The organism is Streptomyces sp. NPDC024017 (genome assembly GCF_040638895.1).
GTDB lineage: Bacteria > Actinomycetota > Actinomycetes > Streptomycetales > Streptomycetaceae > Streptomyces.
Window position 1 is genome coordinate 56,843 of record NZ_JBEZYZ010000007.1, and the last position, 56,548, is coordinate 113,390.

At 70.1% G+C, this 56,548-nt stretch carries 49 protein-coding genes and 6 pseudogenes (2 of these 55 cut by a window edge); 28 read left to right on the plus strand and 27 right to left on the minus strand.

The annotated features are described in order from the left end of the window. From AB0G20_RS19835 to AB0G20_RS19855, 5 genes are all read left to right on the plus strand, one after another. On the plus strand, positions 1–17 hold the final stretch of the coding sequence (locus tag AB0G20_RS19835) for a LacI family DNA-binding transcriptional regulator (protein WP_361304021.1). Its footprint begins 1,006 nt before the window's first position; only the last 17 of its 1,023 coding nucleotides appear in the window; the start codon falls outside the window, past its left edge; it ends in the stop codon at positions 15–17. 134 nt (positions 18–151) lie between these two features. Beyond that, on the plus strand, positions 152–1,393 hold the full coding sequence (locus AB0G20_RS19840) for a sugar ABC transporter substrate-binding protein (RefSeq protein ID WP_361304024.1): 1,242 nt from the start codon (positions 152–154) through the stop codon (positions 1,391–1,393). 10 nt (positions 1,394–1,403) lie between these two features. After that, positions 1,404–2,387, plus strand: coding sequence for a sugar ABC transporter permease (locus AB0G20_RS19845; protein ID WP_361304027.1), 984 nt, complete (start codon positions 1,404–1,406; stop codon positions 2,385–2,387). Continuing rightward, positions 2,384–3,199 (plus strand): carbohydrate ABC transporter permease, encoded by an 816-nt coding sequence (locus AB0G20_RS19850; RefSeq protein WP_361304030.1) that lies wholly within the window; start codon positions 2,384–2,386, stop codon positions 3,197–3,199. The genes AB0G20_RS19845 and AB0G20_RS19850 overlap by 4 nt, the downstream gene beginning before the upstream one ends. 33 nt (positions 3,200–3,232) lie before the next feature. Continuing rightward, positions 3,233–4,966, plus strand: a complete 1,734-nt coding sequence (locus AB0G20_RS19855; RefSeq protein WP_361304033.1) for a trehalase family glycosidase — start codon at positions 3,233–3,235, stop codon at positions 4,964–4,966. Positions 4,967–4,983: 17 nt separating this feature from the next. On the opposite strand, the gene AB0G20_RS19860 is transcribed toward AB0G20_RS19855, so the two are convergent. Beyond that, positions 4,984–6,345: an aminotransferase class I/II-fold pyridoxal phosphate-dependent enzyme gene (locus AB0G20_RS19860; protein ID WP_361304036.1), complete on the minus strand. Its 1,362-nt coding sequence runs from the start codon at positions 6,343–6,345 to the stop codon at positions 4,984–4,986. Between the two features lie 124 nt (positions 6,346–6,469). Here AB0G20_RS19860 and AB0G20_RS19865 point away from each other — a divergent pair, with 124 nt between their 5' ends. Next, positions 6,470–6,952 carry a MarR family transcriptional regulator gene (locus AB0G20_RS19865; protein ID WP_361304039.1) on the plus strand — a complete coding sequence of 161 codons (483 nt, stop codon included), beginning with the start codon at positions 6,470–6,472 and terminating at the stop codon, positions 6,950–6,952. A gap of 28 nt (positions 6,953–6,980) precedes the next feature. On the opposite strand, the pseudogene AB0G20_RS19870 reads toward AB0G20_RS19865, so the two are convergent. Together AB0G20_RS19870 and AB0G20_RS19875 are read right to left on the minus strand one after the other, a co-directional pair. Continuing rightward, positions 6,981–7,178 (minus strand): annotated as a pseudogene (locus AB0G20_RS19870) (helix-turn-helix transcriptional regulator); the annotation flags it as partial. 185 nt (positions 7,179–7,363) lie between these two features. Then, a complete protein-coding gene (locus tag AB0G20_RS19875) occupies positions 7,364–9,166 on the minus strand; it encodes a rhamnogalacturonan lyase (RefSeq protein WP_361305028.1) in 1,803 nt (600 codons plus the stop codon). A gap of 934 nt (positions 9,167–10,100) precedes the next feature. Between AB0G20_RS19875 and AB0G20_RS19880 the strand changes: the two genes are divergently transcribed. From AB0G20_RS19880 to AB0G20_RS19895, 4 genes are all read left to right on the plus strand, one after another. Then, complete coding sequence (locus tag AB0G20_RS19880) at positions 10,101–11,177, plus strand: rhamnogalacturonan acetylesterase (RefSeq protein ID WP_361304042.1); 1,077 nt, start codon at positions 10,101–10,103, stop codon at positions 11,175–11,177. 21 nt (positions 11,178–11,198) lie between these two features. Beyond that, entirely contained in the window at positions 11,199–12,086 is an 888-nt protein-coding gene (locus AB0G20_RS19885; protein ID WP_361304045.1) for a GDSL-type esterase/lipase family protein, read from the plus strand. Between the two features lie 79 nt (positions 12,087–12,165). Then, positions 12,166–12,873, plus strand: a complete 708-nt coding sequence (locus AB0G20_RS19890) for a GNAT family N-acetyltransferase (protein WP_361304048.1) — start codon at positions 12,166–12,168, stop codon at positions 12,871–12,873. Between the two features lie 156 nt (positions 12,874–13,029). Beyond that, positions 13,030–13,380, plus strand: coding sequence for a cupin domain-containing protein (locus AB0G20_RS19895; protein ID WP_361304051.1), 351 nt, complete (start codon positions 13,030–13,032; stop codon positions 13,378–13,380). A 75-nt stretch (positions 13,381–13,455) separates the two neighbouring features. Here the strand turns inward: AB0G20_RS19895 and AB0G20_RS19900 are convergent, their stop codons facing one another. Further along, positions 13,456–14,487 carry a saccharopine dehydrogenase NADP-binding domain-containing protein gene (locus tag AB0G20_RS19900; RefSeq protein WP_361304054.1) on the minus strand — a complete coding sequence of 344 codons (1,032 nt, stop codon included), beginning with the start codon at positions 14,485–14,487 and terminating at the stop codon, positions 13,456–13,458. Positions 14,488–14,588: 101 nt separating this feature from the next. Between AB0G20_RS19900 and AB0G20_RS19905 the strand changes: the two genes are divergently transcribed. Next, positions 14,589–15,533, plus strand: a complete 945-nt coding sequence (locus AB0G20_RS19905) for a helix-turn-helix domain-containing protein (protein WP_361304057.1) — start codon at positions 14,589–14,591, stop codon at positions 15,531–15,533. Between the two features lie 10 nt (positions 15,534–15,543). On the opposite strand, the gene AB0G20_RS19910 is transcribed toward AB0G20_RS19905, so the two are convergent. Then, positions 15,544–16,203 (minus strand): 1,4-alpha-glucan branching protein, encoded by a 660-nt coding sequence (locus AB0G20_RS19910; RefSeq protein WP_361304060.1) that lies wholly within the window; start codon positions 16,201–16,203, stop codon positions 15,544–15,546. Between the two features lie 133 nt (positions 16,204–16,336). Between AB0G20_RS19910 and AB0G20_RS19915 the strand changes: the two genes are divergently transcribed. Next, positions 16,337–16,957 carry a dihydrofolate reductase family protein gene (locus AB0G20_RS19915; RefSeq protein ID WP_361304063.1) on the plus strand — a complete coding sequence of 207 codons (621 nt, stop codon included), beginning with the start codon at positions 16,337–16,339 and terminating at the stop codon, positions 16,955–16,957. Here AB0G20_RS19915 and AB0G20_RS19920 read toward each other — a convergent pair. The 3 genes from AB0G20_RS19920 to AB0G20_RS19930 are packed head-to-tail and all read right to left on the minus strand — an operon-like array spanning position 16,939 to position 19,312. After that, positions 16,939–17,211, minus strand: coding sequence for a hypothetical protein (locus AB0G20_RS19920; protein ID WP_361304066.1), 273 nt, complete (start codon positions 17,209–17,211; stop codon positions 16,939–16,941). The two genes, AB0G20_RS19915 and AB0G20_RS19920, sit on opposite strands and share 19 nt — an antisense overlap. Next, entirely contained in the window at positions 17,208–17,750 is a 543-nt protein-coding gene (locus AB0G20_RS19925; RefSeq protein WP_361304069.1) for a SigE family RNA polymerase sigma factor, read from the minus strand. The genes AB0G20_RS19920 and AB0G20_RS19925 overlap by 4 nt, the downstream gene beginning before the upstream one ends. A gap of 20 nt (positions 17,751–17,770) precedes the next feature. Next, positions 17,771–19,312 carry a sodium:solute symporter gene (locus AB0G20_RS19930; protein WP_361304072.1) on the minus strand — a complete coding sequence of 514 codons (1,542 nt, stop codon included), beginning with the start codon at positions 19,310–19,312 and terminating at the stop codon, positions 17,771–17,773. A gap of 226 nt (positions 19,313–19,538) precedes the next feature. On the opposite strand from AB0G20_RS19930, the gene AB0G20_RS19935 reads away from it, so the two are divergent. Both AB0G20_RS19935 and AB0G20_RS19940 read left to right on the plus strand, forming a co-directional pair. Next, complete coding sequence (locus AB0G20_RS19935) at positions 19,539–21,692, plus strand: carbon starvation CstA family protein (protein ID WP_361304075.1); 2,154 nt, start codon at positions 19,539–19,541, stop codon at positions 21,690–21,692. After that, positions 21,689–21,877: a YbdD/YjiX family protein gene (locus AB0G20_RS19940; protein WP_361304078.1), complete on the plus strand. Its 189-nt coding sequence runs from the start codon at positions 21,689–21,691 to the stop codon at positions 21,875–21,877. Before AB0G20_RS19935 ends, AB0G20_RS19940 begins: the two co-directional genes overlap by 4 nt. A 78-nt stretch (positions 21,878–21,955) precedes the next feature. On the opposite strand, the gene AB0G20_RS19945 is transcribed toward AB0G20_RS19940, so the two are convergent. From AB0G20_RS19945 to AB0G20_RS19955, 3 genes are all read right to left on the minus strand, one after another. After that, the gene (locus tag AB0G20_RS19945) at positions 21,956–22,585 is read right to left on the minus strand and encodes an acetoacetate decarboxylase family protein (protein WP_361304081.1); all 630 of its coding nucleotides are present in this window, start codon (positions 22,583–22,585) and stop codon (positions 21,956–21,958) included. 122 nt (positions 22,586–22,707) lie between these two features. Continuing rightward, positions 22,708–24,597 (minus strand): ATP-binding cassette domain-containing protein, encoded by a 1,890-nt coding sequence (locus tag AB0G20_RS19950; RefSeq protein ID WP_361304084.1) that lies wholly within the window; start codon positions 24,595–24,597, stop codon positions 22,708–22,710. Between the two features lie 285 nt (positions 24,598–24,882). Beyond that, positions 24,883–25,251, minus strand: coding sequence for a hypothetical protein (locus tag AB0G20_RS19955; RefSeq protein ID WP_361304087.1), 369 nt, complete (start codon positions 25,249–25,251; stop codon positions 24,883–24,885). Between the two features lie 101 nt (positions 25,252–25,352). Between AB0G20_RS19955 and sigJ the strand changes: the two genes are divergently transcribed. Both sigJ and AB0G20_RS19965 read left to right on the plus strand, forming a co-directional pair. After that, complete coding sequence (gene sigJ, locus AB0G20_RS19960; RefSeq protein ID WP_361304090.1) at positions 25,353–26,285, plus strand: RNA polymerase sigma factor SigJ; 933 nt, start codon at positions 25,353–25,355, stop codon at positions 26,283–26,285. 155 nt (positions 26,286–26,440) lie between these two features. Next, on the plus strand, positions 26,441–26,671 hold the full coding sequence (locus AB0G20_RS19965; RefSeq protein WP_361304093.1) for a hypothetical protein: 231 nt from the start codon (positions 26,441–26,443) through the stop codon (positions 26,669–26,671). 24 nt (positions 26,672–26,695) lie between these two features. Here the strand turns inward: AB0G20_RS19965 and AB0G20_RS19970 are convergent, their stop codons facing one another. Beyond that, the gene (locus tag AB0G20_RS19970) at positions 26,696–28,159 is read right to left on the minus strand and encodes an aldehyde dehydrogenase family protein (protein WP_361305030.1); all 1,464 of its coding nucleotides are present in this window, start codon (positions 28,157–28,159) and stop codon (positions 26,696–26,698) included. Between the two features lie 153 nt (positions 28,160–28,312). Here AB0G20_RS19970 and AB0G20_RS19975 point away from each other — a divergent pair, with 153 nt between their 5' ends. Then, positions 28,313–30,742 (plus strand): SpoIIE family protein phosphatase, encoded by a 2,430-nt coding sequence (locus AB0G20_RS19975; RefSeq protein ID WP_361304096.1) that lies wholly within the window; start codon positions 28,313–28,315, stop codon positions 30,740–30,742. Positions 30,743–30,839: 97 nt separating this feature from the next. Here the strand turns inward: AB0G20_RS19975 and AB0G20_RS19980 are convergent. Then, positions 30,840–32,857, minus strand: a pseudogene (locus AB0G20_RS19980) (acetoacetate--CoA ligase). A 16-nt stretch (positions 32,858–32,873) separates the two neighbouring features. Further along, positions 32,874–33,425 (minus strand): annotated as a pseudogene (locus AB0G20_RS19985) (3-(3-hydroxyphenyl)propionate hydroxylase); the annotation flags it as partial. A gap of 8 nt (positions 33,426–33,433) precedes the next feature. Here AB0G20_RS19985 and AB0G20_RS19990 point away from each other — a divergent pair. The 3 genes from AB0G20_RS19990 (at position 33,434) to AB0G20_RS20000 (ending at position 35,044) form a co-directional block, all read left to right on the plus strand. Continuing rightward, positions 33,434–33,943 carry a TetR/AcrR family transcriptional regulator gene (locus tag AB0G20_RS19990; protein WP_361305032.1) on the plus strand — a complete coding sequence of 170 codons (510 nt, stop codon included), beginning with the start codon at positions 33,434–33,436 and terminating at the stop codon, positions 33,941–33,943. A 465-nt stretch (positions 33,944–34,408) separates the two neighbouring features. Then, entirely contained in the window at positions 34,409–34,792 is a 384-nt protein-coding gene (locus tag AB0G20_RS19995) for a hypothetical protein (protein ID WP_361304099.1), read from the plus strand. Positions 34,793–34,888: 96 nt separating this feature from the next. Further along, positions 34,889–35,044, plus strand: coding sequence for a hypothetical protein (locus tag AB0G20_RS20000; protein ID WP_361304102.1), 156 nt, complete (start codon positions 34,889–34,891; stop codon positions 35,042–35,044). Positions 35,045–35,245: 201 nt separating this feature from the next. Here AB0G20_RS20000 and AB0G20_RS20005 read toward each other — a convergent pair whose 3' ends face one another. From AB0G20_RS20005 to AB0G20_RS20015, 3 genes and pseudogenes are all read right to left on the minus strand, one after another. Beyond that, entirely contained in the window at positions 35,246–35,623 is a 378-nt protein-coding gene (locus tag AB0G20_RS20005) for a nuclear transport factor 2 family protein (RefSeq protein WP_361304105.1), read from the minus strand. A 99-nt stretch (positions 35,624–35,722) separates the two neighbouring features. After that, positions 35,723–36,037 carry a DUF6069 family protein gene (locus AB0G20_RS20010; protein WP_361304108.1) on the minus strand — a complete coding sequence of 105 codons (315 nt, stop codon included), beginning with the start codon at positions 36,035–36,037 and terminating at the stop codon, positions 35,723–35,725. 91 nt (positions 36,038–36,128) lie between these two features. Next, a pseudogene (locus tag AB0G20_RS20015) lies at positions 36,129–36,257 on the minus strand (TetR family transcriptional regulator); the annotation flags it as partial. A 217-nt stretch (positions 36,258–36,474) separates the two neighbouring features. Between AB0G20_RS20015 and AB0G20_RS20020 the strand changes: the two are divergent. Then, the gene (locus AB0G20_RS20020; RefSeq protein WP_361304111.1) at positions 36,475–37,233 is read left to right on the plus strand and encodes a sporulation protein; all 759 of its coding nucleotides are present in this window, start codon (positions 36,475–36,477) and stop codon (positions 37,231–37,233) included. Between the two features lie 470 nt (positions 37,234–37,703). On the opposite strand, the gene AB0G20_RS20025 is transcribed toward AB0G20_RS20020, so the two are convergent. From AB0G20_RS20025 to AB0G20_RS20050, 6 genes are all read right to left on the minus strand, one after another. Then, a complete protein-coding gene (locus AB0G20_RS20025) occupies positions 37,704–38,447 on the minus strand; it encodes an SDR family oxidoreductase (RefSeq protein WP_361304114.1) in 744 nt (247 codons plus the stop codon). Between the two features lie 82 nt (positions 38,448–38,529). Further along, positions 38,530–39,639 carry an NADH:flavin oxidoreductase/NADH oxidase gene (locus AB0G20_RS20030; protein WP_361304117.1) on the minus strand — a complete coding sequence of 370 codons (1,110 nt, stop codon included), beginning with the start codon at positions 39,637–39,639 and terminating at the stop codon, positions 38,530–38,532. An 82-nt stretch (positions 39,640–39,721) separates the two neighbouring features. Then, positions 39,722–40,387: an NAD(P)H-binding protein gene (locus tag AB0G20_RS20035; RefSeq protein WP_361304120.1), complete on the minus strand. Its 666-nt coding sequence runs from the start codon at positions 40,385–40,387 to the stop codon at positions 39,722–39,724. Between the two features lie 2 nt (positions 40,388–40,389). Then, positions 40,390–40,791 (minus strand): RidA family protein, encoded by a 402-nt coding sequence (locus AB0G20_RS20040; RefSeq protein WP_361304123.1) that lies wholly within the window; start codon positions 40,789–40,791, stop codon positions 40,390–40,392. Between the two features lie 46 nt (positions 40,792–40,837). Next, positions 40,838–41,491, minus strand: a complete 654-nt coding sequence (locus AB0G20_RS20045; RefSeq protein ID WP_361304126.1) for an NAD(P)-binding oxidoreductase — start codon at positions 41,489–41,491, stop codon at positions 40,838–40,840. Positions 41,492–41,535: 44 nt separating this feature from the next. After that, on the minus strand, positions 41,536–41,967 hold the full coding sequence (locus tag AB0G20_RS20050; RefSeq protein WP_361304129.1) for a VOC family protein: 432 nt from the start codon (positions 41,965–41,967) through the stop codon (positions 41,536–41,538). Positions 41,968–42,101: 134 nt separating this feature from the next. On the opposite strand from AB0G20_RS20050, the gene AB0G20_RS20055 reads away from it, so the two are divergent. Further along, positions 42,102–42,770, plus strand: coding sequence for a GntR family transcriptional regulator (locus tag AB0G20_RS20055; protein WP_361304132.1), 669 nt, complete (start codon positions 42,102–42,104; stop codon positions 42,768–42,770). Positions 42,771–42,963: 193 nt separating this feature from the next. On the opposite strand, the gene AB0G20_RS20060 is transcribed toward AB0G20_RS20055, so the two are convergent. After that, positions 42,964–43,824: a hypothetical protein gene (locus AB0G20_RS20060; protein WP_361304134.1), complete on the minus strand. Its 861-nt coding sequence runs from the start codon at positions 43,822–43,824 to the stop codon at positions 42,964–42,966. 761 nt (positions 43,825–44,585) lie between these two features. Between AB0G20_RS20060 and AB0G20_RS20065 the strand changes: the two genes are divergently transcribed. The 6 genes and pseudogenes from AB0G20_RS20065 to AB0G20_RS20090 all read left to right on the plus strand — a co-directional run. After that, the gene (locus AB0G20_RS20065) at positions 44,586–44,981 is read left to right on the plus strand and encodes a hypothetical protein (RefSeq protein ID WP_361304137.1); all 396 of its coding nucleotides are present in this window, start codon (positions 44,586–44,588) and stop codon (positions 44,979–44,981) included. A 476-nt stretch (positions 44,982–45,457) separates the two neighbouring features. Further along, complete coding sequence (locus AB0G20_RS20070; RefSeq protein WP_361304140.1) at positions 45,458–46,003, plus strand: AbfB domain-containing protein; 546 nt, start codon at positions 45,458–45,460, stop codon at positions 46,001–46,003. Continuing rightward, positions 45,943–47,865, plus strand: coding sequence for a ricin-type beta-trefoil lectin domain protein (locus AB0G20_RS20075; RefSeq protein WP_361305034.1), 1,923 nt, complete (start codon positions 45,943–45,945; stop codon positions 47,863–47,865). The genes AB0G20_RS20070 and AB0G20_RS20075 overlap by 61 nt, the downstream gene beginning before the upstream one ends. A gap of 648 nt (positions 47,866–48,513) precedes the next feature. Further along, complete coding sequence (locus AB0G20_RS20080; RefSeq protein ID WP_361304143.1) at positions 48,514–49,947, plus strand: glycoside hydrolase family 43 protein; 1,434 nt, start codon at positions 48,514–48,516, stop codon at positions 49,945–49,947. 280 nt (positions 49,948–50,227) lie between these two features. Beyond that, positions 50,228–52,492: pseudogene (locus AB0G20_RS20085) on the plus strand (family 43 glycosylhydrolase); the annotation flags it as partial. Positions 52,493–52,812: 320 nt separating this feature from the next. Continuing rightward, positions 52,813–53,018: pseudogene (locus AB0G20_RS20090) on the plus strand (hypothetical protein); the annotation flags it as partial. 45 nt (positions 53,019–53,063) lie between these two features. Here the strand turns inward: AB0G20_RS20090 and AB0G20_RS20095 are convergent. The 3 genes from AB0G20_RS20095 to AB0G20_RS20105 form a co-directional block, all read right to left on the minus strand. Next, positions 53,064–54,644 (minus strand): lectin, encoded by a 1,581-nt coding sequence (locus tag AB0G20_RS20095; protein ID WP_361304146.1) that lies wholly within the window; start codon positions 54,642–54,644, stop codon positions 53,064–53,066. A gap of 324 nt (positions 54,645–54,968) precedes the next feature. After that, positions 54,969–56,342: a lectin gene (locus AB0G20_RS20100; protein ID WP_361304149.1), complete on the minus strand. Its 1,374-nt coding sequence runs from the start codon at positions 56,340–56,342 to the stop codon at positions 54,969–54,971. A 99-nt stretch (positions 56,343–56,441) separates the two neighbouring features. Next, positions 56,442–56,548, minus strand: the final stretch of a protein-coding gene (locus AB0G20_RS20105) for a glycoside hydrolase family 5 protein (protein ID WP_361304152.1). Its footprint extends 949 nt past the window's final position; only the last 107 of its 1,056 coding nucleotides appear in the window; the start codon falls outside the window, past its right edge; its stop codon occupies positions 56,442–56,444.

Consider the following 56,548-nt stretch of genomic DNA (forward strand, 5'->3'; position numbering starts at 1 on the left):
GCCCCCCACAGCCCTGAGCCCCCTGCCCCCCCCTTTCCTCTCCAGCCCCCTTCGAGCACGCCCTGCTCCGCACCGCCTCCCTTCGGCGTGCCCGCTTCCCCCACATCGCCCCTGCCACGGCACCCCTGTGCCAAGAACGAAGGAACCCGCGATGCACAGCTCCTCCAGACGGCGCCTCACCGCAGTGGCCCTGTCGACCGTCCTCGCCGCCGCCGGCACCGCCTGCTCCTCCGGCTCCGGCAGCAGCGACACCAAGGGCGCGGACTCCGGCACCTACACCATCTGGGACCCCTACCCGCAGTTCGCCAAGGGCTCGGCATGGGTGAAGCTGCTGGACGCCTGCGGCAGCAAGGCCGGCGTGAAGGTCAAGCGGACCGGCTTCGACACCAGCGACCTGGCCAACAAGACGCTGCTCGCGGCCCAGCAGGGCAACTCCCCGGACGTCCTCATCGTCGACAACCCCGTCGTGTCGACCCTCGCCGAGGCGGGCGTGCTCACCACGACCGACGACAACAAGCTCGACACCTCCGCGGTGGACCCCAACCTCCTCGCGGCCGGCCAGTCGGGCGGCAAGACCTACGGCACCCCGATCGGCGCCAACACCCTCGCGCTCTACTACAACAAGAAGGTCATCGAGGAGGCCGGCGTCGACATCGCCTCGGTCAAGGACTGGAAGTCGCTGACGGCAGCCCTGGAGAAGGTCCGGAAGGCGGGCAAGAAGGGCATCACCTTCTCCGCGATCGGCACCGAGGAGGGCAGCTTCCAGTTCCTGCCGTGGTTCTGGGGCTCCGGCGCCGCACTGACCGACCTCGACTCGCCCGCGGCCGTCTCCGCGCTGTCCCTGTGGAAGGGCTGGCTGGACAAGGGCCACGCCCCCAACTCCGTGCTCAACAACACCCAGACCACCAGCTGGCAGGAGTTCGCGAGCGGCGACTACGCCTTCGCCGAGAACGGCACCTGGCAGCTCGCGGCCGCCAAGAAGGCCGGCTTCGACTATGGCGTCCTGCCCATACCGTCCTCCGGCGGAGGCAACGCCGCGGCCCCGACGGGCGGTGAGTTCGTCACCGTCCCCGTCCAGAGCGACACCGCCCGCTACGCCACCACGCGCAAGCTCACCACCTGCCTGACCAGCACCACGAACCTGTACGACACCGACACCACCCTCTCCTACGTCGCCCCCACCGCAGAGGTCCAGAAGAAGCAGGTGGCGGCCGACCCCGCACTCGAGCCGTGGGTCGACGCGGTCAAGGCCGCCAAGGGCCGCACCAGCGACGACCTGGGCACCAAGTACCCCAAGATCTCCGAGCAGCTGTGGAAGGCCGTGCAGTCCGCGCTCAGCGGATCCAAGTCGCCCGAGGACGCCCTGACTTCCGCACAGGCCGCGGTCAAGTGACGTGGGACCGATGAAGCAGACGACCCATCCGCCGGACCACCGGTCCGCGCGGGTCCGGAACGGGGCGGCCCCCGCCGCCCCGCCCCCGCCCCGCACCACGAAACGCGGACGGCCCGCCTCCCCGCAGTGGGCCGCCTGGGCCTTCCTCACCCCGGTGGCCCTCTACCTCGCCCTCTTCTACGCCTATCCGCTCTACCGCAACCTCGACCTGAGCCTGCGCAACTACACCGTGCGCTCCTTCGTCCAGGGCGACGCACCGTTCACCGGCCTGCAGAACTACCAGAAGGTCTTCGACGATCCGGTCTTCGCCCCGGCCCTGCTCCACACCGTGCTGTTCACCGCCGTGTGCCTGGCCTTCCAGTACGCCATCGGCCTGGCCCTCGCGGTCTTCTTCAACCAGCACTTCCGGCTCTCGGCGACCCTGCGGGCCCTGTTCCTCGTCCCCTGGCTGCTGCCGCTGATCGTGTCGGCGTCGACCTGGTCGTGGATGCTCAACAGCGACTCCGGCATCGTCAACGCGGCCCTGCACGCCGTCGGGCTCGACCCCGTCAACTGGCTGACGTCACCGTCCTGGTCGCTCACCTCGGTCATCATCGCGAACATCTGGATCGGCGTCCCGTTCAACCTGGTCGTGCTCTACAGCGGACTGCAGTCGATTCCGTCCGGCCTGTACGAAGCAGCCGCCCTCGACGGAGCGGGGGCCTGGCGCCGCTTCTGGAGCATCACCTTCCCGCTGCTGCGCCCCGTCTCCGCGATCACCCTGCTCCTCGGGCTGGTCTACACACTCAAGGTCTTCGACATCATCTGGATCATGACCAAGGGCGGCCCCGCGGACTCGTCCACGACCTTCGCCACCTGGTCCTACCAGCTCGGCTTCGGCAACCTGCTGCCCGCCTTCGGCCCGGGCGCGGCCGTCGGCAACCTGCTGGTGGTGGCCGCCCTGGTGTTCGGTCTGGTCTACGTGAGGGTCCAGCGAAAGCAGGCGTTCTCATGAGGCGACGCACCTGGGGAAAGACGACCGTCGGCGTCCTGCTGACCGCGATCATGCTCTTCCCGGTCTACTGGATGCTGAACGTGTCCCTCACCCCCGACCAGGACATGCGCAAGTCCCCGCCCGACCTGTTCCCCGTCCACGGCACCCTGGCCGGCTACCGCACCGTCCTCGACGAGCAGCTGCCCTATCTCGGCACCAGCCTGCTCATCGGCCTGGGCACCGTCGCCCTCACCGTGGCCCTGTCCGCCCCCGCCGGCTACGCCCTGGCCAAACTGCGCCCGCGCGGCGGGGGAGTGCTGAGCTTCCTCCTCCTCGCCGCGCAGATGATCCCCGGCATCATCATGGCGATGGGCTTCTACGCCATCTACCTCCAGCTCGGCCTGCTCCAGTCCGTCCCCGGCCTGATCGTCGCCGACTCCACCCTGGCCGTCCCGTTCGCGGTGCTCATCTTCACCGCCTTCATGTCCGGCATCCCCGGCGAACTGCTCCAGGCCGCCAGGACCGACGGCGCCGGCCCCTTGCGCACCTTCTGGTCGATCGTCCTGCCGATGAGCCGCAACGCCGTCGTCACGGTCTCGCTCTTCGCGTTCCTGTGGTCCTGGTCCGACTTCGTCTTCGCCAGCACCCTGGTCAACGGCGGGGCGCACGAGCCGATCACCCTCGGCATCTACCACTACATCGGCAACAACAACCAGGAGTGGAACGCCATCATGGCCACCGCCGTCGTGGCCTCGCTGCCCGCCGCGGTCATCCTCGTCCTGGCCCAGCGCTACGTCGCCGCCGGCGTGACGGCCGGCGCGGTCAAGGACTGACCTTCCCCCTGCTCGAGAAACGAGTGACACTTCATGACCGCCGACCGCTCCGGCCCGGCCTTCTCCGTCCAGGACATCCCCTTCAGCACCTACGGATCCTGGTTCGGCATCTCGCCCGTGGTGGCGGAGAAGACCTACGCCGAGGATCTCCATCTCGTCTCCCACCAGAACGGCATGCACGCCGTCCTGCACCTGATGCCCCTGGACCCGGTGACGGGCGACCGGGCCGCGACCCGCGTGGAGGCGAGACCGGGCCTGCTCAGCTGGACCGGCGCGGGCGGGCGCGTCGACCTCGCCTACGAGTCGCCGGACACCGTACGTCTGCGGGGGAGCGGCCTCGGGATCGCCGTACGGGCGGCCGCGCAGGTCCTGACTCCGTTCAGCGGCACGTACTTCTTCCATGACGCAGCCGCCGGCGCCCACGTGTTCACGTCCTACGAGACGGGACGCCGGTACCGCGTCACCGTGCTGTCCGGCACCGCCGGCACCGTCGGTGCCCAGTCGCTGGGCAGTGCCGAGCGCGGTCTCACCGCGGTCGCGGAGGCGGGCGGGACCTGGGAGATCGCGATCGAGGAACTCGACGCCGCTCGCCCGCCGTACACGTCCGCGACGGCCTTCGACGAGATCGTGGCATCCGCGCAACGCTCGTTCGCGGAGTTCGTGGACGCGGTGGCGCCCTGGCGCTCGGCCGCCACCCCGGCCGCCGAACTGGCCGCCTACGTCGTCTGGTCGGCCACCGTGAACCCGACCGGTCTGGTCACCCGGCCCGCGGTGCTGATGTCCAAGCACTGGATGGACAAGGTGTGGAGCTGGGACCACTGCTTCAACGCCCTTGCCCTGGCGCCCGGATGCCCGGAGCTGGCCCGGGACCAGTTCGCCCTGCCCTTCGACCATCAGGACGGCAGCGGCGCCCTGCCGGACTCGGTGACCCACTCCGAGGTCCTCTACAACTTCGTCAAACCGCCCATCCACGGCTGGGCCTTCGGGCGGCTGCGCCGCCGCCTGCCGATGCCTCCCGGCCGGGCCGAGCTGGCCGAGGTGTACGGCCGGCTGGAACGCTGGACGAACTTCTGGCTCACCGCCCGGCGCACCCCCGGCGCCGCCTTCCCCCACTATCAGCACGGCAACGACAGCGGCTGGGACAACGCCACCACCTTCGACCCGGAGCGGGTCGTCGAGACCGCCGACCTGTCCGCCTTCCTCATCCTCCAGCTCCGCGAACTCGCCGATCTGGCGTCGGAGTTGGACCGACCGGACGAGGCCGGCCGGTGGACACGAGTCGCCGAGGAGACCCAGGCGGCGTTGCTGGACCAGCTCTGGAGGGACGACCGGTTCGTCGCCCGGGGGGTCGGCACGGGGGACACCTGGAGCAGCGCCAGCCTCCTCGACCTGATGCCCATCGTGCTCGGTGAGCATCTGCCCGGCCACGTCGGCGGCGCCCTGGCCGACCACATCAAGGCCCACCTGACCCCGTACGGTCTCGCCACCGAACTGCCCACCTCACCCCACTACCTCGACGACGGCTACTGGCGCGGCCCCATCTGGGCCCCCGCCACCGTGCTCATCGAGGACGGCCTGCGCCGCGCCGGCCATCACCGCCTGGCGGACGACATCAGCACCCGCTTCCGTGCCCTGTGCGAAACCCACGGCTTCGCCGAGAACTTCGACGCCCTCACCGGAACGGGCCTGCGCGACCGCGCCTACACCTGGACCGCCAGCAGCTACCTCCTCCTCGCGGAGGCGCACGCGCACCGAGGTGACGACTGACCGGACGTGCGTCCCGGTCACGACCGGGCGAGACGCGTGACCTGGTCGTGGAGGCGGTGCACGTGGTCCTCGGACTCCGGCTTCATCAGGACGCTGCGGAGGATGCGTGCGCCGTCGGCGTCGGCGGTGACTTTCGGGTGGCGTGCGGTGAAGGCGTCGCGATCGGCCTTGAGGGTGCTCAGGAACACGGGATCGGGGCCCGTCATGCCGTCGGCGAGGACGCGTGCCGATGCCGCGTCGACGGCGGTGAGGGTGGCGGGCTCCACCGCGGGGAAGTAGCCGACGATGTCCAACTCGGGCTGCTGGTACAGCTCCAGGGCGTCCGAGGCGGTGATCAGGTCGGCCCAGCGCAGGGCGGCCCGGCGGCCGGCCCCGAGGACGCGGCCGAGTCCTTCGGGGGTGGGCGGCAGGACCTGGAAGGTGAGCCACAGGGCGGCGGCCGAGGCGCCGGCGCGGGAGCATTCCAGGCTGATCTCGCCGAGGTGCAGCTCGTTGGAGGTGAAGTAGGTGTAGGGCGAGTCGTGCAGGTAGAAGCGGCCCACCTCGGGGTCGCGGAAGAGGACGGCACCGCAGCCGTAGGGCTGGAGTCCGTGCTTGTGCGGATCGACGACGATCGAGTCGCACCGGGCGATGGCCCGCCAGGGCTGGGAGGGGAGCCCCTCCGGCCCTTCGGCGCCGGCGAGCAGCGTGAAGAAGCCGCCGTAGGCCGCGTCGACGTGGAGCCGGACACCGTAGCGGTCTCTGAGGGGGAGAGCGTCGTGGACCGGGTCGACGGCTCCGAGGCCGGTCGTGCCGGCGGTGAGGACGACCGTGCCGACCTCTCCCGTCCGCAGGACGTCCTCGAGCGCGTCGAGGCTGATGCGGCCGCGGTCGTCGGTCGGGACCGGGTACCCCTTCATGCCCAGGACGTGGCACATGCGGCCGTGGGTGTAGTGGGCGTCGGCGCTGTAGGCGATGCCGCGGCCGGGGTGCAGCTCACGGGCGACGAAGAGGGCCTCGAGGTTGGCGATCGTGCCGCTGGTGGTGAGGTGGCCGAGGTGGGTGTCGTAGCCGAACATCGCGGCCAGCTGAGCCACGGCCTCGCGCTCCATGCGGGCGGTGGCCGGGCCGCCGTCCAGGGCGTGGTTGTTCGGGTTGATCAGCATGGTGGTGAGGTGGCCGACGACCGCCGCCGGGTGCGGGGGCTTGAGCATCTGTCCCGCGTAGCGCGGATGGAAGAAGGGATAGTTCTCCTTCAGCCTCCCGGTGAGCTCCTCGAAGGCGGCGGCGAAGCGGTCGTCGTCGACGAGGAGGGACGGGTGCTGCTCGTAGGGGCCGAAGGTGTCGGCCCACTGCTGTATCGCGTGGTCGGCCCGGCCGAGCCAGTGCTGCAGGTCCACTGATCTCCCTCTCTGCCGTCATGGTGGGTGATGGGTGTCCACCATAGGGAATGGTTGACTGCTCAGCAATTGATTGCTCAGTAGTTGAGACGGCAGTAGGTGAAGAGGCAGTAAAGTCGGCCGGGTGAACCCCGCGAACCGAGAGAACGACGATGCGGCCCGCGCCGCCGGCAGCAGGCTCGTGCAGGACTTCGGACTGCTGATCAAGGCCGCCACCCGCATGGAACAGCGGATCGACACCGCCCTGCGCAAGGAGTGCGAGGTCAGCCACACGATGTTCGAGGTCCTCATCCGGCTCTGCCGGCACCCGGACGAGGAGATCTCACAGCGCCTGCTCGCCGACGACCTCACGCTCACCAGCAGCGGCATCACCCGCCTGATCGACCGCATGGAGGGGGCCGGTCTGGTGCGGCGCGGGCCGGCTCCCGGGGACCGCAGAAGCGTCCTGGTCGAGCCGACCGATCACGGCCGTACGGTCTTCCTCCGGGCCGCCGCCGTCCATGCGCAGGTCGTCGAGCGGTACTTCGTGGCACCGGTGGCCCCGGCCGACTACGGGCGGCTGACCCGCTCGCTGGGCGAGATCGAGAAGGCGCTGCGCGACGCCTGACTCGTCCGCCGTCGCTCGACGGTGCCGGTCAGGTCCGCGTCTCTCCGGCGCGGACCAGCCCGCTCTCGTAGGCCATGACCACGAGTTGGGCCCGGTCCCGGGCGCCGAGTTTGGCCATGGCCCGGTTGGCGTGGCTCTTGACGGTGACCGGGGTGACGAAGAGCCGTTCGGCGATCTCGTCGTTGGCCAGGCCCGTGGCGACCAGGGTCATGACCTGGCGCTCCCTGGGGTCAGGCGGACGCGGGGGCGAGGGCCAGCGGGAGTTCGGCGACGACCTGGAAGCCTTACACGGGCCGGAATCCCGGCGCACCGCAACGCTCGCACTCCGCTGGTCTCTCGTCGTTGGCCGTTCGCAGACACTTGCCCCTACTGCGATCGCAGCAGGGGCAAGTGTCTGTGGCGCAGGGCGGGTCAGGGTGTGTAGACCGTCGGCCGGGGTGCCGTCGGCATGGCGTTGCCGATGAAGAAGCTCGGGTGCGGTGGCTGGTTGTAGGCGGTGTTCTGCCAGGCCAGCGCCGTGCGGTACTGGGTGTCGTGGAGCAGGGTGGTGATCTTCGTGTTGGTCTGGCTCGGGGTGGAATAGATCCGCAGCGCCTTGTTGTCGCTCGTGCGCCAGACGACCTCTTCACGCCAGTCGCCGAGGATGTCGCCGGACAGGACCGGCGTGGACTTGGTGCCGTTGTTGGAGGCGACGCCGGAGCCCGTGAGCAGCCGGGTGTCACCGGAGGTGCCGTACTTGTCGATGCGGGTGCCGTCGAGGAGCTCGCGGACGGGGTCGCCGTCCCACCAGGACAGGAAGTTGACGCTGGAGGGCTCCCGGCCCAGGGAGGCGCCGGTGGCGGACCGCAGGGTGGTGTCGGAGGCGGACCACGCCTCAGCGCCCGCGCTGCCGGCGTAGATGTCGGCGGCGACACCGCGGCCGTTGTCGGATCCCGACGCCGTCTGCCACAGCCTCGCGCCCGTGCGGGCGTCGGCCATCCAGGAGCCGGGTTTGCTGGAGTCCTCCGAGACCTTGAAGTACTCGAGGCCCGGACGGGAGGGGTTGAGGTCGCCGACGTGGCCGGCGTCGCCGTGGCCGAGCCTGGTGGTCCACAGGCCGGCGCCATTGTCGTCGACGGTCATCGCGCCGTAGACGATCTCGTCCTTGCCGTCGGCGTCGACATCGGCGACGGACAGGCTGTGGTTGCCCTGGCCGTCGTAGCCCTTGCCGCTGTTGCTGGAGGAGCTGGTGTCGAAGGTCCAGCGGCGGGTGAAGGCGCCGTTCCGCCAGTCCCAGGCGGCTATCACCGATCGGGTGTAGTAGCCCCGCGCCATGATCAGGGAGGGGCGGGCGCCGTCGAGGTAGGCGGTGCCGGCGAGGAAGCGGTCGACACGGTTGCCGTAGTTGTCGCCCCAGGAGGAGACGGTGCCCCGGCCCGGGACGTAGTCGACGCTCTGCATCGCCTTGCCCGTCTGGCCGTTGAACATCGTCAGGTACTCGGGCCCGGACAGGACGTAGCCGCTGGAGTTGCGGTGGTCCGCGGAGGAACTGCCGATGACCGCGCCGGTGCCGTCGCGGGTGCCGTCGGCGGTCTTCATGGCGACCTCGGCCTTGCCGTCGCCGTCGTAGTCGTAGACCTGGAACTGGGTGTAGTGGGCGCCGGAGCGGATGTTGCGGCCCAGGTCGATGCGCCACAGCCGGGTGCCGTCGAGCTTGATGCCGTCGACGACGGTGTTGCCGGTGTAGCCGGACTGGGAGTTGTCCTTGGCGTTGGTGGGCTGCCACTTCAGGACGAGGTCCAGGGCGCCGTCGCCGTCCAGGTCGCCGACCGAGGCGTCGTTGGCCTCGTAGGTGTAGGCCGAGTTGCCCGGGGCGGTACCGCCCGCGGGCGGGGAGATCGGCACGTCCTTGTAGCCCGTGCGGAACTGGACCGCGGGCGCGGACGCGGCCTGCTCGGTGCCGTTGACCACCGCGCGCACCGTGTAGTCGGCCGAGGCCGCGCCGCCCGCGTCGAAGTAGTTCGTCGAGGCGGTGACGGGTGAGGAGTTGAGTCTGGTGCCGCCGCGGTAGACGTTGAACGACACGTCGTTCGGGTCGGTCGCCAGCCACCGCCATGACACCAGGTTTCCGCTGCCGGTGTGCACGCTGGTCAGTCCGCGGTCGAGTTTCTCGACCTGTCGGGCGGTCGCCGCGTGCGCGCTCTGTGGCAGTGCGACGAGAGCGGAGACGGCCAGTGCGGCGGCGGAGACGCAGCCGATGAGTCGGCTGCCTGGCCGGTGGGGCGAGCGCCACGGTCGTGGCGCGGTGCGGGGACGCCGGTGCGAGTCGGTCACGGTGACCTCCGGGGCGTGGGGGGTATGGGAACGCTCCCATGAGGAGGGAGCGTAAGAACGAGCTGATGCCTCGTCAAGGATTCTGTCCGGTCTGTTGTTCGCCCCTGTTCGGATCCGTGAGTTTCTCGGTGCCGATGCATTGACAGTCGGGTGGATGGGCTTGAACACTGCGTGATGCGCCGCACGGGCAACTGTGGTCGAAGGCAGTCGAACCGGTGGACCGATCAGTGAACTCGCCTTCTGCGCAGAGCAGTTGTAGATCCCGGCACGTGCAGCCTGTCCCTCGTAGAGGATGGAGCGCCCCGAGCCTGTCCAGATTGTGAACGCTCCCAGCAGGTGCATGCGGATCATGCCAGTCCCGGAAACTCCACCCCCCACAACCCGCGTCCGCCGGCCGCGCCTCCTCGCGAGCGGCCGGCGGACAGGGAGGAGCGACCATGTCCCCGACCCCTGCCCCCACTTCCGTTCGGATCACCCGCCGTACGCTGCTCAAGGCCACCACGGCGACGGCCGGTGCGATCGCTGGAGCCGCCGCGCTCGCCGAACTCGACACGCCTGCCCATGCTGCCGGCAGGGCCTCCTCCACCCGGGCTTCCCTGGTCGCCTGCACCAAGGCGCTGAAGGCCAACGGCGGGCAGGGCATCTTCTACTGGGAGCCGGGTGCATGTCCCCGTTCACCGGCTACAACATGGGCGCCTGGGACTCCTCCAGCAAGCGCCCCACCGTCATCATGGACGGCTTCACTCAGGCCTGAGCCGTGAGCCTCCGCCTCGACGCGTACACCTCGACCCCGTACATCCCCGTGGTGAAGGGCGGACCCATGGTTGTAATGAGCATGGCATCAAGGTGCCGCGGCGGGCGCGGCGCACAGCTGGGAGTGGCGGGCCTGCTGACCCTGGCGGCTCTGGCCGGCACGGGCGTGACCCACGGCGCCGCCGCCGCACCGCAGGCGCTGCCGGCCGGCTGCTCCGGCACCTCGCCGATCACCTGTCACTACGCTGTCGCGCCGGGCAACTACGACGTGACGGTCTCCATCGGCGGCGCCTCCGCCGGACAGACCGAACTGTGGGCGGAGGCCCGGCGGCTGATGCTCCCGGCGACGAGAACGGAGGCCGGAGCCGTGGCCACCTACTCGTTCACCATCAACGTGCGCCAACCGGAGGGGCAGCCGACAGGCCAGGGCGGCACCGGGAACCCCGGTCTGGACCTCCGTTTCAGGGGCACCGCCCCCCAGGTCTCCGCCGTCTCGGTGAAGCCGGCGGCGCAGCCGCTGGTCGCCTACCTGGCCGGCGACTCGACCGTGTGCGACCAACTGACCGCCCCGTACACCGGCTGGGGGCAGATGATCACGACCGCGGTCCGTCCCGGTGCGGTCATCGCCAACTACGGCGACTCCGGAGAGAGTTCGGGTAGCTTCCTCAACAACTCGGCGCTCCTGCCCGCGTTGCTGCCGAAGCTCAGGGCGAATGACCCCGTCTTCATCCAGTTCGGTCACAACGACAAGCAGACCAGCGCGTCCACCTACCGGAACAACCTCACCACCATGATCTCGCGGATCCGCGCCAAGGGCGGTGTCCCGGTCCTGGTGACGCCACCGGTCCGCCGACAGTTCGACGGCAACCGGCTCAACTCCACGGCACTCCACGTCAACGGCGTCGGCGTGAACCTGCCCGCGGAGATGCGCGCCGTCGGTGCGGCACAGCGGGTACCGGTGATCGACCTGACCGCCCGGAGCAAGGCACTGGTCGAGTCCCTCGGACCGTCCGCCTCCGCACAGCTCTTCCTCCGCTCCTCCGTCGACGGCGTCACGGACAACACCCACTTCTCGCAGTACGGCGCGACCCAGATGGGCGGCCTGCTGCTCCAGAGCATCCGGGAGCAGAACCTGCCCCTGGCCGCCCACCTGCGCTGACCGACCCAAGGAGGACACACGATGAAGAACCTCCGGACACTTGTGACGACCGCACTGGTGATTGCGTTGTCGAGTCTCGGCGTCGGCACCGGCTCAGCGGCTGACAGCGCCGCCCCAGCGGCTGCCGGCACCGCGGCGAAATGCGCCAACGCCTCCGGCGTCAAGGCCCCGGCCGCGCGAGCGGCGGCCGCACCGGTCACCGTGTGGCTGGCCGGCGACTCCACCATGGCCAACCCGGGCTCCGCCCGCTGCCCGGTCGGCTGGGGCAGCCAGTTCGACGCCCTGTTCAACGCCGATGTGACCGTCAGGAACCAGGCGGTGGGAGGCCGCAGCATCCAGACCTGGCTGTACGAAGGGAACGTCAGCAGCACGAAGGGTTCGGACGGAGAATGCCGCCTCACCTCCAGCGCGTACTCGTCACGCTGGCAGGCGATGCTGAACGCGAGCACGGGGATGAAGGCGGGCGACTACCTGTTCATCCAGTTCGGCATCAACGACTCCTCCTCGACCTGCCCCCGGCACGTCGGCCCCGCGCGCTACCGGCAGTTGATGACCACGATGGTGCAGGCCGCCCTGGCCCGGGGAGCACACCCGGTGCTGCTCACCCCGGTGGCCGCCATCACCTGTTCCGGAAGCACGGCGACGAAGAACCGCGGCTTCGTGAACGAGACCTTCGCCGTCGGATCCGCCACCAGGGCACCGGTCGTCGACCTGCAGTCGCTGAGCGTCTCGCTCTACAACAGCCTGCGCTTCTGCCCGCACAACGGTGACTTCGGATCGGGTCCCGTGGGGGCGTTCTTCTGCGACGACCGCACCCACTTCGAAACGTACGGCGCGCAGCGGATCGCCGGACTCGTCGCCGGGGACGTGCGCAGGCAGAACCTCGCGCTCGCCGCATATCTCAGGTAGCGCCGACATCCCGTCCTCAAGGCCTGACTAGCATGGCTGTCGGCAGCGAAGACGACCAGGGCAGGGAAGGCGCAGCACGATGACGGGGTTCCGCGACGCCGACGTACTCGACGACCCGGTGGGCGAGTCCCTCCGCGGGCACCACGCCCATCTCGCCCGCCGGCTCGGTGCCGCCGCCACCTACGTGCCCGGGGTGGCGACCTTCTCCGCGGTGCCCGCCGAACCGGGCGGGGAGGCATGGGGCGACCTGGCCAAGCTGCTGGGGCCGGGCGAGTTCGCCGACATGTTCAGCTGCCCGGCCGTTCCGCCGCCGGACTGGGAGCCGGTCTTCGTCCTGGAAGGCCGGCAGATGATCTGGACCGGCCACGACGGCCCGGATCCGGCCGGTGCCGACATCGACTCCGGCGTGGTCGAACTCGGCACGGAGAGCGTGCCCGAGATGCTCGACCTCATCGAGCGGACCCGGCCGGGACCCTTCTGGCCCCGCACGCACGAACTCGGCACGTATCTCGGCGTCCGTGACGGCGGCGCGCTGGTGGCGATGGTGGGGGAGCGGCTGAGGCCTCCCGGCTGGACCGAGATCAGCGCCGTCTGCACCGCACCCGAGGCGCGCGGACAGGGCCACGCCGTCCGGCTGCTGCGGGCGCTCATCGCGCGCATCGTGGCTCGCGGCGAACGTCCCTTCCTGCACGTGGCCGAGGCGAACAGCGGCGCGCTCGCGCTCTACGAACGGCTCGGCTTCGAGACCCGGAAGCACGTGACGTTCCGCGGTTTCCGCACGCCTTGAGGCATCGGATCCGCAGTCGCACCCTGCGGTAGTGCCGACCGCGGCGTGTCAGAAATACGGCGACGTTCCTGACAACTCGTCCGTCGAGGTCAGGGGGAGGTGCGTGCAGGATTTCTCCTCGACACCCGCACAGCCCGATGCACCTGGGAGCCACTCATGGCCACGTTCGTCCACGTCCCCGCACCGATGATCACCGGAGATCTCGAAGCGATCGGCCGGCGTCCGGGCGCGGATGCCGGCGACCCGCAACTGGGCCTTCTCCGGTTCGACACCGACGACACGGTCCGGGCCGGCGTCTGGGAGTCCCGGCCCGGCGGGTGGCCGGTCGAGGAGCGCGAGGACACCGAGACCTGCTACATCGTGAGCGGCCGCGCGACCATCACCGACGGTGCCACGGGAGAGACCTTCGAGATCTCCGCCGGTGACGTCATCGTCCAGCCCAAGGGCTGGTCCGGCCGCTGGGACGTCAAGGAGACGATCCGCAAGGTGTACAGCATCGGCCTGTGACGCGGTGACTCACCGGGCCGCGTCCCCCCCCTGGTCCACACGGGCCATGGGTCACAGCGGCGACTTCGCCGGCCCCTACTGAGGCAGCTCCACGGAGAGGTGCGTGGACAGCGCGCGGAGGAAGTCGCCCGCGTCGAAGATCTCGCCGGCGGAGACGACGCCTATCGTCCGGGTCCGCCCGGTGAGGATGCGGTGCAGCGCCTCCACCGCGAGCGGCGCCGTGACGGCGTAGATGTCCTGCCCCCTCGCAACAGCGCGCCGCTCGCTGCCGCCGGAACGCACGACGACGTCGACGAGGAAGGTCTGGTCGGACCGCCCGTGCTCGTCGACCGCGGTCGGCTTCGGTGAGCCGGGGGCCGTCACGTCCCGGGCGGCCTCGGCCGTCATGTACGTGCGCACGTCGGGGACAGCCAGGTGGCTGGGGATGGTGACGACGTCGGCCATAGTGAACTCCCCGATGACCGCCCGGGAACCCACAGGCTCCGGGAAGGGCCACTGGAGAGTAGTCGCCTCGTCCCGGCGGTAGTCCAGCCGCCCGTTGCGGTACACCACGCGGGCACCGCCCCGCCGCTCCCGGGAGACCGCGCCGGCGGCCCGTGTCCCGTCCGTGGGCTGCCAACCGCTCAGCGCGTAGGCGACGTGCGCCTCGTCGGCGACGGTCCAGTCGCCCATCGCCGCGGTGGCCAGCAGGTCACCGAGTCCGCCGAAGAACGCCATCGCCGGGACGATCACCGCCCCCGCGGCGCGGGCTCGGTCCGCGAAGTGCGCGAACGTGTCCGCGTTCGCCTCGATCTCGGCCGCCACATCGACATACGGGACGCCGGCACGCAGGGCCGCCTCGATCACGGGGGCGGCCGTCGTCGCGAACGGTCCCGCACAGTTGACCACCGCCGCCGCCCCGGCCAGCGCGCGGTCGAGCGCGTCCGGATCGTCGACCGACGCCGGACGGACCTCCAGCCCGGGATACGACGCCGCCAGCGCCTTCAGTTTCACCTCGTCGCGGCCCGAGAGGACCGGGACGAACCCGCGCCTCAGCAGCTCCGCCACCATGAACCGCCCGGTGTGCCCGTACGCGCCGAACACCGTCACCGTCTGACCCGGTCCCATGAGCTCTCCCCTGTGCTCGAACGATCAACTACGGCCATCCTGACGGCTATGAGCATCCGACCGTGAGTGTCTGGAACGACATCCCCCATACAATTACGGACATGACCACTGTCGCGCTGGCCGCCACCGACGGAATGCTGCACTTCGAACTGTCCCTGGCCCACGAGGTGTTCGCCGCCGCCCCGGACGGCGTGACGGCCCCCTGGTACGACCTCACCGTCTGCGGACCGGCCGCCGTGCAGGTCGAACGGTTCCGGCTGGAGCCCGACGCCGGGCTCGACCGGCTCCGGCACGCCGACACCGTGATCGTCCCAGGCTGGGCCGACGTCGACGAGGACCCGCCCGGCGACCTGGTCGACGCGGTGCGCGAGGCCCACGAGGCGGGCGCACGCGTGGCCTCCCTGTGCACGGGCGCGTTCGTACTGGCCGCGGCCGGGCTTCTCGACGGACGGCGCGCCACCACGCACTGGGCGCACACCGATGAACTGGCCGCCCGTCACCCCTTGGTGGAGGTCGACCCTGACGTGCTGTACGTGGACAACGGCAGGGTGCTCACCTCCGCCGGCAAGGCCGCCGCGCTGGACCTCTGCCTGCACCTGGTCCGTCTCGACCTGGGCTCGTCGGTCGCCAACGCCGTCGCCCGTCGCCTGGTCGTACCCCCGCACCGGGCAGGCGGCCAGGCCCAGTTCGTCACCGCCCCGGTGCCCGACCAGGACGACCACCCGCTCGCCGCCCTGTTCCCCTGGATCATCGAACGGCTCGACCGGCCGCTGACCGTGGAGGACCTGGCCCGCCGGGCGGGCATGAGCTCCCGTCACCTGGGCCGCCACTTCAGAGCGGTGACCGGCACGACCCCGCTGCAGTGGCTGCTGACCCAGCGGATCCGGCACGCCCAGGAACTGCTGGAGAAGAGCGACGACAGCGTCGACACCATCGCGGCGGCCACCGGCATGGGGACCGCCACGACGCTGCGCCGCCACTTCAACCGCACGCTCGGCGTGCCCCCGGACGCGTACCGCAGGACATTCCGCTCGCGGACGCGCTGATCTCGGGGAGCTACGCCCTGCTGCCGCCGTGCAGGACGGCGAACGCCCCCTGCGCGCGGGTGCCGTCCGGCGCCTCCCAGGAGCCGACGACATGGCCGGTCGCACCCTGCGGAGGCACGAACAGGCCGTCCGCAGCGGGTTGCAGGGCCCGGTGCAAGCGGAGGACCGGGCCCTGCGGTGTGGTCAGCGCTGTGCCTTCCCGGTCGTCGGTGACGGTGAAGTCCGTGGAGAGGGAGCCTTCTTCGGCGCGGGAGACGACGACCTCCTGAGCGGGTGTGTCGCTGATGTTCTGGTTCTGGGCCTGCGCCCGCCCCTCGATCAGGGTCACCAACTGGGCGACCAGCACGGGATCGTGACAGCCGTCGTAGGCCCAGCGTCGTCCCAGCACCCCGTGCTCCATCGTGCCGACGAGGGCGTGTTCCGCCCCTTCGAGCGAGGCACCGCGATAGGCCAGAGGCACCAGGTACGCGGCCGGCTGAGGGCCGGAGGCGTCGGTGACCACCATGAACTCGATCCCCACCTCGCCCTGCGGATCGTCGAGCCGGAAGCCGCCGGCCTTCGCCAACCGCGGTTCGCCCGTGCCACCGCGGTACCACGGGCGCGAGGGCAGCCAGGAAGTGAGCAGTTCCAGCTTGGTCGGCTGCAGGGTGGTGCGGTGGATGACGGCCATGCCGAAGGTTCCCTTCCAAGGAGTCGTACGGGCGATCACACTTTCGCATCCGCGTGGCGCCCGGCAGAGCTCTCGAAGGCGGGAGTTCGTGCGCGTAGTTTCTGATACCGAACGCCACACGGAGGAGAGGTCCATGACCAAGCCGGTCGGCAGGGTGGTCTGCGACATCACGATCTCGGCCGACGGGTACGCGGCCGGACTCAACCAGACCGAGCAACGCCCGTTCGGAGACGACGGCGGTGACGGCTCGGGCGCCGCACTGCACGCCTGGATGTTCGACACGCCCGACGAGAACCGGGCCGAGATCGACCGGCTGAACACGGCCGGTGCGTTCATCATGGGGCGCAACATGTTCGGCCCGGTGCGCGGCGAGTGGGATCGGCCGTGGAACGGCTGGTGGGGTGTCGATCCGCCGTTCCACGCGCCGGTGTTCGTGCTCACCCACCACGCGCGCGAGCCGCAGCCGATGGAGGGCGGCACCACGTACGGCTTCGTCACCGACGGCATCACGTCGGCCCTGGCCCAGGCACGCGAGGCCGCCGGGGACGCCGGCGTCACCGTCCTCGGCGGCGCGACCACCCTCAACCAGTACCTCGCCGCCGGCCTGATCGACGAGCTGCGGCTGCACATCGTGCCCCTCACGCTCGGCGCCGGCACGCGGCTGTTCGAGGGCGTCCCGCCGCTGAGGCTGGAGCAGGTGACGTCGCGGGCGGCGAGCCGGGTCACGCACCTGACCTACCGCGTGCTGACCTGAGGGCCCGGGAGGCCCGAGAAGATCACTCCCGGATGCGACGGTGCCTCGTTCAGCACCCACAGACCGATCAGGGTGGCCAAGGCGAACACGACGGTGATGAGCACGGCGAGGACGAGCCGGCGACGGCGTTCGCGGCGCAGCCACTCGCCGCGTGCCGTGCGGTACGCGTCCGGTGCGGCCCGTACCCCGCCGGCGAGGGCGGCCAAGGCCTCGGTCAGTTCCCGCTCCGTGCGGTCCGGGTCCGTGTGGTTCATCGCCGGGCCTCCATCGCCTGGGTCAGTGCGGCCAGGCCGCGTGCGGTGTGCGTCTTCACCGAACCGGAGGAGATGCCCATCGCGGCGGCGATCTCGCCCTCCTTCAGTCCGAGCCAGTGCCGCAGCACGAGCGCCTCGCGCTGCCGGGCCGGAAGCTGCTGCAGCGCGTCGATCAGGACGCGCTGGTCGTCGCGGAGCAGCGCCGCGCTCTCGGCGGAGACGACCGTCTCCTCGGGCGGACTCTCCACGTGCTTGCGGGCGACCTGCAGATGGCGGATCCGCATCCGGGTCAGATTGCACACCGTGGAGCGCAGATACGCCTCCGCCGCCTCGATGTCCCTCAGGCGCCGCCACTTCCGGTAGATCTGGTAGTACGCCTCGGCCACCACGTTCTCCGGGTCGTCCGCGCCCAGCAGCACGGCCAGGCGCAGCATCGAGGCGTAGTGCAGCTCGAAGAGCCCCGCGAGTCCGGCCTCGCGCTCCAGTTCCGCCGGGTCGGCCGGAGCGGGCGCGGGCGCCTCGACGTCGGGCTCCGTCACCGGTATCGGGTGTCTGTGTCTCACTGCTGGTTCGCTCCCGTCTCCGGACGCCGCCTGACGGTCAGGCGGGACGGCAGGTCGGTCAGGTCGGCGCCGCGCGGGACGCCGAGACGTTCGAGTACGGCGGTGCCGGCCACCGCGACGACCAGGTTGAGCACGAGCGCGGCGAGGCCGGCGTAGATCTCGAACGGCCCGGAGCCGATGCCCACGATGGACGAGAACCCCTCGCGCACGACCAGGAAGGTCCCGGCCACCATGCCCACGCCCCACCCGGCGAGCAGCGCCCGCGGATGCAGCCGCCCGGTGAACAGGCCGACGGCGACGGCCGGGAAGATCTGCAGGATCCACACCCCGCCCAGCAGCTGGAGGTTGATCGCGTCCTGGTCGCGCAGCCCGAAGACGAACGCGACCGCCCCGGCCTTCGCGATGAGCGAGACGGCCTTGGCGATGCGGACCTGCCGTTTGGGCGTGGCCGTGGGGTGCACGTACTCGACGTACACGTTGCGCACGAAGCTGGTGGCGGCCGCGATCGACATCACCGCCGCCGGGACCAGCGCCCCGACGGTGATCGCGCCGAACACCAGCCCGGCCAGCGGCCCCGGCATCAGCCGGTCGACCAGCATCGGCACGGCCGCCTCGGCCCCGCCCTCGGGCGCCCGCACCCCGGCCGCGAGCGCCGCGAAGCCGAGGACGCCGAAGAGCGCGAGAAGTCCGGTCCAGGCGGGCAGCGCCACCGAGACCTTGCGCAGGGTGCGCGGCCCGTCGGCGGCGAACCCCGCCGTGAGGACGTGCGGGTACATCAGCAGGGCGAGCGCGGAGCCGAGCGCGAGGGTGGCGTAGGCGGGCTGCTGGGCGGGGGTCAGCAGCAGTGCGGGTTCGCCGAGCCGCCGGGCCGCTCCGTCGAAGACGGCCCCCGGCCCGCCGAGCCGCTCCAGGACCAGCCAGGTGACCGCGGTGAGCGACACGAAGACGGCCACCGCCTTCAGCGCCGAGATGACCGTGGGCGCCCGCAGCCCGTGCCGGTACGTGGCCACGGCCAGCCCCGCGAACAGCGCCACCATCACCAGGTCCCCGGCCGCACCGCGCGGATACACCCCGCCGGCCGTCAGAACGGCCCGTATGCCGAGCAACTGGAGCGCCAGGTAGGGCATGGTCGCGAGGATTCCGGTCAGCGCGACGACCAGGGCGAGCGGCGCCGACCCGTACCGCCCGCGGACGAAGTCGGCGACGGTGACGTAGCCGTGGGCGCGGGCCACGGTCCACAGGCGGCCGAGCAGCACGAAGGCGAGGGGGCAGACGATCACCGTGTACGGCACGGCGAAGAAGGCCGCCGCGCCGTTGCCGTACGCCAGACCCGGCACGGCGGTGAAGGTGTACGCGGTGAAGATCGTGCCGCCCAGCAGGAACCAGGTCCACACCGGGCCGAGACTGCGGTCGGCCAGTGCCCAGCCTTCGAGGGACGGCAGCCGGTCACTGGGGTGCAGGCGCCGTGCGGTGACCGCGAGCAGCGACGCTCCGCCGATCACGGCGAGGAACGTCACGGTCATGGTGCCGTCGGCCATGGGTCACCGTCCTTGGTGTGCCTGAACCCTCACGGGGGAGTTGCGCGGCGGCCCCGATCGGAGGACAGGGAACCGGCGGGAAATCCTCTGGACATTCGCTGTCAACCGGATCCGGGGGGTGGGCAACTCTTGCACAGACCGACAGCGAGGGGGAGAGCCGCCGTTCGCTGATCCCCCGGCACCTCGTGTCACGAGGTGTCCCGCACCGCCCTGCCGAGGAGCCGCCATGCCTACGTCCGCCCTGCCCGAAACCGACCTGCCGACGCCCAGAAAGCCGCGTTTGTCACCTCGGTCCGCCCTGCTGTGGACCGCTGTCTCCCTGCTCGGCGCCGTCGCCTGGGGCGTGCTCGCCCTGGCCCGGGGCGAGCGGATCTCCGCGGTCTGGCTGGTGATCGCCGCGCTCGGTTCGTACGCCATCGCCTACCGCTTCTACGCACGGTTCATCGCCCGCCGGGTGCTCCGGCCGGACGACCGCCGGGCCACGCCCGCCGAGCGCCTGGAGGACGGCGTCGACTTCCAGCCGACCGATCGCCGGGTGCTGCTCGGCCACCACTTCGCCGCGATCGCCGGCGCCGGACCCCTGGTGGGACCGGTGCTCGCCGCGCAGATGGGTTATCTCCCGGGGACGCTGTGGATCGTGGCCGGGGTGATCTTCGCCGGGGCGGTGCAGGACATGGTGGTGCTGTTCCTGTCGATGCGCCGGGACGGCAAGTCGCTGGGCCAGATGGCCCGCGACGAGATCGGCCGGGCGGGCGGGGCGGCCGCCCTGGTCGCGGTGTTCGCCATCATGATTATCCTGCTCGGCGTGCTCGCCCTGGTGGTCGTGAACGCTCTGGCCCACTCCCCGTGGGGCACGTTCTCCGTCGCGATGACCATCCCCATCGCCCTCTTCATGGGCTTCTGGATGCACCGCGTCCGCCCCGGCAGGGTCGTCGAGACCAGCCTCATCGGCGTGGCGCTGCTGCTCCTGGCGATCGTCGGCGGCGGCTGGGTGCAGAACTCCTCCCTGGCCGGCACGTTCACCCTCAGCCCCACCACCCTCGTCTTCTGCCTGATCGGCTACGGCTTCGTCGCCTCGGTGCTGCCGGTGTGGATGCTGCTGGCGCCGCGCGACTACCTCTCCACCTTCATGAAGATCGGCACGATCGCCCTGCTCGCGGTGGGCGTGATCGTGGCCGCGCCCGTGCTCCGGGCCGACGCGGTGAGCGACTTCGCGACCTCGGGAGCGGGCCCGGTCTTCGCGGGGGCGTTGTTCCCCTTCCTCTTCATCACGATCGCCTGCGGCGCGCTGTCCGGCTTCCACGCCCTGGTCTCCTCCGGAACGACCCCGAAGCTGATCCAGAAGGAGTCCCAGGTCCGGCTGATCGGCTACGGCGCGATGCTGATGGAGTCGTTCGTCGCGATCATGGCGCTGATCGCCGCGGCGACGCTGGAACCGGGCCTGTACTACGCGATGAACGCACCGGCGGGTCTGCTGGGCGCGACCGCCGAGTCCGCGTCCCACGCGGTGGCGGGCCTCGGCTTCACCATCACCCCCGACCAGCTCACCCAGGCCGCGAAGGCGGTCGAGGAACAGACCCTGATCGCCCGCTCCGGCGGCGCCCCGACCCTCGCGGTCGGCATGTCGGAGATCTTCTCCGGAGTCTTCGGCGGGGCGGCCATGAAGGCCTTCTGGTACCACTTCGCCATCATGTTCGAGGCGCTGTTCATCCTGACCACGGTGGACGCCGGCACCCGGGTCGGCCGCTTCATGCTCCAGGACATGCTCGGCAACGTCTACAAGCCGCTCGGCCGGGTCAACTGGAAGCCCGGCATCTGGCTGTGCAGTGGCCTGGTCGTCGCCGCCTGGGGCTACTTCCTCTACACCGGCGCCACCGACCCGCTCGGCGGGATCAACCAGCTCTTCCCGCTCTTCGGCATCGCCAACCAGCTGCTCGCCGCCATCGCCCTCGCCGTCTGCACCACCGTCCTCGTCAAGTCCGGGCGGCTGCGCTGGGCGTGGGTGACCGGCGTTCCCCTCGCCTGGGTCACCGCGATCACCTTCACCGCCGGCTGGCAGAAGGTCTTCTCCGCCGACCCGAAGATCGGCTTCTTCGCCCAACGGGCCCACTACGCCGACGCCCTGGACGCCGGGCAGATCCTCGCACCCGCCAAGACGACCGCCGACATGCACACCGTGGTCACCAACTCCACCGTCGACGGCGTCCTCATCGCCCTCTTCCTGCTCCTGGTCGCCGTGGTGATCGGCAACGCGGCGGTGGTCTGCGTGCGCGCGATACGGTCCGCGACGCCGCTGCCGACCACCGAGGCCCCGTACGTCGAGTCCCGCATCGACGTACCCGGCGACTCCGTCGAGCCCCTGGCCGGAGCCCGCTCGTGAGGATCCGGCACTGGGTGCGGGCGGTGCGCTGGTATCTGCGGGAGCTGACCGGAGAGGCCGACTACGACCGGCACTGCGAGCGGCACCGGCGCCACCACCCGCTCGCCCCGGTGCCGACCCGCCGCGAGTACCAGGTGCTGCGCACCCGGCACCAGGAGGCCCGCACCCACAGCCGCTGCTGCTGAGCGGCTCCCGCGAGGCCGTGCGAGCGACGGAGCGAGTCCGCCCCTCCGGCCTGTGGCTCTGCGCGGCCCTCGGCACAGCTACACGGCGGAGCTGCCGACGGTGCTGCGGAAGTCGCGGAGGGCGAGGGACAGCAGTGGCCGATGCCGGGCGAGGACGGACCAGGGAGCTTCAGGTTCCGTCGTCACGCGGCTGCGGCCCAGGGACGGTCGTCCGCTGATCCGCAGGGGGACGCGGCACTCCGTACCGTCGGACAAGTGCTGGATCAGACGGGCGCGGGCCGGCAGCCGGAAGGGCAGCCGCAGCACGTCCTGGTACGCGAGGCGGACAGCCGGAGTGCCGGCCGCGGTCAACGCGGCCCGGGCGCTCCGGCTGTCCGCGCGGAACGTGATCGTGCCCTGTTCCTTCGGGATGCCCCACAGGGCGCGGCCCCCGGCCAGAGCCCGGTCGTCGTCGACCCAGGCGGCCACGGTGCTCGCGGCAAAGCGGTGTCCGTGGCGTACGGCAAGCGCGACGAGGAATTCGCGGTAGGCGAGGACGCCTCCGGGCCGGTAGTCGACCCAGAAGGTGACCAATGTGGCGCGGCGCCGCACGACCCAGGGGCGGACCCCGGGCGGCAGGGGCCAGGACGGCAGGTCGCCCGTCGGGATGCGCCACAGCGAGACGACCATGTCGCCGGTGAGGCGCCACGGCGAAGGAGGAAAGGGCACGGCTGGTCGTTCCACGGCGTGATGACCGACTTCCTCAGCTCGGACTCGTACGGCCGATTGTTCCACTCGGGACGGCCGGGACGGGCCCGCGGCGCGCAGCCACGGGCCCTGCCCGGCGCGGGTCAGCGGTCCTTGGCCAGGGCGACGAGTTCGGCGAACAGGCCGCCGGCGTCGACGAGATCCTCGTAGGTCCCCTGCTCGACGACCCGGCCCTCGTCCATGACGAGGACGCGGTCGGCGAGGCGGGTGTTCTCCAGTTGGTGGGTGACGACGATCGTCATGCGCTCGACGGCGATCCTCTTGATCTCGAGGAAGATGGCGTGTTCGCCGCGGGCGTCCATCTGGGAGGTCGGCTCGTCCAGGATCAGGAGCGGCGTCCGGCGGTACAGGGCGCGTCCGCACACCAGGCGCTGCCACTGTCCGCCGGAGAGTTCGGCGCCGCCCCACAGCTCCTTGGCGAGGAGGGTGTCGAGTTGCCGGGGCAGCTTCTCGATCGCTTCGCGCATGCCGACGGCGTCGACCACGTCCCACACGGGACCGTCGTCGAAGGTCTTGGGCTGTCCGAGAGTGATGTTCTCGCGGGTGCGCAGGGGCCAGCAGGCGAAGTTCTGCGGTACGAGCGCGGTCCGTTTCCACACGGCGTCGGGGTCGGCGTGAGCGAGGTCGACGCCGTCCCACAGCACGCGCCCCTTGTCGGCGAGGAGGATGCCGGTGATGAGCTTGGCGAGGGTGGACTTGCCCGAGCCGTTCTCGCCGACGATCGCCAGGATCTCCCCCCGGCGGAGGGTGAGCGACACCCCCGCGACGGCGGGTTCGTCCTTGCCCGGGTACCGGTACACGACCTCGTCGAGGCGGATCTCGTCGACGCGTTCCGGGATGGTCAGCTCACCACGCCGCGGGGCGCGTTCGGCGGCCATGTCGAGGAAGGCCCGCATGTCGGCCAGATAGAGCGAGGTGTGGAACATCGCAGCGCCGTGCACGACGAACTGGCTGAGCGCCGCGAGGGTGGTCTGCACGGCGACGACGGCCGTGGCGGCGACGGGCAGCGCGACCCGGCCGCCGGCGGCCAGCCAGGCGAGGGTGGCCCAGGTGCACAGCAGGAAGACCCCGCCCAGGGCGCTGGTGGTCAGCACGATGCGCAGCAGACGCGGGGCGGCGGCGAGGGTGCGCTGGTCGATGCGGTCGGACAGGGCCCGGTACCAGTAGACGAGATAGCCGGTCATGCCGTTGGCGCGGACCTCGTCGCCGAATCGGGAGTAGGTGGCCCACCAGCGCATCATGGAACGCACGTTGCGGTCGCCGACGTTGAGGTAGTGGGTCTCGTAGTCGACGCGCGCGGACAGGACGGCTCCGGCGCCCGCCGGGAGGACGGCCAGGAGCAGCAGGGGCAGCATCAGTGGGTGCAGTGCCGTGATGACGCCGCTCGCGGCGATCATGCGGATCAGCGCGGACGTGAACCGCTGGGCGTCCTGGACCATCATCCGGGTGCGGGTGACACCGACTTCGGCGGCTTCCTGGCGATCGGCGAAGCCGTCCTCGCCGTAGGCGGAGGTCTCCACCCGGCACACGGCGGCGACCAGGGCGATGTCGGCCTCGGTCGTCAGCAGCGGAGTGATCCGGCCGTCGACGTAGGAGGACACGGCGCTGCTGATCCGGCCGACGGCCGCGGCCGCCGTCACCACGATCAGGGCGGGCAGCGCACCGTGCAGGCGTTCGGAGACCGTGCCGTTGCCGAGGATGTGCGTCATGGCCTGCGCGGTGAACGCGAGGACGACGGCCGCCGCGATGCCGGTGAGGAGCTGGCACACGAGGAGCAGCACGACGCCGGCCCTGTCGACGGCCCACGCCATCCGGGCGGTGTGCCCGAGGACCGACGGCAGGCGGCGGCACATCGCACCGAAACTGGCGTCCGCCAGCGGGTTCTTGCCGTACTTCCCGCCGAACGTGAGGGTTGCGGGTGGGGGAGGGGGCGGAGTGTTCTCGTCAGCGGTAGAGGTGTCGGTCACCGTCACCTGGGGTCCCTCCTCGGGTCCGTGCCGCGCCTGGACGGCTCGGCGGTGCACGGCCTAACGACGCGGCGCCCGAATCGAACGCGCTCGATTCCGGACGCGCTGAGGTCCTTGCCGCGCAAGGGATCGACCGGCGCCGCTCGCTGCTGGGGCCGATCCCGGGAGCGCGGGGTTGGCCGAATCGCGGAGGCCTGAAACGCCTGTGGCGGATGGGATTTCGGAGCGGCGACCATCGGATTGTCCACCGCCTCCGCTCAGCAGCCTGGCGGGCTGCCCCCGTGCCGGACCTCACCGTCGGGCCAGTGCCAGCACGCTCAGGCCGAACATCAGGACGCCGAGGGGGAGATGGAGCGACGGGACATGAGCGATGCCGAGTACGACCTGGGCCGAGGCGAGGACGAGGAAGCCCGCCGCGTGCCGGACGGGCCGGGCCGAGCCGCCGCCCGGCTTCCACGCCAGCACCGCGGCCAGGACGTACAGCATCGACGCCCCGTACATCACACGGGCTCCGGCACTGTGCAGTGTCTCCCCGTAGGACGAGGTCAGCAGCAGTCCGGCGGACACCGCCTGGAGGAAGATGGTCAGGGTCTGCAGGGCGATCGCGATCCGCAGGAAGGTGGAGCCGCGCCGAGCCGTCGCCGTCACCTGAGTGGCCATGTCGCAGTCCTCTCTTCCGCCCTCGGGCGGTAGATCGATAAGGTCTCACCAGCCCGACGACACGAGGCTGCGAAAGGTAAGGCGAGGGGGCCGCCGCAAGCATGGGAACTGCCGGGACCGGCACGGACGGGACAGCGGGCGAGCAACGCCAACTGATCAACGTCGCCTACCGGTTGCTCGGTTCGGTGACCGAGGCCGAGGACGCCGTGCAGGACGCCTACGCACGCTGGTACGCGCTGCCGCGAAGCCGGCAGCAGGAGATCCTGTCGCCCGGCGCCTGGCTGACGACGGTGACCAGCCGCATCTGCCTCGACCTGCTCGGCTCGGCCCGGTCCCGCCGCGAACGCTATGTCGGCGCGTGGCTGCCCGAGCCGCTGCCCGACCGCACCGAGTGGGGCCACGCGGGCGGTACCAACCCCACCGGCGGCCCTGCGGACCCCGCCGACCAGGTCGTCCTGGACGAGTCGGTGTCCGTGGCCTTCCTCGTCGTCCTGGAGTCGATGACGCCCGCGGAGCGGGTGGCGTTCGTCCTGCACGACGTCTTCCGGTACCCCTTCGCCGAGATCGCCGATGTCCTCGGCCGAACTCCCGCGGCCTGCAAGCAGCTTGCGGCCTCGGCCCGGCGGCGGGTGAGCGTCGCGCGCTCTCCGGTGACGGCGACCGGCCAGGCCCACGTGGTGAGGCAGGTCAAAGAAGCGTGGGAGAGCAAGGACATCGCGGCGCTCGTCCGTCTTCTCGACCCGGCCGCCGTGATGACCGCCGACGGCGGCGGCAGGACCGGTGCCGTCCTGCGCCCGGTCGAGGGCGGCACGCGCATCGCCCAGTACATGGTCGCCGTCGCCGACAAGGCACCGGGGCTCGAACTCCTGGAGCGCTCGGTCAACGGCATGCCGGGCCTGGTGGCCCAGCGCGCCGGCGTCGTCATGACCGTGGCCTCGTTCGACGTCCGCGACGGATGCGTCACCCGCATCTGGGCGGTCCGCAACCCGGAGAAGCTAAGGCCCTGGGCGAGGGAGGGGACGGAGTCCGCGTGACACGAACCGCCCATCATCTTCGCCCTCCGCGCAGCCGGAGTGCGCGCGACTGGTCCTCGGGAAAGCCCTGGCGTTCCGTGGTCGTCCACGACCTCAGGTACAGCGCGCGCAGCTTCACCGACGCGACACGTGAGTCCACAAGGCCCCGGCCACGCATGGTCCGCCGCACCGTGGACGTCTACTCGTTCGCCCGGCACCAGTGGGATCCTTCCGTCGCCCAGTGGGCCGCAACGGAGGAACGCCGGGCGCGACAGCGGCTGCGCACCCAGGTAGGCACTCTCCTGAGGCTGGTGAACACCACCGCCGGCGAACTCGCACTCGATGCCGCGGACACGGTGGACATACCGCCGGCACGCCATCGGCGGGACGCCCTCTGGCACGCGTAGCAGCCGTTGCCGCGCCCGGGAGGGTCACAACGGCCCGGGCGCCGTCATCCAGCGCCACTGTGTGAACAGCTCCAGGCTGGCGGTGCCGCCGATGCGGGAGGCGTTGCCCGAGACACCCATGCCCCCGAAGGGCGCGTTCGCGGCGTCCTTGGCGGACACGTCGTTGATGTGGATCATGCCGGTACGCAGCCGCTGCGCGAGGGCGATCGCACGAGGCGCCGACCCGGAGTGGACGGCGGCGGTCAGACCGTACGCCGTGTCGTTGGCGATCTCCACGGCCTCGTCCTCGCCGCGGAACGGGATGACGGGAGCGACAGGACCGAAGATCTCCTCGCGGAAGGCCGGCATGGACCGGTCGACGCGGTCCAGCACGGTGGGCGGGTAGAAGAGCCCCTCGCGGCTGCCTCCGGCCAGCACGCGGGCTCCGGCGGCCACGCTCTCGTCCACGATCCGCTCGATCCGGGCCGCCTGCCGCTCGCTGATGACCGGACCGAGTACCACGCCCTCGTCGCGGGGATCACCGATCGGCAGCGCCTTCGCCTGCCGGACGAGTGCCTCGGTGTACGCCTCGACGACGTCCGCGTGGACCACATGGCGTCCGGCCGCGACACAGGCCTGGCCCTGGTAGCCGAACGAACTCATGGCCCCCGCCGCGGCGGCCGCCTCCACGTCCGCGTCCTCCAGCACGACGATCGAGTTCTTGCCGCCGAGCTCCAGTGACACACGCTTGAGCCCTTCGCCGGCGATGCGGGCCACCTCCCGCCCCGCTTCGGTGGAGCCGGTGAACGAGACCATCGCGACATGCTGGTCGGCGGCGACCGCGCGCCCGGCCGCCGCGTCGCCGGGAAGGACGTGCAGCACCCCCTCGGGCAGTCCGGCCTCCCGGAACAGCTGCGCGACGAGGACACCGCCGGACACCGGGGTCAGGGGATCGGGCTTGAGCAGCGCGGCGTTGCCGAGGGCCAGGGCCGGCGCCAGCGCCCGCATCGCGAACAGCAGCGGCGCGTTCCACGGGGTGATGACCCCCACGACCCCCAGCGGTACCCGCCACGCCAGACTCGTGCCGCCGGGCACCTGCGGTGTGAGAACCTCGCCCGGGGGCTGCGAGGCGAGCCCGATCGCGTGCTGCAGTTGAGCGAGGCCGGCCGCGATCTCGTAGTCACCCTTGGCCGGCACACCCCCCGACTCCCGGACGATCCATTCGCGGACCGCCCCGCTGTGCTCGCGCAGGGCACGACCGGCACGCGTCAGCACGTCGACCCGTTCGGACGTGGTGGCCGCCGCCCACTCCGACGCTGCCCGGGCGGCCCGGGCACCCGCCCGTGCGACATCTGCCGGAGAGGCCACGCCCACCTCCGCCAGAGGCTTGCCGGTGGCCGGTTCGATCACCGGACGGGTGCCGCCCTCAGCGGTTCGCCAGCCACCGCTGTAGATCTTCCCGGTCCACTCGGCCGCGTCCGGCCAGGTCCGCTCGCCGTCGACAGGCATGGTCACGACCTCCGCCCCTGGTCGGTGGATACTCCCACGCGGCCTGTTCAGCGTTCCTCGCCATTCAACCCGGGAAGGGGGTATCTGTCATTCTTGGGACATATCTGAACGAAGCAATGAGAATGCCGAGTGGGTGAGGCGGGTTGAGGCTCCATGGCGAGATCTGCGTCCGTCCCGGGCGAGGGCGGTGGTGCACCGCCGAAAGGCCTGGTCGACGAGACCGCCACCGCGAAGGCCGTCGTGGACGAGCGCGGCATCGTCACGGGATGGAGCGAAGGAGCCCGCAGGCTGCTCGGCTACCGGGCCACTGAGGTGGTCGGCCGGCCCGGGTCCGCACTGCTCGCCGACGGGCCCCCGCCGGAAGTCCTGAGTTCCCTGCTCACGCTCCCCAGGTGGAGCGGACCGGTGACGCTGCTGCACCGCGAGGGACACGCCCTGACCGTGAACCTCCTGGCTCACCTCCGCCGGGACGACGGCGGCCGCGGCGAGTGGCTGCTGCTCACGGCGGTCAGCCGCCTCGGGGTGAGCCCCGACGACGACCTGTTCCTCAGGAGGAGCTTCACCCAGTCCCCCTGCACGACGGCGCTGTACGACACCGGCTTGCGGCTGGTCAGGGCCAACGCGGACATGGAACGGGTGATCGGCCTGCCCGAGGAGGCGATGCGCGGACTGCGCGTCTCGGAGATCGTGCATCACGAACAGGCCGACCGTACCGAGCAGGCCATGCGCCGCGCGCTGGAAACCGGCGAGCAGCAGGACCTCCAGGTCTCGCTGCAGCTCGCGGGCCATGAACGCCCGAGCATGTGGACCGTGTCCCTGGCCCCGGTACGGGCGGGCGACGGCCGGACGCAGGGTGTGCTGCTCTCGGCGCACGACATGACCGAGCAGCACCTGGCGCGGCAGCGGCTGGCCCTGCTGAACGAGGCGAGCCTGCGCGTCGGCAGCACACTCGACCTGGTGCGCACCGCGCAGGAACTCGCCGACGTGGCCGTCCCTCAGCTCGCCGACTTCGTCACCGTCGACCTGCTGCCGTCGATCGAAGGCGGTGCCGACCCGCCCACGGGCGCCCCGCGCGGCCCCGTGCGGCTGCGCCGTGTCGCCCACCAGTCGGTTCTGGAAGGCTGTCCCGAGGCCGTGGTCCCGAACGGGACCGTGGCCGTCTATCCGGACAAGTCGGCGGCGGCCGAATGCCTGGCGGCCGGCCGGCCGATGATCCAGCACATCACCGCCGAGGCGATGAAGGACGTGCTGCGCCAGACCCCCGAGCGGGGTGCGCGCATGCGGCAGTTCGGATTCCACTCGGTGCTGGCCGTGCCCATGCGGGCCCGTGGCATCACCCTGGGCGTGGCCACCTTCTCCCGCCACCGGAACCCGGAAGCCTTCGCACAGGACGACCTGCTGCTCGGCCAGGAACTCACCGACAGGGCCGCCCTCTGCATCGACAACGCCCGCCGGTTCACCCGGGAGCGAGCCACCTCCCTCACGCTGCAGAGCAGCCTCCTGCCGCAACGTCTGCCCGAGCAGTCCGCCCTCGACGTCGCCTCCCGCTACCTGCCGGCCAGCGCAGAGGCCGGGGTGGGCGGCGACTGGTTCGACGTCATCCCGCTGTCCGGTGCCCGCGTCGCACTGGTCGTCGGCGATGTCGTCGGCCACGGCATCCAGGCCTCGGCCACCATGGGACGGCTGCGGACCGCCGTCCGGACCCTGGCCGACGTCGACCTCCCTCCCGATGAGCTGCTCACCCACCTGGACGACCTGGTCAGCCACCTGGCCTCGGGCGCGGACAGCACCGGCGACATCGGCGCCACGTGCCTGTACGCCGTCTACGACCCGGTCTCCCGCCGCTGCTCCCTGGCACGCGCGGGGCATCCCGTCCCGGCGCTGCTCACACCGGACGGCGGGGTGCGCTTCCTCGACGTCCCCGCGGGACTTCCCCTGGGACTGGGCGGTCTGCCCTTCGAGGCCATCGAACTGGAGCTGCCCGAAGGCAGCGTTCTCGCGCTCTACACCGACGGCCTCATCGAGGCCGCGTCCCGGGACATCGACGAAGGCATGGACACACTGCTCCAGCTGCTGCAGCGGTCCGATGCCTCACTCGAGAGCACCTGCGACGCGGTGCTGCGCACCATGCTTCCGGAGCGGCCGGCCGACGACGTGGCCCTGCTCGTGGCCCGCACCCGCGCCCTGGACACCTCCCACGTGGCTTCCTGGGAGGTGCCGCCCGACACGGCCGCGGTCTCCGCGGCACGCAAGAACGCGAGCCGGCAACTGGCCGAGTGGGGCCTCGACGAGTGCGTGTTCGTCACCGAGCTGGTGGTCAGCGAACTCGTCACCAACGCCATCCGGCACGCCGAACCACCCATCGAGCTGAGACTGATCTACGACCGATCCCTGATCTGCGAGGTGTCGGACGGCAGTACGACCGCCCCGCACATGCGGCGAGCCCGCACCTACGACGAGGGCGGTCGCGGCCTGCTCCTCGTGGCCCAGATGTGCCAGGGCTGGGGCGCCCGGCAGACGACCGACGGCAAGGTCATCTGGGCGGAACAGGCCCTAGGAGGACCGCGTCCGGCCGTTCGGTGAGGTCAGGTCCCTGAGGGAACCTGGCATCGACGAGTTGGCGGTCGAGGAGTGCGTACGCACGCCACCGCGGGGACGAGCTTGGGCAGCGAGGCGAAGATCAGCACACACGGTGACAGAGCTGACGGCGTTCGGCGCCCAGACCGGCGAAGTAGGCGATCAGGTCCGGGTTGTCGACCGCCGAGGGGTTGAGGATCTGCTCGGCGGGAGCGCCCTGGAGGAGGCGCTTGACCGGGACCTCGAGCTTCTTGCCGGTCTTGGTGTGCGGAATGGCCGGTACGGCGAGGATCTCGTCCGGGACGTGGCGAGGTGAAGCACCGGCGCGGATCGCGTCGCGGATCCGGTCACGCAGGGCGTCGTCCAGCTCGACCCCGTCGGCGAGAACCACGAAGAGCGGCATCCAGTAGCCGCCGTCGGGTTCCTCCGCGCCGATGACAAGGGCCTCGGTGATCTCGGGGAGGCGTTCGACGACGTCGTGGATGTCGGCACTGCCCAGACGCACACCGTTGCGGTTGAGGGTGGCGTCGGAGCGGCCGTGGACGATCACCGAGCCGTGGGAGGTGAGGGTGATCCAGTCCCCGTGCCGCCACACGCCCGGGTATGCGGCGAAGTAGGCGTCGCGGTAGCGGCTGCCGTCGGGGTCGTTCCAGAAGTACAGCGGCATCGACGGCATGGGCCGGGTGATGACGAGTTCGCCGACCTGGTCGACGGCCGGCTGTCCCGCTCCGTCGTACGCCGCCAGCGCCACGCCCAGGTTGGGGCGGACAGCTCACCCGCCCAGACGGGGGTCGTGGGGGCGCTGCCGGCGAAGGCGGAGACGACGTCCGTACCGCCGCTGGTGGAAGCCAGCTGGATGCCCGCGCCGACGTGGTCGCGGACCCAGGGGTAGGCGGAGGCGGGCAGGGCGGAGCCGGTGCAGCCGATGGCGCGGATCGCCGACAGGTCGTACACGGAGGGTTCGATGCCCAGTTTGGCCATGGCCAGCAGGTACTGGGGGCTGGTGCCGAAGACGGTGACCTTGTGGCGGGCCGCCAGCTCCCACAGCACGTCCGGGCGCGCTGGTGGCGCGGGGCTGCCGTCGTAGGTGCAGGTGGTGGCACCGGTCAGCAGGGTGGAGACGACCAGGTTCCACATCATCCAGTGGGTGGTGGTGTACCAGAGCAGGCGGTCTCCGACGCCCAGGTCGCAGTGCAGGCCGAGGATCTTGAGGTGCTCCAGCAGGACGCCGCCGTGCCCGTGGACGATGCCCTTGGGCAGGCCGGTGGTGCCGGAGGAGAAGACGATCCACAGGGGGTGGTCGAACGGCACCGGGGTGACGGTGAGGTGCTCGGTGCGGCCGGCCGCCTCCTCCCACGGCACTGTCAGTCCCGTGCGCCGAGTCTCGGGCCAGGCAAGCCCCAGGTGATCCACGAGCACGGTGGCCTTCAGCGTGGGAAGGGCTGCGGCGAGGTCGAGTGAGGCGGCGCGGCGGTCGTGCGTGGTGCCGTTGAACAGGTAGCCGTCCGCCGTGACGAGCACGGTCGGTTCGAGCTGGGCGAAGCGGTCGGCCGCTGCCTTGGGCGCGTAGTCCTGTCCGCACACCGACCAGACCGCGCCCAGGCTGGCGGTGGCGAGGAAGGCGATGATGGCGTGCGGGGTGTTGGGCAGGTAGCCCACCACCCGGTCGCCCATGCCCACACCCAGGTCGCGCAGCGTGGCTGCCACGGAGGCGACCCGGGCGTGCAGCTTCCGGCCCGTGATCTCGTAGCCGGCCCCGGTCTCGTCCAGCGCGGTGATCGCGGGTGCGTCCGGGTGCGGGTTGCGCAGCGCGTGGTGGGCGTAATTGAGGGTGGCGCCGGGGAACCAGCGGGCGCCCGGCATGACCTCCTCGGCCAGCACCCGCTCGTACGGGGTGGTCGCGTCGATGTCGAAGTACTCCCACAACTCGGCCCAGAAACCCTCCAGGTCGGTGACCGACCAGCGGTGCAGCGCCCGGTAGTCGGTGGGGTCCTGGATGCCTTCGGCGCCCTGACGCCGCGCGGCCCGGCGAGCGAAGTCCGCGATGCGGCTGCCGGCCGCCGCCTCCGGGTCGGCAGGCAGGAAGGGGTCCGGAGACGGCATGGGGTGCGGGGTGGTCATCGTGCGGTGCTCCTCGTCAGGGGGTGGGCCGGGCATCGGCGGTACGGGGGGCCGTGTGCAGCAGGGGAGCCCAGGCGGGGACGTCGGTGAAGTCGCCGGTGCCGGCGGGGACGGTGTCCAGTACGACGCGGTCGGGGCGGAGCAGAACGGCGTCCGACCGGCCGCGGGCCAGCCAGGCGGCCAGGGTGCCGTCGTCCCGCAGGGCGTCGACCTGGATCACGGGTGCGCCCAGTGCCGTGGCCACGCCCGTCATCCGCGCCGTGGGCGGTACGGCGGTCAGTACGGCGAAGGAGTCCCCGAGGACGTCGTCGAGGCGCACTCGCCTGCCCTCGTACAGCACCCGGGGTTGCGGGCAGAAGGTGCCGGCCAGCGCCCGGCCGGTCGGCCGGGGGCGGCGCCGGACCAGCGGACCGGCGGTCAGGGCGGGGCTGAGGTCGCGGCTCACCGTCGCGGTCACCCCCGGGATGCGGCAGGCCGCGCCCACGAGGGTCCGGCGGAGCGCCGCACCGCGGTCCTGTCCGCCGGTCATGGCCCAGCCGACGGCGACCGCGAGGCGGATCACGTGGCGTCCAGGCGATCGCCGAGCGCGCGGACGTCGGTTTCGGCTCCTTCTACAACCACTTCGAGTCCAAGACGGAACTGTTCGACGCGGCGGTGACGGACGCCCTGGAGGAGTTCGGCCAGGTCATCGACGAGCAGGTGGAAGGGATCGAGGACCCGGCCGAGCTCGTCGCGGCGGGTTTCCGACTCGCCGCCCGGATGGCCGACTCACACCCCGAACTCATGCGGATCCTGCGCGATCGCGGTCTGGCCCACATCCACTCCGAGAGCGGCCTGTCCCCACGAGCGCGCCGCGATCTGGAGCGCGGCATCGCCTCGGGCCGCTTCACCGGCACTGATCCGACCACGGCCCTGTCCGCTCTGGGCGGGACCCTGCTGTCCCTGGTGGCGCTGCGGCTGGCCCGCCCCGACCTCGACGGTGACGAGGCCGCCTCCGAGCTGGCCGAGATGGTGCTGCGCATGCTGGGCCTTCCCTCGGCCGACGCGCACGAGGTCACCCGGCGCCCGCTGCCCTACCTGGCCTGACCGGGGCGACGGGGACAACGCGGTCCTCGCGAGGGACACGCTGATCACGGGCCGGAAAGCCGGCTGACCGGCGACCGTGACGGCCGGGGCCTCGGCTGATCTCTCGCTCGGCATGTCAACTGCCGCACTGTTACGGCCCTCATCACGCCCAGCGCGGCACGGCCACCCGCACCCTGACCCAGGAGGTGTCGTCAAAGCGTCACGCGTACTTCAGGAGCGATGCGAGGATGACGGCTCCCGGGTAGAACCGGGCCGTGCCGCTCCGGAGCGGCACGTACAGCTGTCGGCCGGCGGATCCCCTCCGTCCTGACCCTCATCCCGGAGCCCGCTTTGCTTTTACGGACAGGCGCCACCCGCCCCCTACCCCTGCTCCTGTCGATCGTGCTCGCGGCCGGGACGCTCACCGGCTGTGCGCTACAGGAACTCGCCAGGGACTGTGGGGGGACCGACGACCGGGTGAACGAGATGGCTGCGCTCGACATCCTCGACTCCCGGCCCGACGGGGCCACCGTCGCCCGGGGCTTCGAGGAGGTCGACGCCGGCTGCTGGGCGGACAGCGGCGATGTCTCGGTGTACGCCCACCGGACCTACGCCTTCCCCGGCACGCAGGCCGAAGTCGCCGCACACTACCGGGCGGCGGCGAAACGAGACGGATGGACTCCGGCCCCCGAAGCCGTGTCCGATGAGCTGTGCTTCGCCAAGGAGCGAACGTCCCTGCGGATCGTCTTCCTCACCGCCGAGGGCCTCGCGGAGGACGGCCACGGAAGCCGCCCCGACCTCACCACCGGCGCCGGCTACTCGATCAGCGTCGACTCGTTCGTGAACAGCGACGTCGAGGCGGGCTGCTAGTGCTCTGACCGGAAACGATCACCGGGGTGGTGTGAGGGCCGAGTGTCTACGGCGGTGGATAAACGGCTGCAGCCGACCCAGGGCTATGGCCGTCCCATGTCCTACGAGTCGTATCTCCTGCCCCTGGACCGCATGGTCGGCCTGCTGGACCGGGCCGGACTCGTCGTCACCGCGAGACTGGAGCAGGAGCCCGGCGGACGCGTGAACAGACCGCACGCCTGCCTCCTGGCCCGCAAGCCCGAAACGCCCTGACGGGACTTGTTCCTGCGGCGAGGCCGCTCGTGTCAGATCGCCGACGGTCACGGCGCGGCGGTCAGGCCAGGGGGTTGAGAGGGCGGCCGCCCCAGCGGATGCCTTTTCTCGCTGCGGATACGGGCGCGTTCGCGCCGCCGGGCGGCCAGGACGTCGGGGTGGCGGGCGTTCTCGGACGGGGACAGGTCGGGCGAGGAGGGCTCAGGAGGAGGACGGCTTGCTCTCCTCCGCGAAGACGATGACCTGGTCGATGAGGCTCCGCCGCAGATGGACGACGTCCGTTCCCGTCAGGCGGGGGCCTCCGTTCGGCGTGGTGAAGGCCCACTGGTACCGGGCCCACTCGTCCGGCATGTCCACCGCGGAGCAGCGCACCATCGTGCCGGCCCCCGCCGGGTGGCGCCGGATGTCCAGCACGAATCGTTCGACCGCCTCGATCCCCTCACTGCGGCCCAACGGTCCCCAGAAGATCACGTCCGAGGTCAGGGCCTGGGAGAGCAATCCGGTCACATAGCTGTCGTCCGAGGCGTTGAACGCGGAGATGAACGTGTCGATCGCGGACTGCGCGGTCTCTTCATGCATGCACCAGTAATACCGAAACAGCGGCCGACGGCGAAACCGGCGGCCGCACCTGTCTCCGGCCCGACCCCAGCCCTCGCCTGGCGGCGCGAGCGCCGACGGTCACCCCCTGGCGGCACCGGCTCCCGCCCCGGGGGGCCTGCCGCCCAGCCCCGGGATCAGCACCGCCGCCACCGCCAGGTGCATCAGTGCGAGGGAGACCCGGGTGCCGCCGTCCATGCCGTCGCCGATGAACGGGAGGAAGGACACGGCCAGTACGGCGCCGGCCACCCCGGTCCAGATGGCGAGGGCGCGCCGCACCCCGAATCGCTCCAGGGCGGCCAGCAGTCCCCAGCCGGAGAGCGACGCGAGCAGTGCGACGACCGCCACGGGCACGGCGCCGATGTCGAGCGTCTGCTCGCCGTCAGCGATCCGCAACCGGGCCCCAGCAGTGGGTCCGCGACCAGCCACGCCACGACGGGGGCCAGGACGGCCAGGGCCGTAACCCCCAGGCGTCTCCTCCGCGTGCTCACTTGGCGCCCCCCGACAGCGCCCCGTGCAGTAAGACCTCCACCAGTTCCTGCGGGGTCAGGTCGGGCTCGCCCTCCGTACGCGGCTGGGTGAAGAGCAGCCCGATGAAGAGGGCCGCGATCTGCTCCGAGAAGGTTGATCTTGGTCGACAACCCATCTACCAGGAGCTTTGTCGTTCTGTCGTCTCAATCTCGGCGCCCCGCAACGAGGTAGAAAAGCTCCAAGGTCAATGTCGAGTGTTCCCAGGCTTTCCTGATTCCGGCGCACGGAGATTTCGGGATGCGCGGTACGCGACCGACTGTATGCGCGGCGCATGTGTCCCAGGGGGGTCGTATGCTCCGGAGATGTTCACTCGAATATTTGCGCGGGCGGGCGGAGGCCCGGTGGACGTCGATGCCCAAGTGCTCGCCGGAGTCGTCCGTCCTGGAGACACGGTCCCCGGCCAGGTGGTCGTTCGGGGCGGCCTGCTCGGCACGGAGATCCAGGGCTTCTCCTTCGAGGTGCTCGCGTCCTGGCCCGCCGCCCCTGGTGTCCGTGCCGGGGACGACGAGGTCAACCGTGCCTATGCGTACGGCCCCTTCTCGGTCCCGAGGGGCGAGGAGGTCGTGGTGCCGTTTACGGTCCGGCTGCCCTGGGCGACGCCGTTCACCGAAGTGGCGGGGCGGGCGCTGGGAATCGTCCTGGAACTGCGGACCCGCGTGGACGACAGTGCGCTCAGAACCGGTTCGGACGAGGACTTGCTGCACGTCTCGCCTCTTCCCCTGCACGAGGCCGTCCTTGACGCCTTCGCCGGGCACGGATACACCTGCGAGGCAGGGCGGTTGGTCGAGGAGTGGATCCCGGACGTCGACCAGCCCTACGACTTTTACCAGTTGCTCGACCTGCGGGACCGTACGACGGGCGGAGTCGGCACGGACCTCGAACTCGTCTTCCTCACCAACGCGGTCGGCTGCGAGATCCTGCTGCGACGCTCCGGTCACGGCGTCCAGTCCTGGGAAGAGAAGCCCCCGGCCCGCCGTTTCATCGTGGCCCACCACGATCTTGACCGCACCGACTGGAACCAGCTGGTGCGCGATTGGCTGCGCCAGGTGAGGGCGGTCTGACCCCCTCCCGACGGTTTGCCCGCGCTCGGTGCGGACCTTGGGCGCGCAAGTGTCGCCTGACGGAGCCCAGCCGACGGTTGACTCAAGGATGCCGCGCTCCCGAGTGGCTTGTCTCCGCTTACGCGTGGTCGGCGGTGAGCGTCAATGTGCAGTGAGTCGCTGCGTGGCCAGAAATGGCCTTGGTTGAGGCCTGCCGCATTGCCTGATCTGTGGCGGTCATGCAGCCTGGAAGGCTTCCGCCGAACTCGAACCCACCGGCCAGGACCCGGCGGGTGCCACGCCAGTCAGCCGTGCCTCGCGCCAGTCAGCCGTGCCTCGCTCCAGGCTGATCTCGCCAACGCCCAAGCCCGCGACACCCGCCTGATCACGCGCATCCAGCAACTGGAGAAGCGCCTGTCCGAGGCACTGGGAGAGCAGGTCTGGCGCGAGTCCGTGATGCGGTGCGCCGCCGCAGGGGTTTCGCGTGCGTGCTACCAGTTCTGGCGGGTGGGGGAGATGACGAGGTCGTTGACGGTGACGTCGGCGGGCTGGTCGAGGGCGTAGACGATGGCGTCGGCGATGGCCTCGGGGCTGATCGCGATGGCGTTGAGTTCCTGGGCGGCCTTGCGGCCGGTGGGGTCGGTGACCTTGTCCGCCCAGCCGGTGTCGATGACACCGGGGCTGATCGTGGACGCCTTGATGCCCTCGCGGACGCCGAGTTCCTTGCGCATCGACTCGGTCATGGCCTGCACGAAGAACTTCGTCGAGCTGTACACGCCGGCGCCGTCGCCCACCTGATGGCCTGCCACGGAGTCCATGTTGAGGAAGTGGCCGGACTTCTGGCGGAGCATCACCGGCAGGACGGCGTTGACTCCGTTGAGGTAGCCGCGGATGTTCACATCGATCATCCGGTTCCAGTCGTCGAGTGCGAGGTCCTTCCAGCACGAGAAGAGCATCAGGCCCGCGTTGTTCACGAGGACGTCGATCCGCCCGTAGGTGTCGACGGCGAACTCGGCGAGGGCCTCCATGTCCTCGGCGTCGGCGACGTCGGTGACCCTGGCGACGGCGCTGCCACCGGCCTTCTCGATGTCGGCGACCAGTTGGTCGAGGGCTTCTCGGCCGCGCGCGGCGGCGACGATCCTGGCGCCGCGCGCGGCGAGGGCCTTGGCGCTGACGGCGCCGATGCCGGAGGAGGCGCCGGTGATGACGACGACCTTGTTCTGCAGGTGGTTCATGGGAATCTCCCAGCGAAGGGTGGTTCATCGTGTCGCCCGTGCAGGGGTGACACGGCTGTGCGGACGGGAGGTTGGGCCGGGCTCAGCGCTTGCGGCGCTTGACGACGTAGGCGTACTGGTCCGGCCAGTTCGGCTCGACACCCAGGGCGAGGGCGGTGTGCTGCGGCCAGTAGGGGTTGCGCAGCAGTTCACGACCGAGGAAGACGGCGTCGGCCCGGCCGCTCGCGATGATCTCCTGCGCCTGCTGCGGCTCGGTGATGATGCCGACGGCGGCGGTGGGGATGCCGGCCTCGTCACGGGCCTGGGCGGCGAAGGGCACCTGGTAGTTCGGGCCCGCGGTGATCTTCGCGTCCCGGACCATGCCGCCGGTGGAGACGTCCAGCAGGTCGACGCCGTGGGTCTGGAGCTCCTTGGCGAGGCGGACGGTGTCGTCGCCGGTCCAGCCCTCGCGGTCGTCCTCGGGGTTCTCGGTCAGCCAGTCGGTGGCCGAGGTGCGGAAGAAGACCGGCAGCTCCTCGGGCCACACCGCGCGGACGGCGTCGACGACTTCGAGGGCGAAACGGATGCGGTTCTCGAAGCTGCCGCCGTAGGCGTCGGTGCGGTGGTTGGAGGCGGGGGAGAGGAAGGAGTTGATCAGGTAGCCGTGGGCGCCGTGGACCTCGGCGACCTCGAATCCGGCCGCCAGTGCACGACGGGCAGAGGCGGCGAAGTCGCGGACCAACTGCTGGATCTCGGCGATGGTCAGCTCGTGCGGGACGGGCAGACCGTCGTACGCGACCGGGCTGGGGGCGACGGGCTGCCAGCCGGAGTCGGTCTCGGGCAGGTACTGGTCGGACAGCCAGGGCTTGTCCACCGATGCCTTGCGGCCGGCGTGGGCGAGCTGGATCGCCGGGACGGCGCCGTGGGCGCGGATCGCGGCGGCGAGGCGGGCGAACGCCTCCTGCTGACGGTCGTTCCACAGCCCCAGGTCCCAGGGGCTGATCCGTCCGTCGGGGCGGACACCGGTGGCCTCGGCCATGACTAGGCCCGCGCCGCCGGCGGCCCGGCTCGCCAGGTGGGCGAGGTGGAAGTCGGTCGGCGCGCCGGTCTCCGGGCCTTCGGAGGCTGCGGAGTACATGCACATCGGGGACATCCAGACCCGGTTGGGTATCTGGAGGGAGCGGAGCTTGAGGGGGGTGAACAGGACACTCACGGGTGCGGTCTTCCTTCGTGGTGGGTATTTGGTGCGCCCGGGCGCAGCCGGCCGCTGTGGGCAGGCGGCCCGCCCGGGGTGGTCAGCGGGCGGCGAGGACGGACAGGGCGTCCGCGATCGGGGTGTCACCGCCGATGACCTCGACGGTCCGGCCGTCGAGCTGGGGGTCTTCGAGCAGCGCGAGCAGGACCGCGGCCACGTCCGCGCGGGGAATGGGCCCGGTGCCGGTGCGGTCACCGAGGTCCACGCGTCCCGTGCCGGGGTCATTGCTGAGCAGGCCGGGGCGGACGATGGTCGGCCGGGGCGCGGACCGGGCGCGGAGGGCGTCTTCGGCGGCGGCCTTGGCCCGCATATAGATTCCGAACTCCTCGTCGAAGGTGTCCGGGTCGGCCCGCAGGTGGTCGCCCATGGCGGAGACGAGAAGGTACCGTCCGACGCCCGCCGCCTCGGCGGCTTCCGCGAGCAGCACCGCGGCATCGCGGTCGACCGTCTCCTTCCTGGCCGCCCCGCTGCCAGGCCCTGCTCCCGCCGCGAACACCACAGCGTCCGCGCCGATCAGGTGCCCCGTCACCTCGTCGACGGTGGCCTTCTCCAGGTCCGCGACCAGGGCCTCGGCCCCGGCATCGGCGAGGTCGGCGGCGTGGGCAGGGTTGCGGACGAGACCTGCCACGGAGTGGCCGCGCTCCGTCAGGAGCTTCTCCAGAATCAGGGCGATCTTGCCGTGTCCGCCGGCGATGACGACACGCATGATCAGGCCGGCAGGCGGGTGTCGAGGACGAAGCTGATCTCGACGAGCTGCCCGGGGAAGAACAGCGAGGCGACACCGACCGTGCTGCTGGTGGGGCGGTGGTTGCCGAAGTAGGCGAGGTTGGCCGCGGCCATCGCCGTGTTGTACTTCGGCAGGTCGACGATGAACTGGGTCTCGGAGGCGACCTGGTTGCGGGTGGCGCCGTAGTGGGCGAGCACCTTTTCGAAGTTCTTGTAGGACTGCTGGAGCTGGGCGTCGAAGTCGCCCGGGTGGAGGAAGTTGCCCTCGTCGTCGTGGGACAGCTGCCCGGAGACATAGATGGTGTCGCCGACCTTGATGGCCTGGGCGAAGCCGAACTCGTCCTCGCCGGAGACGTTGTGGCTGTAGGAGTCGATGGCGGTCATGGTGGTGCTCCTTGCTGCTGGTGCAGTTACTGGATGGCGTGGCAAGTCAGGCGGCCGTGAGGCGGGCGACAGCGTCCGCGACCGGGGTGTCGCCGGAGGTGAGCTCGACGATCACGCGGCTCAGGCGCGGCTCGTGCAGGGCGGCGTCGATGAACGCGGCGACGTCATCGCGGTGCACATCGCCGTACTCCACCGCCGGGCCCGCCGTGACGCGGCCGGTGCCGGGGGTGTCCAGGAGCGTGCCGGGGCGGACGATCAGCCAGTCGAGATCCGTCCGCGTCAGGTACACGTCGGCTGTCTTCTTGACCTTTATGTAGTGCTCGAAGCCCTCGCTGCGCTGCCCGTCGCGCAGGGCGTCGGGGAACACCGAGACGAGCACGAATCGCGCCACCCCGGCGAGCGCAGCCGCGTCGGCGGCCTTCTCAAGGCCCTTGCCGTCGATCAGGGTCGTCTTGTCCGTGCCGGTGCCGTGGGCACCGGCCGAGAAGACCACGGCGTCATGGCCGCGCATCTTCTGGGCCAGCTCGTCGACCGAGTCGGCGATGAGATCACCGATCACCGCAAGCCCGCCGACCTCCCGCACGGTCTCGCCCTGAGCGGGCCCCCGGTGCATGCCGGTCACCGAATCTCCGCGGGCGGTGAGGACTTGAGTGAGGCGGCGGCCGACTCCTCCGGCAGCGCCGATCTGGAACACCTTCATGATCTCGTCCCGTCTTTCGTGTGGAGGGAAGGGGGATGCGCCGGTCAGGCGGCGAACACCTGGGAGTCGTCGGCGAACGCCTTGAACTCAAGGGCGTTGCCGGCCGGGTCGAGGAGGAACATCGTCCACTGCTCGCCCTTGTGGCCTTCGAAGCGCACGTACGGCTCGATGACGAACTCGCTGCCCGCCGCGCGCAGCCGCTCAGCGAGCTTGTGGAATTCCGGGATCGTCAGGATCAGACCGAAGTGCGGCACCGGGACGTCGTGACCGTCTACCGGGTTGTGGATGCGCTGCCCGCGCTCCGGTGTGAGGTGCGTGACGAACTGGTGGCCGTGCAGATTCCAGTCCACCCAGGTCTCCGCGCTGCGGCCCTGTTCGAGGCCCAGCACGTCGCCGTAGAAGCGGCGCGCGGCGGCCAGGTCGTCGACCGGCACGGCCAAGTGGAACCGCGGGATCGGTGAGTCGAGAACGGTCATGGCACTGCCTTCCTGCCCGGGGGAACGAAGAGGGCCGGGGTGAGCCGAGCTCCGGCCTAGTGTCCTAATGTTTACATTACGACAACATCCGAATGTTAACATTAGGCCATCGCTTGAGGAGGTGCAATCCGGACATGAGTGATCAGGGCAAGGTGTCCCCGGCACGGCGTCGGGGCCTGGCCGACGAGGTCGCGGACCGCATCCGTGAGGCCATCTTCAACGGGGCCTACGCTCCCGGCGTGCAGCTGCGTGAGGTGGAGCTGTCCGGCGAGATGGACGTCAGTCGCGGGCCGGTGCGCGAAGCGCTGCGGCTGCTGGAGCGCGAGGGCCTGGTGCACTGCGCTTGGCACCGCGGGACGACGGTGACGTCCTTGTCCGCCGAGGACGTGGCCGAGCTCGACAGTCTGCGTGGCGCGCTGGAGGATCTCGCCGTGCGTCAGGTGATCGCTTGCGCTTCGGACGAGGACCTCGCCTCCATCGCCAAGACGGCCGACATGATGGAGCGGGCCGTGGACGCGCACGAGATGGTGCGCTGCGACATCGCCTTCCACGACGCGGTGTTCGCTGCGGCCGGGCATCAGCGCCTCGCTGACGCGTGGGACGGCATACGGTGCCAGGTCCACCTGTTCCTGCTGACCCGGATCGGCCTCACCACTGAGGGCTATCTCGACTGCATCCCGCGCGAGCACCGTGAGCTGGTCGCCGCGCTGCGCTCCCGCGACACCGAGGCCGCCCTCAAGCTCTTCGCTGCACATCGCCAGCACGCCGTGGACGTGGTCGCCACGGGTACCGGGCGGGACTGAGAGCGTCGGCGAGCCGGGCGGCGGCCAACACTGGGCTCGGTGTTGCGGCCTGCGCGTTCCCTCGGTGTGCGGCGCAGGCGTTCAGTGCACGCAGCTACATCTCACCCTTCACAGCACTACGCCCCGTTGGATGAGACCCAAGGGGGCGGATTCACCAAGCGTCCGGGTGGCGGGGGCTCGTCAGGGGGGTGCCTCAGCGGCACTGGCTGGGCTTGAGCGGCACTACGACCTTGCTCTCGATCCCGTCGGGCTCCCAGTGGTCGCCGTGGGTCCTGATGACCTTGTCGGAGGTGCCGTCGATGTAGTAGCCGTACGAGTAGATCTTCTTCCAGGCGGCGCCCTTGCCGCGCCAAGAGTCCACCTGCGTCACCTTGCCGTTGGATTCCCGCCAGGCGTACGCCCAGATGTCGATCACCGGGTTGACGCGCACCACGCGCTTGAACGGCCTCCAGGTAAGGGCCATGCTGCTGCATGGCGGAATGGTCTTCTCACTGCGCCGTTCGAATGACGAGGTCTTTTCCCAGCCCCATTCGTAGGTGAAGTTGCCGCCGAGGCTGCCGGTGAAGATGCTCTTGGCGACACCGATGTCGACGGAGCCGCCGAGGCTCGTCTTCGCGGATGTCTTGGTGGAGTAGCCGCGAACGAAGATCTCCTTGTCGTCGCCGTGGAGGCCCCTGTTCTCTATGGGCTGGGAAATGCGCTGCTCCTTGCCGGTGAAGGACCAGGTGGAAGACTGCGGGTAGTAGCACCGGCCGGAGAAGACCTCCCAGTCACCCTGCGGAGCCTTGACCCTGCTGATCTTGCCGATGTACTCGTTCTCGGTCCGGAACTCGCCGGTCCGCACGTTGTACGCGCCGAAGTGGGCATGGCCCGCGTAGCCCTGGTTGCAGAAGCGCTGGACGAGCGAGTCGGTGTCACCGGGTGTGGTCCCGCGAATGTTGGAGGCGCCCATCGGCCCGGCGGCCTGGGCTGAACCGGCAGTGGACACCAGGCCGGTGACAGCGATGGCGCCGGCTGTCATGACGACTCCGGCCTTCTTGAGTGCGGTTCTCACGTGCGCTCCCTGCGTGTTTCCGGCGTTTGAGGTGCTGGATCGATCGCGGCGGGTGGAGTGGACCGGGGGATCCGGCTTGCCGCGACTCCGAAGCTGGCAAGCCCGACCGTTGTTCACCACCCCCTTTCATCAGGGAAAACAATGTCGAGGAGCCAGCGGAATCGTTCGCCGGCTCCCCAGGTGGTCCGTCGAGTGGCTCACCACGAGCTCCGGGAGCCGCGCCGGGCCGTCGGCGGACCTCGCCGGACCATGGCCGAGACGGGGGCGCATATTGCCGTGATGCGGCCGGAACGGCCGGTCGGCCTCCGTAGAGGTACAGCAATGACGACCGTCGGTCACGGGGTACGTCCATGGGGCCAGTCGCATGTGCGGCGTGTGCTGTGAACGCCTCCAGGCCGCCTCCGGGGTGCCTGTAGACGTAGCGGTCGGCGGCGTGGGCCTGCACGACGGCTCGGCCCTCTCTGCCTGTCCAAGCGCGGTCACCATCAGCGCAGAGCCGGTCACAGACATGGCTGGTGCGGGGGCCGGTCAGTGGCTCAGGGCTTGACGGGGGATTCACGGACGCGGTTACGACACGAGCACGACCAAGGAAGCACGTTGCGTGCTCAGTTGAGCAGTATCTCTGTGTCTGTGTCTGTGTCTGTGTCTGTGTCTGCGTCCACCGCGGTCACCCTTGCGTGTGACTGCTACGTGCACAGGTTCGGTTCGATCGCTCCGGGGCTGCGGGCCGGCTGCTATCCCAGTTTCATGACGGATGCGGAGTGGGCCGGGGTCTCAAGCCGGTCGATTTCCCGTACTGGCGGGCGGTCTACGACTTCTTCCGCCGCCGGCGGTCCTGTGACTACGTGCGTGAGGTGTACGAACGCCTGCGCCACACGGCGAGGGAACGCGCAGGCCGCAATGCCGAGCCCAGTGCGGGAATCATCGACAGTCAGTCGGTGGACGCCTCCGGAGTCGAAGCCGCAGGCGGCCAGGAGGGCCTCGGCGGTGCGGCTGTACCTGCCGGTCAGGCGTGCGACGACGGCGGTGGGGTGGGCGGGATGGACGTCGAGGAAGACCTGGACGTCAAGGCGGACGGGGCGTCGGGAGGAATGCCGGGCATGGAAGGCGGGGCGTTTCGGGTCCGGGCCCGGCCGGCGGACGGCCGAGCCCAATAGTGGTCATCGGTGGGTGCGCGGGTTGAGTCGTGCGGGCTGGGGTGGAGGGCCGGTCGCGTGGGTGGTTGCCCGCGGCGTGCCGGCTGCCTTTCGGCGGGAGCGGGCGAGGGCGCTGTGGCGCGCATACAGCGGGTACGGAGGGAGTTGAGGTCGGCCAGGGTGCGGCGGCTGCCGGTGACGAGTTGGTGGAGGTGTTGGCCAGGTCGTCGGTCTCGCTCGATCCAGCGCAGTGGCGCCGCCTCCCCAATCACACAAAATCCAACGCACTTCGACAAAACCATTGACCTCCCTATGCCTCACCTCTACTTTTTGACCACTTCCCGGACCGCGGCCGGTATATCGGACGGCGATGACGATGCCGGGCAGGCGTGTCCTGACGGGGGCCCTAGCTCGCCGAGCGCCCGCCCCGCACACGTCTCTTTTGGAGAGCAGATGAGCACAAGATCCACTCCTCACGGACTCGCCGACGCTCCGGCGTGTCCTTGCAGTCGGTTAACTCCCCGACCCGCTACCTGCGGCGCTACAGCTGCGAATTGAGGCTGGACGTCAGCGACGGCACCACCGCGTTCGCCCGTGACGCCGCGTTCCCCAGGACAGCTGACTGGGCCGGATCTACCTGCACGTTCTTCCGGTCCCACGACTTCCCGACTGGCCACATCACCACTGGAATTACGCCCTGCGCATCGATCCCGACTCCACCGCCACCGCCACCGACCGCGCGGATGCCACCCTCTCCATTGTCTTCTGACGCCCCGGTTGAACACGGCGCCGCAGAGCCCAGTGAAGTGGCAACCCCAGGCACGGTGGCCCGGGCGGGCGGACACCCGTCGGCCCGGGGCGTCGGCCTTCCTTCCCCCTTCCCTCCTTTCCCCTGGAGAGCCGCATGTCCCACCCCGCCGTACGAAGATGGACCAGGCGCATCGCCGCCCAGGTCCTCGCCGTCGGACTCGCCGTCGCCGGTCTGGCGAGCCTCGACCGGGCGGAGCCGTCTGCGCCCCTGTCCGCCGAACCGGCCGCTGTGAGCACCAGCCAGATCGGTGTCACCCCGCCGCCGATGGGCTGGGCGTCCTGGAACACCTTCTTCAGCAGCATCGACCACAATGTGATCAAGCAGCAGGCCGACGCTCTGGTCTCCTCCGGCATGGCGGCGGCCGGCTACAAGTACGTCAACCTGGATGACGGCTGGTGGCAGGGCGCCCGTGACGCGAACGGCAACATCGTCGTCGACGAGAACCTGTGGCCGGGCGGCATGAAGGCGATCGCCGACTACATCCACAGCAAGGGCCTGAAGGCCGGCATCTACACCGACGCGGGCAAGGACGGCTGCGGCTACTACTTCCCCACGACCCGCCCGGCCGCCCCGAACACCGGTATGGAAGGCCACTACCAGCAGGACCTGGAGACCTTCCAGCGCTGGGGCTTCGACTACGTCAAGATCGACTGGTGCGGCGGCCAGGCGGAGAAGCTGGACCAGGAGACGGCGTACAAGCAGATCGCCGCCGCGAACGAGGCCGCGTCCGCCGTCACCGGCCGCAAGTTGGTGCTGTCGTTCTGCGAGTGGGGCACCGGACTGCCGTGGAACTGGGCGACCGGTCACGGCGACCTGTGGCGCACCAGCCACGACGTCTTCCTGCGGGGGGAGACGCCGAGCATGGCGAAGATGTACCGCAACTTCGACGAGGCCCTGCAGCCGGCCGCCCAGCACACCGGCTACTACAACGACCCCGACATGCTGATGGTCGGCCTGAACAGCATGACCGCCCAGCGCAACCGGCTGCACATGAGCCTGTGGTCGATCGCCGGCGCCCCTCTGTTGGCAGGCAACAACGTGGCCACGATGAGCACCGAGACCCGCGACATCCTCACCAACCCCGAGGTCCTCGCCATCGACCAGGACCAGCGCGGGTTGCAGGGCGTCAAGGTCGCCGAGGACACCCGGGGCCTGCAGGTGTACGGCAAGGTGCTCTCCGGCACCGGCAAGCGCGCGGTGATGTTGTTCAACCGCACCGGCTCCACCGCGAACATCACCGTCCGCTGGGCCGACCTCGGCCTGACCACCGCCTCCGCCACCGTGCGCAACGCCTGGACCCGTACCGACGCCGGGTCGTTCGCCACCGGCTACACCACCTCCGTCCCCGCCAACGACGCGGTGCTCCTGACCGTCGCCGGCACCGAGGCCTCCGGGTCCACCTTCGAGGACACCACCACCGCCACCACCCCGACGTTCAGCAACGTCACCGCCTCGGCGGCGGGCACCAAGCTGGTGGACATCACCTACGCCAACGGCGGCACCACCGCGCGCAAGGCCACCATCCAGGTCAACGGCCAGTACTCGTACCGTGTGGCCTTCCCGCCGACCGGCTCGGCCACCACCTACCGCACCGTCTCCGTGCTCGCCCACCTGGCCAAGGGAAACAACACCGTCAGGTTCGCTCCGGTCTCCGGCAGCACCGCACCCGACATCGACGCCCTCCGTGTCCAGGGCATCCCCGGCACCGACGGCACCGCCCTCGTCGGCTCCGCCTCGAGCCGCTGCCTGGACATCGAGAAGAACACCTACGTCAACCTGACCCAGGCGCAGCTGTGGGACTGCTCCGGCGGACGCAACCAGACCTTCACCCAGACCTCACGCGGTGAGCTCGTCGTCTACGGCAACAAGTGCCTCGACGCCAACAACAGCGGCACGACCAACGGAACCAAGGTCATCATCTGGGACTGCACAGGCGGCACCAACCAGAAGTGGACCGCCAACTCCAACGGCACCATCACCAACAACCTCTCCGGCCTCTGCCTGGACGCCTCGAACGCGGCAACCGCCAACGGCACCAAGCTGATCCTGTGGACCTGCACCGGAGCGGCCAACCAGAAGTGGACACTCACCTGATACCCCCAGCTACCTGACCACCACGGCACGCGTGGGTTCCGGCAACCTGCTGACGGTTGCCGGAACCCACTGTGCGCAAGCCTCCTACGCCTTCCGTCCCGGACCGTCCGCCGCGGCACCATACCGGCCGTGGCGGACGGCATCACGCCCGAAGATCAGAAGGTCTGGGTCCACCCGGGCCCTGCTGAGGGACTTCTCGAGCGGTACCAAGCAGCAGTGGGCACGCACTGACGCCGGGGAACTGCGCGGCGTTCGTGCGCCCACAGAGTGTTTGGCAGAAGATTGGCCAGTTCCATTGACGTGCTCTTGGCCGAAACCTATCTTCCTTTCGAAGTTACGTACGGCGTTCGAAATGTCGAACCCGTGGCCGTCAAAGGGGACAGCCTGTGTACCGCATCAGTTACTGGTTCACTCTTGAGGCGCCTCGGCCGGGCCTGCCTGCTCCACTCGGCACCCAGCCCGCCCCTGCGCTGTCTCCGGTCGCTGCCACGTTCAGGCGGTAACTCCGGCTCTCGGCCGTTGCTCGGCCCAAGCGATGTTCCGCGCACGCGACAGCAGGTCCTGTCCCGCAGACACCGCGAGCGCGAGCTTCCCCTTCCACCCCACCTTCACCCGATCATGGCACCCGCAGTACGACAGGAGACCCACATGGCCAGACTCCTCGGCCGACTGGCGGCGATACTGGTCGCCGCCTGCCTACTCTTCACGTCCCAGACGTTGACCACACCCGAGCAGGCCGCTGCCGCCGACCCCGGCTACCTGATGGTGCACTTCACCGGGGAGGGGTCGACCAACCAGCAGATGTACCTCTCGCACAGCACGGACGGCCTGAACTGGAGCGACCTCAACGGTGGCGGCATGGTGCTGCGTTCCACGGTCGGCACGAAGGGGGTGCGCGACCCCGCACTGGTCCGTGCCCCGGGTGGTGACAAGTACTGGATCATCGCGACCGACCTGTGCATCGACTGCGGGCAGACGTGGAGCCAGTCCATCAACGACGGCAGCCGCAATCTTGTGGTGTGGGAGTCGACGGACCTGATCACCTGGTCGCAGCCGTGGTTGCTCAACGTCGCCGGCGCGATCCCCGACGGGCGCAACGCGTGGGCGCCTGAGGCGATCTGGGACCCGGCCAGCAACGACTACATCCTGTACTGGGCGACGAACAAGCCCCTCAACGGTGCGACGAAGCACCGCATCTACTACGCCCACACCAGCGACTTCCGCTCCATCACCACCCCGCAGATCTACATCGACCGGCCCGGCAGCCAGGAAATCATCGACACCCAGATCATCGAAGTGCCGGCCGGGGTCGGCAACTACCGCTACGTGCGCGCCTCCGGCGACGGGCAGATCACGCTCGAAGGCAGCAACTCGATCCTCGGGACGTGGACCAACCTCGGCAACCTCTCCGGCATCGGCCTCACCGGCTCACAGGTCGAAGGTCCGATGTGGATGAAGTTCAACGGCCGCAACGAGTGGGGCCTCTACCTCGACCAGTACGCCACTGGAGGCGGGTACATGCCGGTCACGACGACCGACCCCTCCAATCCCGCCGCTTACCGGAAGCAGACGTCGGGAAGCTACAACATGGGCGGCACTAAGAAGCGCCACGGCTGGATTTTGAACATGACGGCCGCCGAGGAGAGCCGCGTGCTCGCACGCTGGCCCAACACCGCGATCAAGCGGCTCCAGTCGTACAACTTCCAGGACCGGTACGTGCGGCACAGCAACCTCGACGTGCGCATCGACCCCAACGTCAGCCCCGTCCAGGACTCCCAGTTCCGGTTGCGGAGCGGCCTGGCGGGCTCCGGCACCGTCTCCTTCGAGTCGGTGAACTTCCCTGGCTACTTCCTGCGGCACTCCGGATTCGACTTCCAGCTGGCCTACAACGACGGCACCACCGCCTTCGCCAACGACGCCACGTTCCGCCAGGTCGCCGGGCTTGCCGACGCGACATGGTCGTCGTTCCAGTCGTACAACTACCCGGACCGGTACATCCGCCACTACGCGTACCAACTCAAGCTCGACCCGATCACCACCGCGACGGGCCGCAGTGACGCCACCTTCCGCGTGACGAGCTGACCCGACAGGGATGCCGGCGCCCTCACGGCGACCTCCCACCCGCCGCCCGCCTTCCAGCGGGAAGGCGTCGTCATCCCACCCAGGAGTGGTTCGTAAGGGAGAGCGAACGACGGTGAAGGCCGCTCGTATGGTCCGGCGGCCGGCGTGTCAGGAGTCCGCAGGCGGCGACGAGTTGTCGAGCCGGATGGAGATTGTTGTCTTCTTCAGGGGAAGTGAACCCATGCACAGCGTCAGACCTCAGAGCCGTCGAAGATTCCGGCCGGGCGCCCTGGCCGCCGTGGTCGCCGCCTCGCTCCTGGTGAGCGTCGTCGGCCCGGCAGCCCCCGCCCAGGCGGCGGAGATCACCGACGGCCTGGCTCTCTGGTACAAACTCGACGCCACCTCGGGCAGCGTGGCGGTGGACGCCTCGGGCAACGGCAAGAACGGCACCGTCAACGGCACCGCAGGCTGGTCGGGTGCCGGCGAAGGGCTCACGTTCAACGGCTCCGACACCTCCATCAATGTGCCGGACAACATCATGAGCGGCATGAACTCGATCACCGTCTCGATGGACGTGCAGATCGACGCCACCCAGGCCACGCCGTACTTCCTCTACGGCTTCGGCAACACCAGCAACGGCACTGGCAACGGGTATCTGTTCACCACCGGCAACGCGTTCCGGACCGCCATCGCCTCCGGGGACTTCTCCACCGAGCAGAACACCCAGACCTCCGCCGCGCTGCCGCGCTCGGTCTGGAAGCACGTCACCTACACCCAGACCGGCACCACGGGCGTCCTCTACCAGGACGGCGTGGAGGTGGCCCGCAACACGACGCTCACCCTCACCCCCGGTTCCATCGGGTCCGGCATCACCACGGCCAACTACATAGGCAAGTCGCTCTACAACGGTGACAAGTTCTTCAAGGGCAAGATGCGCGACTTCCGGGTCTACAACCGCGCGCTGTCGCCCGGCGAGGTCCTGGAAGTCAGCGGGAACACCACGGGCATCGCCGCCGCCACCCACCCCTCGCTGAAGATCGCGGCCGTCATCGACGACGCCAACAGCAAGATCACGCTGCCGGTGAAGGAGGGCACGGACCTCACCGCGCTCGCCCCGCAGTTCACCCTCGCCCAGGGCGCATCCATCAGCCCCGCCTCCGGCACCCCGCGCGACTTCACCGCGCCCGTGACGTACGAGGTGACCGGCTCCGACGGCCAGAAGCGCACCTGGACCGTGTCGGCGCTGGTCATGAGGAGCCCGGTCCTTCCAGGGCTCACCGCCGACCCGAACATCGTCCGGTTCGGCGACACCTACTACATCTACCCGACCACCGACGGGTTCGCGGGCTGGAGCGGTACGCGGTTCAAGGCCTACTCGTCCAAGGACCTGGTCCACTGGACGGACCACGGCGTGATCCTGGACCTCGGCCCCGACATCAGCTGGGCCGACAGCCGCGCCTGGGCCCCGACGATGACCGCGAAGAACGGGAAGTACTACTTCTACTACTCCGCCGACACGAACATCGGCGTCGCGGTCTCCGACTCGCCCACCGGACCGTTCACGGATCCGCTGGGCAAGCCGCTGATCGCCCGCGGCGCCTTCACCGGCCAGATGATCGACCCGGCAATCTTCACCGACGACGACGGTCAGTCGTACCTCTACTGGGGCAACGGCCGGGCATACGTCGTCCCGTTGAGCGATGACATGGTCTCCTTCGACGCCTCGAAAGTCACCGACATCACCACCAGTGGCTTCCGCGAGGGCGCCTTCGTCATCAAGCGCAACGGCACCTACTACTTCACGTGGTCGGAGAACGACACCCGGGACGAGAACTACCGCGTGGCCTACGCCACCGGGTCCTCGCCGACCGGGCCCTGGACCAAGCGGGGCGTGATCCTGGAGAAGGACCTCTCCCTCGGCATCAAGGGCCCTGGTCACCACTCCGTGGTGCAGGTGCCGAACACCGACGACTGGTACATCGCCTACCACCGCTTCGCCATCCCCGGCGGTGACGGTACCCACCGCGAAACCACCATCGACAAGCTGGAGTTCGACGTCGGCGGCCTGATCAAGAAGGTCGTCCCCACGCTGAGCAGCATCAGCCCGGTATCCGGCGGCACCGCCCTGCCGACGAACACCACCCGCTCGCTCCGGTCCGTCAACTTCCCCGGCCGCTACGCCGCTGTGCGATCGGACAGTCTCGGCTACCTCGACCCGGTGACGTCCTCCAGCACCACGGCGGTCAAGCAGAGCGCCACCTTCACCGTCATCCCCGGCCTGGCCGACTCCGCCTGCTACTCGTTCCGTGACTCGTCCGGCCGCTACCTGCGCCACAAGGACTTCCGGGCCCGCTTCGACGCGAGCAACGGCACGGCGCTCTTCAACAAGGACGCCACCTACTGCGCCCGGCCGGGTTCGGCCACCGGTTCGGTCAGCCTGGAGTCGTACAACTATCCCGGCCGCTACCTCCGCCACTACAACTACGAACTGCGCATCGACCCCTACCAGGACAACGCCACCTTCCGCGCCGACAGTTCCTTCACCGCGGTCAGCCCCTGGGCCTGATCGCCTTCCCCCGCTGGACAGGTGACCCGCACGGCTATGCCCCGCGGGTCACCTGGCTGCCGTGCATGTCGCCCTGGTGCCGCGTGATCCTCTGGCTGAAGATCTCCCTCGGCAGCGAAACCCGCTGCACGCAGTTCCTGTGCCCGTCGCCGGCGGACTCGAGCGGCCACTCCCGGTCGAAGCCCAAGTGCCCGTACACGCCGCCCGGCAGACGACCCCGCCGCCGAGCGGCGGGCCCGTCGTCGGCGCCGCCTAAGGCCGCTGGAACCGCCAACGGCACCCAAGTGTTTCCTGTGGACCTGCAACGGCGGATCCAACCGGTGGAATGGTTCGAGAACATCGGCATGTATGTCGGCCAGGAGCCAACGCAGTTCTGCTACAACCTGCTGACCCGCTCGCGCCGCCTCACCGACGACAACCTGCGCGCCGCGACCAGGAGTTCGCCGACCTCGTCGACACCGCCTTCGCCGCGTCCCAGGGCCTCGACACCACCGCGCCGGCGATGTTCCAACCGCTCCGGCTGGGGGACCCATGGGACTCGGCCCGGACGGTGTCGGTCAGCAGCGGTCGGTCAGACGCGGGTCCACTTCTGGTTGGCTGCGCCACTGCAGGGCCAGATCTGGACCTTGGTGCCGTTGGCGGTGGCGCCGCCATTGACGTCGAGGCACTTACCTGAGCCGACGGCCGTGATGGTGCCGTCGATATTGAGGCGGAACTGCTGATTGGACTGGCCGTTGCAGTCCCAGATGTTCACGGCAGTGCCGTTGGAGGTGGCGGCGCCGATGACGTCCAGGCACTTGGCGCCGCCGTAGACGCGCAGCTCGCCCGCGTTGGTGCTGGTGAACCGTTGGTTGGCGGCGCCGTTGCAGTCCCAGATCGCGGCGAGGGTTCCATTGGCCTGGGAGCCGCCGGTGATGTCCAGGCAGCGGCCGGAGCCCTGGCCCTTCAGTGAGTAGGTGCCGTTGCCGGGGGGTGTGCCGCCGCCGGAGACCACGTACATCGCGGCCCCGTGGGCGGGGACGGAGGCGCTGATGGAACCGCTGGTCGTGCTGGTGGTGTGCGCCCACAGGTCGCGTACCGAGTAACTGGACGCCGAGCCGAGGCCGATCTGCGCAGCGGACGTGGAGACGGTGGCCGTGCCGCTGCCGCGGTTGAGGAGGACCACTGCGACGGAGCCGCCCGCCATCGGCTTGGTCCACACCTCGGTGTTGCCGTTGTCGACGAGGCGGTTGCCCTGCCGGCCGCCCCAGTCCTGGTTGACCCCGATGACCTCGGTGTTGGTCAGGATCGACTTGGTGGCGGCGCTCATGGTCCGCAGGTCGTTGCCCGCGATCAGAGGCGCATTGAGCAGTGCCCAGAGGCTGAAGTGGGCTCGGGACTCGGTGTCGGACAGGCCGTTGCCGACCTCCAGCATGTCCGGGTCGTTCCAGGCACCGGGGCGGGAGAAGCCCGCCCAGCCGGGCTGGGCGTCCAGGATGCCCATCACGGAGTTCCAGTTGGCCTGGATGTCGCCGGTGTTGCGCCAGGAGTTGCCGGTGGTGGGGCCCCAGGTGCCGACCTGGTCGTGGCCCCAGTTGCAGAGGGCGAAGAGGATGGGGCGTCCTGTCCTGGCGAGAGCGTCGCGCATGGCGGTGTAGCGTTCCTGGCCGCTGCGGCCCTGGTGGTCACCGCAGTTGTCGTACTTGAGATAGTCGATGCCCCAGGAGGCCCACAGGTTGGCGTCCCGCTGCTCGTTGCCGAGGCTGGCGGGGTAACCGGCGCAAGTGGTCAGGCCTGCCGACGAGTAGATGCCGAGCTTCAGCCCCTTGCCGTGAACATAGTCGGCGACTGCCTTCATGCCGTTGGGGAACTTGACGGGATCCGGGACCAGATTGCCGCCGGCGTCACGGCTCCGTGTCGACCAGCAGTCGTCGATGTTGACGTACTGGTAGCCGGCCGCGGCCATGCCGCTGGAGACCATCGCGTCGGCAGTCTCACGGATCAGACGGTCACTCACGTTGCAGCCGAAGCTGTTCCAGTCGTTCCAGCCCAACTGCGGGGTACGGGCAAGGCCGTTGTCGAGCGCCACAGCCTGGGTGACGGGTAAGAGGGCGATAGGTAACGCGGCGGCGACCAGGGCCGCCGACAGCACCGCGCGGATGAGTCTGAGCATGGGTTTCTCCTCGATCGGTCGTGCGGATCCGAGGGCGTCGAGCGTGGGCCCGACCCCGTTGTGCGCCGGTGGTCGATGTCGCCCCAGAGGGTGCTGCTGTGTGCGCTGACCGGCAGGCCGAACTGGTCTGTTGGCGCCGTAGGACTACCGCGTCAGTTCGCGCCTCCAAGGAATGCGCCCGCCCCGCTGGAGCACGGCGATGCCGTCGCAGCCGTCCCCCTTCGGCTCGCCGGGCCGGGCCGCTGGAGAGCCTGCGACGGCCGAAGTGCCGGGCGCTGACCGGCACTTCGGCCTCCTTCCGTCTCGGGTCGGGTTGAGTCCTCGTTATCGGACGGTCCAGCGCTGGTTGGACCCGCCGTTGCAGTTCGCCAGGACGGTCTGGGTGCCGTTCCCGGTGCCGCCGCTGTTCGTGTCCAGGCACAGGCCGGATGGGACGCTGGTGATGGTGCCGTTGGCGTTGACGTTCCAGCGCTGGTTCTGCCCGCCGTGGCACTCCCAGATGATGACCCGTGTGCCGGGGGAGGTGCCCGCCCCTTCGGCGTCCAGGCACTTGTTGCCGTACACGCGCAGTTCCCCGGCGTCGGTGCGCGCCCACTTCTGGTTGGCATTGCCCGAGCAGTCCCACAGCTGGACCTGGGTGCCGTTGGTCTGCGACGCGTTCGGTACGTCCAGGCAGCGGCCGGAGCCGGTGCCGACGATCTGCCCACCGCTCGGCGGCGGGGTGGCCGTGCCGGGCGGCACGTAGGGGCACTTGGTCTGGGAACGGGAGACGCCGGTGCGGTCGGCCAGCGACGGGCACAGGAACTGGGTGTAGCGGGTGTCGTTGTCGAGGAAGATCTTGAGCCAGGGGATCGTGCGGCGTGTCACGTTGGAGTTGCCCCAGGTGGGGAAGCCGTGGCCGCCGCTGGCGAGCTCGATGTAGGCGCTCTGCGTGGCGGCCGGCATGCCGCCGTACAGCCCGTTGAGGTAGGAGGGGGTGATCGTGCCGTCGTCCCGCGCGCCCATGATCATGGTGGGCACCTTCAGGCTGGACAGGTTTTGTGAGGGGGAGAAGGGTGCGAGCGGCAGGGCTGCCTTCAGCGATGGCCGGCGTTCGGCTGCGCTGATGGCGCCGCCTCCGCCCATGGAGTGGCCGAGCACGCCCAGCCGGTTGGGATCGACGCGGTCGCGCACCGGGCTCTTCTGGGTGAGGTAGTCCAGCGCGGCGAGCAACTGGGTGCCGCGGGCGGTGTCGTAGTCGTTGGGGCTGTTGGTGTCGATGCCGATGACGACGAACCCGAAGGACGCGAGCCACGGGCCCATCCACGCGCCTTCGGCGGACCACCGGGCGGTGTAACCGGGCACGGCCGCGACCGCTCCCCACGTGCCCAGAGAGGTGTCCGTCGGGTAGTAGATCTTCCCGCCGTTGAAGCCGTTGCCGGGCGGCACGGTCACCTCCGCGGTCGCGAACGTGCCCCGCTGGGCCGCGACGCTGCTCACTGTGGGATCCGGGCCCCGCTCGTAGGGGTTGGCCGCGGCCGACGGCGATTGCGCCGACGCCGGCTGGATCGCCACCAGTGCGGTGATCAGGCCGGTCACGGCCGCGACCACGGCCGCCTTCAACGTGACCGTCCTGCTCCTCCTGCCGGATTCCGTCGGACGGGTGACGGTCTCGCCGGACACCGGGGTGTCTGGGATGTCGGTGATTCTCGAGTGCATTGTCCTGTTCCTCCATGCCTTTGTCGCGGTTACGGGAGTCGCGCCGACCGGTCGACGGGCGGGTGTGGCGTGCGCATGACAGATGTAGGTCGAGTTGCGTCAGTGGTGTAGCGGGGGAACGGCCGAGGGGTGGGTGCTCGTGGCGCCGGTGGAGAAAACCGCTGCCTCCTTGGCGGTGGCGACGATGCCGTTCGTTCCGTTGAAGA

Coding starts and splice junctions, on each gene's coding strand:
- AB0G20_RS19840 (WP_361304024.1), top strand. CDS start 152: ATGCACAGCTCCTCCAGACGGCGCCTCACCGCAGTGGCCCTGTCGACC.
- AB0G20_RS19845 (WP_361304027.1), top strand. CDS start 1,404: ATGAAGCAGACGACCCATCCGCCGGACCACCGGTCCGCGCGGGTCCGG.
- AB0G20_RS19850 (WP_361304030.1), top strand. CDS start 2,384: ATGAGGCGACGCACCTGGGGAAAGACGACCGTCGGCGTCCTGCTGACC.
- AB0G20_RS19855 (WP_361304033.1), top strand. CDS start 3,233: ATGACCGCCGACCGCTCCGGCCCGGCCTTCTCCGTCCAGGACATCCCC.
- AB0G20_RS19880 (WP_361304042.1), top strand. CDS start 10,101: ATGGCATCAAGGTGCCGCGGCGGGCGCGGCGCACAGCTGGGAGTGGCG.
- AB0G20_RS19885 (WP_361304045.1), top strand. CDS start 11,199: ATGAAGAACCTCCGGACACTTGTGACGACCGCACTGGTGATTGCGTTG.
- AB0G20_RS19890 (WP_361304048.1), top strand. CDS start 12,166: ATGACGGGGTTCCGCGACGCCGACGTACTCGACGACCCGGTGGGCGAG.
- AB0G20_RS19895 (WP_361304051.1), top strand. CDS start 13,030: ATGGCCACGTTCGTCCACGTCCCCGCACCGATGATCACCGGAGATCTC.
- AB0G20_RS19900 (WP_361304054.1), bottom strand. CDS start 14,487: ATGGGACCGGGTCAGACGGTGACGGTGTTCGGCGCGTACGGGCACACC.
- AB0G20_RS19905 (WP_361304057.1), top strand. CDS start 14,589: ATGACCACTGTCGCGCTGGCCGCCACCGACGGAATGCTGCACTTCGAA.
- AB0G20_RS19910 (WP_361304060.1), bottom strand. CDS start 16,203: ATGGCCGTCATCCACCGCACCACCCTGCAGCCGACCAAGCTGGAACTG.
- AB0G20_RS19915 (WP_361304063.1), top strand. CDS start 16,337: ATGACCAAGCCGGTCGGCAGGGTGGTCTGCGACATCACGATCTCGGCC.
- AB0G20_RS19920 (WP_361304066.1), bottom strand. CDS start 17,211: ATGAACCACACGGACCCGGACCGCACGGAGCGGGAACTGACCGAGGCC.
- AB0G20_RS19930 (WP_361304072.1), bottom strand. CDS start 19,312: ATGGCCGACGGCACCATGACCGTGACGTTCCTCGCCGTGATCGGCGGA.
- AB0G20_RS19935 (WP_361304075.1), top strand. CDS start 19,539: ATGCCTACGTCCGCCCTGCCCGAAACCGACCTGCCGACGCCCAGAAAG.
- AB0G20_RS19955 (WP_361304087.1), bottom strand. CDS start 25,251: ATGGCCACTCAGGTGACGGCGACGGCTCGGCGCGGCTCCACCTTCCTG.
- sigJ (WP_361304090.1), top strand. CDS start 25,353: ATGGGAACTGCCGGGACCGGCACGGACGGGACAGCGGGCGAGCAACGC.
- AB0G20_RS19965 (WP_361304093.1), top strand. CDS start 26,441: ATGGTCCGCCGCACCGTGGACGTCTACTCGTTCGCCCGGCACCAGTGG.
- AB0G20_RS19970 (WP_361305030.1), bottom strand. CDS start 28,159: ATGCCTGTCGACGGCGAGCGGACCTGGCCGGACGCGGCCGAGTGGACC.
- AB0G20_RS19975 (WP_361304096.1), top strand. CDS start 28,313: ATGGCGAGATCTGCGTCCGTCCCGGGCGAGGGCGGTGGTGCACCGCCG.
- AB0G20_RS19995 (WP_361304099.1), top strand. CDS start 34,409: ATGGCTGCGCTCGACATCCTCGACTCCCGGCCCGACGGGGCCACCGTC.
- AB0G20_RS20000 (WP_361304102.1), top strand. CDS start 34,889: ATGTCCTACGAGTCGTATCTCCTGCCCCTGGACCGCATGGTCGGCCTG.
- AB0G20_RS20005 (WP_361304105.1), bottom strand. CDS start 35,623: ATGCATGAAGAGACCGCGCAGTCCGCGATCGACACGTTCATCTCCGCG.
- AB0G20_RS20020 (WP_361304111.1), top strand. CDS start 36,475: ATGTTCACTCGAATATTTGCGCGGGCGGGCGGAGGCCCGGTGGACGTC.
- AB0G20_RS20025 (WP_361304114.1), bottom strand. CDS start 38,447: ATGAACCACCTGCAGAACAAGGTCGTCGTCATCACCGGCGCCTCCTCC.
- AB0G20_RS20035 (WP_361304120.1), bottom strand. CDS start 40,387: ATGCGTGTCGTCATCGCCGGCGGACACGGCAAGATCGCCCTGATTCTG.
- AB0G20_RS20040 (WP_361304123.1), bottom strand. CDS start 40,791: ATGACCGCCATCGACTCCTACAGCCACAACGTCTCCGGCGAGGACGAG.
- AB0G20_RS20045 (WP_361304126.1), bottom strand. CDS start 41,491: ATGAAGGTGTTCCAGATCGGCGCTGCCGGAGGAGTCGGCCGCCGCCTC.
- AB0G20_RS20050 (WP_361304129.1), bottom strand. CDS start 41,967: ATGACCGTTCTCGACTCACCGATCCCGCGGTTCCACTTGGCCGTGCCG.
- AB0G20_RS20055 (WP_361304132.1), top strand. CDS start 42,102: ATGAGTGATCAGGGCAAGGTGTCCCCGGCACGGCGTCGGGGCCTGGCC.
- AB0G20_RS20080 (WP_361304143.1), top strand. CDS start 48,514: ATGGCCAGACTCCTCGGCCGACTGGCGGCGATACTGGTCGCCGCCTGC.
- AB0G20_RS20095 (WP_361304146.1), bottom strand. CDS start 54,644: ATGCTCAGACTCATCCGCGCGGTGCTGTCGGCGGCCCTGGTCGCCGCC.
- AB0G20_RS20100 (WP_361304149.1), bottom strand. CDS start 56,342: ATGCACTCGAGAATCACCGACATCCCAGACACCCCGGTGTCCGGCGAG.